56 protein-coding genes and 4 pseudogenes (2 of these 60 only partly in view) are annotated in these 53,994 nt (G+C 64.7%); 32 read left to right on the forward strand and 28 right to left on the reverse strand.

Features of this window, described 5'->3' with window-relative positions; genetic code table 11:
- Positions 1-230: the final stretch of a cyclic nucleotide-gated ion channel gene (locus tag ACRQ5Q_RS15660; RefSeq protein WP_439398822.1), read on the forward strand. The gene continues 997 nt to the left of window position 1, outside the view; the window shows 230 of its 1,227 coding nt (coding positions 998-1,227); its start codon lies beyond the left edge, outside the window; it ends in the stop codon at positions 228-230.
- A gap of 4 nt (positions 231-234) precedes the next feature.
- Here ACRQ5Q_RS15660 and ACRQ5Q_RS15665 read toward each other — a convergent pair whose 3' ends face one another.
- Entirely contained in the window at positions 235-735 is a 501-nt protein-coding gene (locus ACRQ5Q_RS15665) for a DUF3455 domain-containing protein (protein WP_439398824.1), read from the reverse strand.
- Between the two features lie 153 nt (positions 736-888).
- Entirely contained in the window at positions 889-2,103 is a 1,215-nt protein-coding gene (locus ACRQ5Q_RS15670) for an NADP-dependent isocitrate dehydrogenase (protein ID WP_439398825.1), read from the reverse strand.
- A gap of 326 nt (positions 2,104-2,429) precedes the next feature.
- On the opposite strand from ACRQ5Q_RS15670, the gene ACRQ5Q_RS15675 reads away from it, so the two are divergent.
- Positions 2,430-3,629 (forward strand): TrmJ/YjtD family RNA methyltransferase, encoded by a 1,200-nt coding sequence (locus tag ACRQ5Q_RS15675; protein ID WP_439369178.1) that lies wholly within the window; start codon positions 2,430-2,432, stop codon positions 3,627-3,629.
- A gap of 278 nt (positions 3,630-3,907) precedes the next feature.
- On the opposite strand, the gene ACRQ5Q_RS15680 is transcribed toward ACRQ5Q_RS15675, so the two are convergent.
- Positions 3,908-4,561 (reverse strand): TetR/AcrR family transcriptional regulator, encoded by a 654-nt coding sequence (locus tag ACRQ5Q_RS15680; RefSeq protein WP_439398826.1) that lies wholly within the window; start codon positions 4,559-4,561, stop codon positions 3,908-3,910.
- Positions 4,562-4,808: 247 nt separating this feature from the next.
- Between ACRQ5Q_RS15680 and ACRQ5Q_RS15685 the strand changes: the two genes are divergently transcribed.
- From ACRQ5Q_RS15685 to ACRQ5Q_RS15695, 3 genes are all read left to right on the forward strand, one after another.
- A complete protein-coding gene (locus ACRQ5Q_RS15685; protein ID WP_439369175.1) occupies positions 4,809-5,351 on the forward strand; it encodes an OsmC family protein in 543 nt (180 codons plus the stop codon).
- 35 nt (positions 5,352-5,386) lie between these two features.
- The gene (locus ACRQ5Q_RS15690; protein ID WP_439398828.1) at positions 5,387-6,499 is read left to right on the forward strand and encodes an acyl-CoA dehydrogenase family protein; all 1,113 of its coding nucleotides are present in this window, start codon (positions 5,387-5,389) and stop codon (positions 6,497-6,499) included.
- Positions 6,500-6,562: 63 nt separating this feature from the next.
- Entirely contained in the window at positions 6,563-7,441 is an 879-nt protein-coding gene (locus ACRQ5Q_RS15695; protein ID WP_439369172.1) for a sulfurtransferase, read from the forward strand.
- A 99-nt stretch (positions 7,442-7,540) separates the two neighbouring features.
- On the opposite strand, the gene ACRQ5Q_RS15700 is transcribed toward ACRQ5Q_RS15695, so the two are convergent.
- Entirely contained in the window at positions 7,541-9,505 is a 1,965-nt protein-coding gene (locus ACRQ5Q_RS15700; RefSeq protein WP_439398830.1) for a sigma 54-interacting transcriptional regulator, read from the reverse strand.
- 159 nt (positions 9,506-9,664) lie between these two features.
- Here ACRQ5Q_RS15700 and ACRQ5Q_RS15705 point away from each other — a divergent pair, with 159 nt between their 5' ends.
- From ACRQ5Q_RS15705 to cynS, 4 genes are all read left to right on the forward strand, one after another.
- Positions 9,665-11,047, forward strand: a complete 1,383-nt coding sequence (locus ACRQ5Q_RS15705) for a CmpA/NrtA family ABC transporter substrate-binding protein (RefSeq protein ID WP_439398832.1) — start codon at positions 9,665-9,667, stop codon at positions 11,045-11,047.
- Positions 11,048-11,231: 184 nt separating this feature from the next.
- Positions 11,232-12,074, forward strand: a complete 843-nt coding sequence (gene ntrB / locus ACRQ5Q_RS15710; RefSeq protein WP_439398834.1) for a nitrate ABC transporter permease — start codon at positions 11,232-11,234, stop codon at positions 12,072-12,074.
- A 5-nt stretch (positions 12,075-12,079) separates the two neighbouring features.
- Positions 12,080-13,003, forward strand: coding sequence for an ABC transporter ATP-binding protein (locus ACRQ5Q_RS15715; protein ID WP_439369167.1), 924 nt, complete (start codon positions 12,080-12,082; stop codon positions 13,001-13,003).
- 73 nt (positions 13,004-13,076) lie between these two features.
- Complete coding sequence (gene cynS / locus ACRQ5Q_RS15720) at positions 13,077-13,565, forward strand: cyanase (protein WP_211403748.1); 489 nt, start codon at positions 13,077-13,079, stop codon at positions 13,563-13,565.
- 98 nt (positions 13,566-13,663) lie between these two features.
- Here cynS and ACRQ5Q_RS15725 read toward each other — a convergent pair whose 3' ends face one another.
- Positions 13,664-13,987, reverse strand: a complete 324-nt coding sequence (locus tag ACRQ5Q_RS15725; RefSeq protein ID WP_439369165.1) for a DUF1476 domain-containing protein — start codon at positions 13,985-13,987, stop codon at positions 13,664-13,666.
- Positions 13,988-14,318: 331 nt separating this feature from the next.
- Between ACRQ5Q_RS15725 and purC the strand changes: the two genes are divergently transcribed.
- Together purC and purS are read left to right on the forward strand one after the other, a co-directional pair.
- Positions 14,319-15,086, forward strand: a complete 768-nt coding sequence (gene purC / locus ACRQ5Q_RS15730) for a phosphoribosylaminoimidazolesuccinocarboxamide synthase (RefSeq protein WP_172782948.1) — start codon at positions 14,319-14,321, stop codon at positions 15,084-15,086.
- A 14-nt stretch (positions 15,087-15,100) separates the two neighbouring features.
- Positions 15,101-15,340 (forward strand): phosphoribosylformylglycinamidine synthase subunit PurS, encoded by a 240-nt coding sequence (purS, locus tag ACRQ5Q_RS15735; protein WP_439369163.1) that lies wholly within the window; start codon positions 15,101-15,103, stop codon positions 15,338-15,340.
- Between the two features lie 21 nt (positions 15,341-15,361).
- Here the strand turns inward: purS and corA are convergent, their stop codons facing one another.
- Positions 15,362-16,378 carry a magnesium/cobalt transporter CorA gene (gene corA, locus ACRQ5Q_RS15740; RefSeq protein ID WP_439369162.1) on the reverse strand — a complete coding sequence of 339 codons (1,017 nt, stop codon included), beginning with the start codon at positions 16,376-16,378 and terminating at the stop codon, positions 15,362-15,364.
- 167 nt (positions 16,379-16,545) lie between these two features.
- Here corA and purQ point away from each other — a divergent pair, with 167 nt between their 5' ends.
- Complete coding sequence (gene purQ, locus ACRQ5Q_RS15745; RefSeq protein WP_439369161.1) at positions 16,546-17,247, forward strand: phosphoribosylformylglycinamidine synthase subunit PurQ; 702 nt, start codon at positions 16,546-16,548, stop codon at positions 17,245-17,247.
- Positions 17,244-18,218 (forward strand): tripartite tricarboxylate transporter substrate binding protein BugD, encoded by a 975-nt coding sequence (locus ACRQ5Q_RS15750; RefSeq protein ID WP_439398836.1) that lies wholly within the window; start codon positions 17,244-17,246, stop codon positions 18,216-18,218. Before purQ ends, ACRQ5Q_RS15750 begins: the two co-directional genes overlap by 4 nt.
- A gap of 271 nt (positions 18,219-18,489) precedes the next feature.
- Here ACRQ5Q_RS15750 and ACRQ5Q_RS15755 read toward each other — a convergent pair whose 3' ends face one another.
- Positions 18,490-19,455 carry a DMT family transporter gene (locus tag ACRQ5Q_RS15755; RefSeq protein WP_439398837.1) on the reverse strand — a complete coding sequence of 322 codons (966 nt, stop codon included), beginning with the start codon at positions 19,453-19,455 and terminating at the stop codon, positions 18,490-18,492.
- Here ACRQ5Q_RS15755 and ACRQ5Q_RS15760 point away from each other — a divergent pair.
- Positions 19,391-19,546 carry a hypothetical protein gene (locus ACRQ5Q_RS15760; protein WP_439375797.1) on the forward strand — a complete coding sequence of 52 codons (156 nt, stop codon included), beginning with the start codon at positions 19,391-19,393 and terminating at the stop codon, positions 19,544-19,546. The two genes, ACRQ5Q_RS15755 and ACRQ5Q_RS15760, sit on opposite strands and share 65 nt — an antisense overlap.
- Here the strand turns inward: ACRQ5Q_RS15760 and ACRQ5Q_RS15765 are convergent.
- The gene (locus ACRQ5Q_RS15765) at positions 19,531-20,010 is read right to left on the reverse strand and encodes a PaaI family thioesterase (protein WP_439369155.1); all 480 of its coding nucleotides are present in this window, start codon (positions 20,008-20,010) and stop codon (positions 19,531-19,533) included. The two genes, ACRQ5Q_RS15760 and ACRQ5Q_RS15765, sit on opposite strands and share 16 nt — an antisense overlap.
- A gap of 185 nt (positions 20,011-20,195) precedes the next feature.
- Between ACRQ5Q_RS15765 and purL the strand changes: the two genes are divergently transcribed.
- On the forward strand, positions 20,196-22,406 hold the full coding sequence (gene purL / locus ACRQ5Q_RS15770; RefSeq protein WP_439398838.1) for a phosphoribosylformylglycinamidine synthase subunit PurL: 2,211 nt from the start codon (positions 20,196-20,198) through the stop codon (positions 22,404-22,406).
- A 156-nt stretch (positions 22,407-22,562) separates the two neighbouring features.
- On the opposite strand, the gene ACRQ5Q_RS15775 is transcribed toward purL, so the two are convergent.
- Entirely contained in the window at positions 22,563-23,753 is a 1,191-nt protein-coding gene (locus ACRQ5Q_RS15775; protein ID WP_439369152.1) for an acyltransferase family protein, read from the reverse strand.
- 182 nt (positions 23,754-23,935) lie between these two features.
- On the opposite strand from ACRQ5Q_RS15775, the gene ACRQ5Q_RS15780 reads away from it, so the two are divergent.
- The gene (locus ACRQ5Q_RS15780; protein ID WP_439369150.1) at positions 23,936-24,109 is read left to right on the forward strand and encodes a DUF1328 domain-containing protein; all 174 of its coding nucleotides are present in this window, start codon (positions 23,936-23,938) and stop codon (positions 24,107-24,109) included.
- Between the two features lie 67 nt (positions 24,110-24,176).
- On the opposite strand, the gene ACRQ5Q_RS15785 is transcribed toward ACRQ5Q_RS15780, so the two are convergent.
- Entirely contained in the window at positions 24,177-24,536 is a 360-nt protein-coding gene (locus ACRQ5Q_RS15785) for a DUF427 domain-containing protein (RefSeq protein ID WP_018647428.1), read from the reverse strand.
- 212 nt (positions 24,537-24,748) lie between these two features.
- On the opposite strand from ACRQ5Q_RS15785, the gene ACRQ5Q_RS15790 reads away from it, so the two are divergent.
- On the forward strand, positions 24,749-24,985 hold the full coding sequence (locus ACRQ5Q_RS15790; protein WP_011088461.1) for a BolA family protein: 237 nt from the start codon (positions 24,749-24,751) through the stop codon (positions 24,983-24,985).
- 39 nt (positions 24,986-25,024) lie between these two features.
- Positions 25,025-26,218, forward strand: a complete 1,194-nt coding sequence (locus ACRQ5Q_RS15795) for a low temperature requirement protein A (RefSeq protein ID WP_439369147.1) — start codon at positions 25,025-25,027, stop codon at positions 26,216-26,218.
- A gap of 13 nt (positions 26,219-26,231) precedes the next feature.
- Here ACRQ5Q_RS15795 and egtD read toward each other — a convergent pair whose 3' ends face one another.
- Positions 26,232-27,203, reverse strand: a complete 972-nt coding sequence (egtD, locus tag ACRQ5Q_RS15800; RefSeq protein ID WP_439369145.1) for an L-histidine N(alpha)-methyltransferase — start codon at positions 27,201-27,203, stop codon at positions 26,232-26,234.
- A gap of 51 nt (positions 27,204-27,254) precedes the next feature.
- The gene (egtB, locus tag ACRQ5Q_RS15805; protein ID WP_439399816.1) at positions 27,255-28,553 is read right to left on the reverse strand and encodes an ergothioneine biosynthesis protein EgtB; all 1,299 of its coding nucleotides are present in this window, start codon (positions 28,551-28,553) and stop codon (positions 27,255-27,257) included.
- A 247-nt stretch (positions 28,554-28,800) separates the two neighbouring features.
- Here egtB and grxD point away from each other — a divergent pair, with 247 nt between their 5' ends.
- From grxD to ACRQ5Q_RS15825, 4 genes are read left to right on the forward strand one after another with little or no spacing between them, the layout of a single operon-like run.
- On the forward strand, positions 28,801-29,127 hold the full coding sequence (grxD, locus tag ACRQ5Q_RS15810) for a Grx4 family monothiol glutaredoxin (RefSeq protein ID WP_018647423.1): 327 nt from the start codon (positions 28,801-28,803) through the stop codon (positions 29,125-29,127).
- Positions 29,128-29,131: 4 nt separating this feature from the next.
- Positions 29,132-29,683, forward strand: a complete 552-nt coding sequence (locus ACRQ5Q_RS15815; protein ID WP_439369143.1) for an O-acetyl-ADP-ribose deacetylase — start codon at positions 29,132-29,134, stop codon at positions 29,681-29,683.
- Between the two features lie 46 nt (positions 29,684-29,729).
- Positions 29,730-31,016, forward strand: coding sequence for a serine hydrolase domain-containing protein (locus tag ACRQ5Q_RS15820; RefSeq protein WP_439398840.1), 1,287 nt, complete (start codon positions 29,730-29,732; stop codon positions 31,014-31,016).
- Between the two features lies 1 nt (position 31,017).
- Positions 31,018-32,283, forward strand: coding sequence for a serine hydrolase domain-containing protein (locus tag ACRQ5Q_RS15825; RefSeq protein ID WP_439398842.1), 1,266 nt, complete (start codon positions 31,018-31,020; stop codon positions 32,281-32,283).
- Here ACRQ5Q_RS15825 and ACRQ5Q_RS15830 read toward each other — a convergent pair whose 3' ends face one another.
- The 8 genes and pseudogenes from ACRQ5Q_RS15830 to murI form a co-directional block, all read right to left on the reverse strand.
- Positions 32,284-33,351, reverse strand: a complete 1,068-nt coding sequence (locus ACRQ5Q_RS15830; protein ID WP_439369138.1) for a threonine aldolase family protein — start codon at positions 33,349-33,351, stop codon at positions 32,284-32,286.
- A 20-nt stretch (positions 33,352-33,371) separates the two neighbouring features.
- Positions 33,372-33,695 carry a type II toxin-antitoxin system RelE/ParE family toxin gene (locus ACRQ5Q_RS15835; protein ID WP_439398844.1) on the reverse strand — a complete coding sequence of 108 codons (324 nt, stop codon included), beginning with the start codon at positions 33,693-33,695 and terminating at the stop codon, positions 33,372-33,374.
- Positions 33,655-33,870 (reverse strand): hypothetical protein, encoded by a 216-nt coding sequence (locus ACRQ5Q_RS15840; protein ID WP_439398845.1) that lies wholly within the window; start codon positions 33,868-33,870, stop codon positions 33,655-33,657. Before ACRQ5Q_RS15840 ends, ACRQ5Q_RS15835 begins: the two co-directional genes overlap by 41 nt.
- Positions 33,871-33,938: 68 nt before the next feature.
- Positions 33,939-34,556, reverse strand: coding sequence for a 30S ribosomal protein S4 (gene rpsD / locus ACRQ5Q_RS15845; RefSeq protein WP_439369134.1), 618 nt, complete (start codon positions 34,554-34,556; stop codon positions 33,939-33,941).
- A gap of 199 nt (positions 34,557-34,755) precedes the next feature.
- Positions 34,756-34,957 (reverse strand): annotated as a pseudogene (locus ACRQ5Q_RS15850) (acyltransferase); the annotation flags it as partial.
- A 151-nt stretch (positions 34,958-35,108) separates the two neighbouring features.
- Positions 35,109-35,189, reverse strand: a pseudogene (locus ACRQ5Q_RS15855) (cupin domain-containing protein); the annotation flags it as partial.
- A 21-nt stretch (positions 35,190-35,210) separates the two neighbouring features.
- Complete coding sequence (locus ACRQ5Q_RS15860) at positions 35,211-35,984, reverse strand: HpcH/HpaI aldolase family protein (RefSeq protein WP_439398847.1); 774 nt, start codon at positions 35,982-35,984, stop codon at positions 35,211-35,213.
- 61 nt (positions 35,985-36,045) lie between these two features.
- Entirely contained in the window at positions 36,046-36,837 is a 792-nt protein-coding gene (gene murI / locus ACRQ5Q_RS15865; protein WP_439398849.1) for a glutamate racemase, read from the reverse strand.
- A 182-nt stretch (positions 36,838-37,019) separates the two neighbouring features.
- Between murI and ACRQ5Q_RS15870 the strand changes: the two genes are divergently transcribed.
- The gene (locus ACRQ5Q_RS15870) at positions 37,020-37,661 is read left to right on the forward strand and encodes a glutathione S-transferase family protein (RefSeq protein ID WP_439369131.1); all 642 of its coding nucleotides are present in this window, start codon (positions 37,020-37,022) and stop codon (positions 37,659-37,661) included.
- Between the two features lie 7 nt (positions 37,662-37,668).
- Here ACRQ5Q_RS15870 and ACRQ5Q_RS15875 read toward each other — a convergent pair whose 3' ends face one another.
- Both ACRQ5Q_RS15875 and ACRQ5Q_RS15880 read right to left on the reverse strand, forming a co-directional pair.
- Positions 37,669-38,475 (reverse strand): Crp/Fnr family transcriptional regulator, encoded by an 807-nt coding sequence (locus ACRQ5Q_RS15875; protein ID WP_439369130.1) that lies wholly within the window; start codon positions 38,473-38,475, stop codon positions 37,669-37,671.
- A gap of 244 nt (positions 38,476-38,719) precedes the next feature.
- Positions 38,720-39,064, reverse strand: a pseudogene (locus ACRQ5Q_RS15880) (preprotein translocase subunit SecD); the annotation flags it as partial.
- Here ACRQ5Q_RS15880 and ACRQ5Q_RS15885 point away from each other — a divergent pair.
- Together ACRQ5Q_RS15885 and ACRQ5Q_RS15890 are read left to right on the forward strand one after the other, a co-directional pair.
- Positions 39,056-39,325 (forward strand): annotated as a pseudogene (locus tag ACRQ5Q_RS15885) (acyl-CoA synthetase); the annotation flags it as partial. The pseudogenes ACRQ5Q_RS15880 and ACRQ5Q_RS15885 sit on opposite strands and share 9 nt — an antisense overlap.
- Positions 39,326-39,400: 75 nt before the next feature.
- On the forward strand, positions 39,401-40,726 hold the full coding sequence (locus ACRQ5Q_RS15890; protein ID WP_439398851.1) for an LVIVD repeat-containing protein: 1,326 nt from the start codon (positions 39,401-39,403) through the stop codon (positions 40,724-40,726).
- A gap of 48 nt (positions 40,727-40,774) precedes the next feature.
- On the opposite strand, the gene ACRQ5Q_RS15895 is transcribed toward ACRQ5Q_RS15890, so the two are convergent.
- A complete protein-coding gene (locus ACRQ5Q_RS15895) occupies positions 40,775-41,914 on the reverse strand; it encodes an ABC transporter substrate-binding protein (RefSeq protein WP_439369128.1) in 1,140 nt (379 codons plus the stop codon).
- Between the two features lie 435 nt (positions 41,915-42,349).
- Between ACRQ5Q_RS15895 and ACRQ5Q_RS15900 the strand changes: the two genes are divergently transcribed.
- Positions 42,350-44,203 (forward strand): ATP-binding protein, encoded by a 1,854-nt coding sequence (locus ACRQ5Q_RS15900; protein ID WP_439375643.1) that lies wholly within the window; start codon positions 42,350-42,352, stop codon positions 44,201-44,203.
- A 176-nt stretch (positions 44,204-44,379) separates the two neighbouring features.
- Here ACRQ5Q_RS15900 and ACRQ5Q_RS15905 read toward each other — a convergent pair whose 3' ends face one another.
- A complete protein-coding gene (locus tag ACRQ5Q_RS15905) occupies positions 44,380-45,549 on the reverse strand; it encodes a M20 aminoacylase family protein (protein ID WP_439398853.1) in 1,170 nt (389 codons plus the stop codon).
- A gap of 114 nt (positions 45,550-45,663) precedes the next feature.
- Positions 45,664-46,971: an adenylosuccinate lyase gene (purB, locus tag ACRQ5Q_RS15910; protein WP_439398855.1), complete on the reverse strand. Its 1,308-nt coding sequence runs from the start codon at positions 46,969-46,971 to the stop codon at positions 45,664-45,666.
- 562 nt (positions 46,972-47,533) lie between these two features.
- Here purB and ACRQ5Q_RS15915 point away from each other — a divergent pair.
- Positions 47,534-48,121: a TetR family transcriptional regulator gene (locus ACRQ5Q_RS15915; RefSeq protein ID WP_439398857.1), complete on the forward strand. Its 588-nt coding sequence runs from the start codon at positions 47,534-47,536 to the stop codon at positions 48,119-48,121.
- A gap of 9 nt (positions 48,122-48,130) precedes the next feature.
- On the opposite strand, the gene ACRQ5Q_RS15920 is transcribed toward ACRQ5Q_RS15915, so the two are convergent.
- The 3 genes from ACRQ5Q_RS15920 to ACRQ5Q_RS15930 form a co-directional block, all read right to left on the reverse strand.
- Positions 48,131-48,436: a hypothetical protein gene (locus tag ACRQ5Q_RS15920; protein ID WP_439398858.1), complete on the reverse strand. Its 306-nt coding sequence runs from the start codon at positions 48,434-48,436 to the stop codon at positions 48,131-48,133.
- A 112-nt stretch (positions 48,437-48,548) separates the two neighbouring features.
- Complete coding sequence (locus ACRQ5Q_RS15925) at positions 48,549-49,202, reverse strand: response regulator (RefSeq protein ID WP_439369122.1); 654 nt, start codon at positions 49,200-49,202, stop codon at positions 48,549-48,551.
- A 7-nt stretch (positions 49,203-49,209) separates the two neighbouring features.
- Entirely contained in the window at positions 49,210-50,580 is a 1,371-nt protein-coding gene (locus tag ACRQ5Q_RS15930; protein ID WP_439398860.1) for a histidine kinase, read from the reverse strand.
- A 199-nt stretch (positions 50,581-50,779) separates the two neighbouring features.
- Here ACRQ5Q_RS15930 and ACRQ5Q_RS15935 point away from each other — a divergent pair, with 199 nt between their 5' ends.
- The 5 genes from ACRQ5Q_RS15935 to ACRQ5Q_RS15955 all read left to right on the forward strand — a co-directional run.
- On the forward strand, positions 50,780-51,565 hold the full coding sequence (locus ACRQ5Q_RS15935) for a MotA/TolQ/ExbB proton channel family protein (RefSeq protein WP_439398862.1): 786 nt from the start codon (positions 50,780-50,782) through the stop codon (positions 51,563-51,565).
- Entirely contained in the window at positions 51,562-52,248 is a 687-nt protein-coding gene (locus tag ACRQ5Q_RS15940) for a hypothetical protein (RefSeq protein ID WP_439369116.1), read from the forward strand. Before ACRQ5Q_RS15935 ends, ACRQ5Q_RS15940 begins: the two co-directional genes overlap by 4 nt.
- Positions 52,241-52,846 carry a hypothetical protein gene (locus tag ACRQ5Q_RS15945; RefSeq protein ID WP_439369114.1) on the forward strand — a complete coding sequence of 202 codons (606 nt, stop codon included), beginning with the start codon at positions 52,241-52,243 and terminating at the stop codon, positions 52,844-52,846. Before ACRQ5Q_RS15940 ends, ACRQ5Q_RS15945 begins: the two co-directional genes overlap by 8 nt.
- Before the next feature lie 117 nt (positions 52,847-52,963).
- Positions 52,964-53,704 carry a metallophosphoesterase family protein gene (locus ACRQ5Q_RS15950; protein ID WP_439369113.1) on the forward strand — a complete coding sequence of 247 codons (741 nt, stop codon included), beginning with the start codon at positions 52,964-52,966 and terminating at the stop codon, positions 53,702-53,704.
- 6 nt (positions 53,705-53,710) lie between these two features.
- Positions 53,711-53,994 carry the 5' end (the start) of a serine/threonine protein kinase gene (locus tag ACRQ5Q_RS15955; protein WP_439398864.1) on the forward strand. The gene runs 1,138 nt beyond the window's last position, so the window shows 284 of its 1,422 coding nt (coding positions 1-284); it begins with the start codon at positions 53,711-53,713; its stop codon lies off the right edge, out of view.

Here is a 53,994-nt window from a genome sequence, read left to right on the forward strand (position 1 = left end):
TCTTCGGCGAGATCGCACTGCTGCACAAGACAAAACGCAGCGGCACGGTGACGGCGACGCGCAAGACGCGTCTGCTCGTGCTCGACGCCCAGGATTTCCACGCATTGATCGCGCGCATGCCGACGCTGGCCGAGCACGTCCATACCACCGCCAGGGCGCGGCTCGCCGACACCGGCGATCTCGCGGCGGCTGAGCTGGCTCAGGCGGAGAAGGAAGACACTGACCGCTGAGCGGTCAGTCCTTCTTCAGGAAAACATAATCGGCCGAGTAGGGCGCGCTTCTGAACTCGCCGGCCTTGTCGCAGGCGCCGTCGAGCTTGCCGCCATGGGTGTTGATGCGCTGGACGGTGGTGACGGGCGTGAGGGTGCCGCTGCCGCGTCGGGAGGCGACCTCGAGCTTCAGCCAGGGGATATCCGCCGCTTCGGCGCCCGGCGCGTTGCCGACGGCCTTGCCGACCACGGCGCTGCCGTCGGCGAGCTCCCAGTTCGGGCCGGCATAGTGGCGGCCGACGGTCTTGCCCTCGGACAGCAGCGTCGCGACCGGTTCGCGGAAGGCCCAGGCGAGCTTGCCGTCGGCGGCGGCCTTGCACTCATAGACCTGCGCGTCCTCGGCGTGGACGCCGAGCACGACGCTCTCGCCGGGGGCGGCGATCGTGTCGGGGAGTGGGTCTGCGGCGAGCGCGGTGGTGCCGGTCAGGGCCAAGACCGCAAAAGCAAGGCTCTTGAGTGTCGGCATGGTGCTTCCTCAGGCAAGGTCTCGTCATTGCAAGGAGCTCGCGACAAAATTGCGAAGCAATTTTGCGCTGATGCGACGAAGCAATCCAGATTGTTTCCGCGGAGGGATTCTGGATTGCTTCGCCTTGCTCGCAGTGACGGCGTGGTTGACGGCTTACGCCGCCATCGCCTTGACGAGGTTCTCGGCGACCTTGTCCAGGAAGCCGGTGGTCGAGAGCCAGCGCTGATCGGCGCCGACCAGGAGCGCGAGGTCCTTGGTCATGTAGCCGGCCTCGACGGTGTCGACGCAGACCTTCTCCAGCGTGGTGGCGAACTTGGCGAGCTCGGCGTTGTTGTCGAGCTTGGCGCGGTGGGCGAGGCCACGGGTCCAGGCGAAGATCGACGCGATCGAGTTGGTCGAGGTCTCCTTGCCCTTCTGGTGCTCGCGGTAGTGGCGGGTCACCGTGCCGTGGGCCGCTTCTGCTTCCACGGTCTTGCCGTCGGGGGTGAGCAGCACCGAGGTCATCAGGCCGAGCGAGCCGTAGCCCTGCGCGACCGTGTCGGACTGCACGTCGCCGTCGTAGTTCTTACAGGCCCAGACATAGCCGCCGGACCACTTCAGGGCCGACGCCACCATGTCGTCGATCAGGCGGTGCTCGTAGGTCAGGCCCTTGGCGTCGAACTCCTTCTTGAACTCCTTGTCGAAGATCTCCTGGAAGATGTCCTTGAAGCGGCCGTCATAGACCTTCAGAATCGTGTTCTTGGTCGACAGATACACCGGGTAGCCGCGCAAGAGGCCATAGTTGAAGGAGGCGCGGGCGAAGTCGATGATGGAGTCGTCGAGATTGTACATCTCCATGGCGACGCCGGCGCCCGGAGCCTTGAACACTTCCTTCTCGATCACGGTGCCGTCCTCGCCCACGAACTTCAGCGAGAGGGTGCCCTTGCCCGGGAACTTGATGTCGGTTGCGCGGTACTGGTCGCCATAGGCATGGCGGCCGATGATGATCGGCTTGGTCCAGCCGGGAACGAGGCGCGGCACGTTCTTGCAGATGATCGGCTCGCGGAAGATCACGCCGCCGAGGATGTTGCGGATGGTGCCGTTCGGCGACTTCCACATCTGCTTGAGGTTGAATTCCTTCACCCGCGCCTCATCCGGGGTGATGGTGGCGCACTTGACGCCGACGCCGACCTTCTTGATCGCCTCGGCGGCGTCGATGGTGACCTGATCGTTGGTACGGTCGCGGTACTCCATGCCCAGGTCGAAATAGAGCAGCTCGACATCCAGGAACGGGTTGATCAGCTTGTCCTTGATGTACTGCCAGATGATCCGGGTCATCTCGTCGCCATCGAGCTCGACGACGGGATTGAATACCTTGATTTTAGCCATGATCGGGGAAGCCCTCTTGGGAACGGCGCCGGTGGCGCCCACGTGAATATCCGCCGCCTCTTAGCACCTGATAGCAGCGGGCGAAAGCCAAGTGATTATGCACTTTTAGCTCATCCAGCTTCCACAGACGGGGAGCGGGGTGAGGTTTCAGGCGAGATTCAAAAGTCCAATCCAACCTGTTATTTCCCTTGAGAATTTTGTCAGGACAGGCAAACGACAGGCGGGCAGCGCCGGCCGGCCCAAGACCAACTCGAAAAGGCCGCCTTGAATCATTTCCTAAGAGCGCCTTGCCAAGGCCTTGAGAGACAGTGTGAAAGTGAAGCGAGATGTCGGGGACTGACAAGAGCAAGACGGGCCTTTCCCTCGACGGTCCCATCGTCATCCTGGTCGAGCCGCAGCTGGGTGAAAACATCGGCATGGCCGCGCGCGCGATGGGCAATTTCGCGCTCGGCGCCTTGCGTATCGTCAACCCCAGGGACGGCTGGCCCAACATTGCGGCCCAGCGGGCCGCGGCCGGTGCCGACCACATTCTGGAAAAGGTCGAATTGTTCGACACCGTGGAGCAGGCGGTTGCCGACCTCGACCTCTTGTTCGCCACCACGGCTCGCCCCCACGACCAGGCCAAGCCGGTGGTCGGGCCGGAGGCCGCAGCCAGCGAGATCGCCGGGCACGTCGCGACTGGCGGCAGGTGCGGTATCCTGTTCGGCCGGGAGCGCTGGGGGCTGACCAACGAGGAGGTCGGGCTCTCCAATCGCATCATCACCTTCCCGGTCAATCCCGGCTTTGCCTCGCTCAACCTCGCGCAGGCCGTGCTGCTGGTCGGCTACGAATGGTTCAAGCGGGCCACATCCGGCGAGCTGCCGCACGCCATGCCCGAGCGCTCCGAGCGCGCCTCGCAGCACCAGATGCAGGCCTTCTTCGACAATCTCGTGCGCGAGCTCGACAAGGTCGAATTCCTTCGCCCGGCCGAGAAGCGCGACACCATGCTGGTGAACCTGCGCAACATCTTCAGCCGCATGGAGCCGACCAAGCAGGACATGCATACCCTCCATGGCGTCGTGATGGCGATCGCGGAGGGGCGCAAGGGCCCGGCCAAGGGCGGCGTGCTCGACGGCGAGCAGGCGACGCGCCTGCGCGCGCTGCTGGCCGAGCACGGCCAGGGCGGCGGCGTGCCCGACAGCGGCTCGACCGTGCGCGGGCTTGCCCGGCTGCTCCGCCGCAACCCGACCGATGCCGAGCGCCTGCTCTGGCAGGCGTTGACCCGCGACCGCCGCTTCGCAGGTCAGTTCAAGCGCCAGACCCCCGTTGGGCGCCACATCCCGGACTTCGTCTCGTTCCCGCACCGGATCGCGATCGAGCTGGTCAACCCCGGCGAGGGCGAGGCAATCGCGGCCGACCGCGCAGGGCGGCGGACGTGGCTCGAGGCGCGTGACTATCGGGTGCTCGACATCCGCGCGGCGGATGTCGAGCGCGATCTGGAGACGGAGCTGGTGCGGCTGCAGGGGATGGTGGAGCAGAGTGCGTAGGTGGCGTAGGGTGGGTTAGCCATGCGGCTGCGCGAAAGCGCAGTCCGCTCGGCGTAACCCACCTCTTATGTCTCTGCGGAAATCAAAGCAAGTTGCGTAGGGTGGGCAAACCGAAACGTGCCCACCATCTCGATGAACAGAGCTGAGCAAGCTTATGGGCACGGCGCTTTGCGCCTTTGCCCACCCTACGAGATCTTCGTAGCCCGGATGAGCGAAGTGATATCCGGGGCAAGGTCCCGCATCTCGCTGCGCCCATGCGGGCTACAAGACGAGCGCGTTCAGACCGCCTCTAACTGATCCGCCGCGCGCTTCTTCTTCGGCTTGGACTGGCCGAGCAGGGGGCCGGCGGTGAGCGCGGCCATATCGGCCACCCCCGGGTCGCGCGAGATCATCGCGGCGACGATGGCGCCGTCGATGATGAGGCCGAGCTGGTGCGCGAGCACCGCGGGCTCGCTCGAGCCGAGCTCGCCGGCGAGCTTCTCGATGTGGCCGAGCACGATCTTCTTGTGCTTCAGCGCGATGGTGCGGAACTGTTTGGCGTCCTTGTCGTGCTCGCCGACCGCGTTGATGAAGGGGCAGCCGTAGAAGCGCTCTTCGGCGAACCAGCTCTTCAGCGCTGGGAAGATCCGCGCCAGCTTCGCCTGCGCGTCGCCGCCGCCCGCTTCCATGGCGCCGATGAACCATTCGCGCCACTGTTTGCCTTCGCTCTCCAGCACCGCGTTGACGAGATTGGTCTTGGAGCCGAACAATTTGTAGAGCGTGGTTTTGGCCGTGCCGGCTTCCTCGATGATCGCGTCGATGCCGGTGGCGTTGATGCCGTTCTTGCAGAACAGATGCGTCGCGGCGCTGAGCAGACGGCCGCGTGCTGACTCGTCCTCGCCGGCGCCGGAATGCGGCGCGTTTGCAGTCTTCTTCGATGAAGCTTTTGCCATGGACTCAAACTTACCCGCAGCCGCGCCGCATCAGCAAGCCGCATCTGTTCCGCGCTGAAAAGATTCGCAAAGGGCTGGCGATCTGCATCGCCTTTGAGCAAGCGGCCGCTGATCAATCCGCAGGCAGGGACGCTTAAGCGGCTCCAATGCTTCGCGTTTTGATTTTCGCCGGCTCTGGCACGCTCCATGCAAAGAAACAGACCGTTCGGTATCCTGCCGATTTCCACTTTTGCCAGGGAGAAGATTGATGACTGCCGTCGTTCAGAAGACAGTGCTGACGGGGTGCCTCGCGCCCATCGACAAGAACGGGCTCGAGCAACTGATCGCCAACGGCAAGGCGAATCCGAAGGTCATCAAGACCTTGAAGTGCAAGACCGTCGCGGAGGGCAAATTCCGCCACGCCAACTACATCCGCAACCTGCCGCCCTATATCGTTGATGAGCCGCCAGGACTCCTGGGCGACGACACCGCGCCCAATCCGTCGGAGGCCTCGCTCGCCGCGCTCGGCTCCTGCCTTGCGGTCGGCCTGCACGCCAACGCGGTGCATCGCGGCTGGATCGTCAACAAGCTCGAGCTCGAACTGGAGGGCGACCTCAACATCACCGCGGTTTGGGGCACCGGCGATGTCTCTGACAAGCCGGTCGGCTTCACCGACGTGCGCGTGAAAGTGGACATGGAGTGCGAGGGCATCTCGCCGGACGAGATCAATGCGCTGGTCACCCATGTGAAGAAATGGTCGCCGGTCGCCAACACCTTCACCCGCCCGGTCAATCTCGAGGTCGGCATCTAGCGATAGCAACGAGGACAACGGTGCGGGAGACGATCATGGGTTCACTGTCTTTATCGCGGGTCGAAGTTCTGGATCAGCCCGCACCGTCCATTGCAGGGGAGGTGGCGCGGATTGCGCGGGAGCAGCTCGCGCCGCTCGCCGCCGGCATCGACGACGGTTCGGTCTACCCGGCCGAGGTGCTGCGTGCGTTCGGCGCGGTCGGCGCCTGGGGCAGTCATATGCCTCAGGAAGGTCCCGCGGATTTACGCTGTGCGATCGAGTCGATGGCCGCGATCGGCGAGGTCTGCGGCGCCACGGCCTTCATGGCCTGGTGCCAGAACACGCTGGTCTGGTACGCGGCCAACTCGACCAATCTGAAGCTGGCGAGGCGTTTTGGCGATGCCTTCTCGAGCGGTCGCGTGCTCGGCGGCACAGGTCTCTCCAATCCGATGAAGAGCTTTTTCGGCATCGAGAAGCTGAAGCTGAAGGGGCGGAAGGTCGAGGGCGGCTACATCGTGCGCGGGGCGCTGCCCTGGGTCTCCAATCTCGGCCCGGACCATTATTTCGGCACCATCTTCGAGCGCGAGGACGATCAGGGGACCGTGATGTTCCTCGCCGACTGCTCCGATCCCTCGATCACGCTGACGCCGTGCAAGCCGTTCCTCGCGATGGACGGCACCGGCACTTACGGCGTGCAGTTCCGCGACGTGTTCGTGCCGGATGAGCTGATCCTCGCCGATCCCGCCGCGCCCTTCGTCAAGAAGATCCGCGCCGGCTTCATCCTGCTCCAGGCCGGCATGGCGCTCGGCGTCATCAGGGACTGCATCAACATCATGGACGAGGTGGATAGCACGCTCGGCCACATCAACCGCTATCTGCCGCAGCAGCCGGTGCACTTTCGCGATCTCGCCGCCGAGCTCGAGGCCGAGACCATGGCGCTGGCGCGCGATCCATACAACGAGGAGGAGACCTACTGGCGCAAGGTGGTCGCGCTGCGCCTGCGCGCGGGCGAGGCGAGCGTTGCGGCGGCGCATGCGGCGATGCTGCATTGTGGCGCGCGCGGGTACCTCAAGAGCCACCGCGCGCAGCGGCGCCTGCGCGAGGCCTATTTCGTCGCGATCGTCACGCCGGCCACCAAGCAGCTGCGCAAGATGCTTGCCGATGCCTGAGTTCCAAGTCTTTGAGTTCAACGAGTCCACCTGAAGACCCCCAACCTCAACGGAGAGGCCGCCATGACTGACGTTCTGATCACTGCCGTCGAACTCGCCGATCTCTTGAAGAGCGAGCCGTGTGTCGTCATCGACACCCGCAATCCCGATGCCTACGCCGCCGGGCATCTGCCCAATGCCGTCAACGTGCATGAGATTTTTACGTTTCTGGCGACCTCGACGCCGGAAGGCATGGCCGAGCTGAAGACCAAGTTCGCGGATGCGTTCGGCGGCGCCGGTCTATCGGGCAAGGAGACGGCCGTGATCTACGAGCAGTCGATGAACTCGGGCTTCGGCCAGTCCTGCCGTGGCTATTACCTGCTCACCATGCTCGGCTACCCCAAGGTGAAGGTGCTGCATGGCGGCTTCGACGCCTGGTCGGCGGCGGGCTTCCCGGTGACCAAGGACGTGCCGACGCCGGTGAAGGCCTCGTTCGCGATCGTGCCCGAGGCGGGCGAGATCCTGATCGACGCAAAGACCATGCTGGCCGCGGTCGGCAAGCCCGGCATCGCCATCCTCGACGTGCGGGATGTCGACGAGTGGATCGGCGACAGCTCTTCTCCGTATGGGAAGGATTTCTGCCCGCGCAAGGGCCGCATCCCCGGCGCGGTCTGGCTGGAATGGTACCGCATGATGAAGCCGACCGCCGAGGGCCCGCGCTTCAAGTCCAAGGACGAGATTTTGGCCGAATGCGCCACCGTCGGCATCTCGCAGACGACGCCGGTCTATCTCTACTGCTTCAAGGGCGCGCGGGCCTCGAACACATTCCTGGCGCTGAAGAACGCCGGCGTGAAGGACGTGCGGATGTATTTCGGCTCCTGGAACGAATGGTCGCGCGACCCCTCGCTGCCGATCGAGCAGGGGTTGCCGATCGCGGCTGATGTGACGACCAAGGCGGCTTGACTGCGTGCCTCGTTCTTCGAGACGACCGCTTTGCGGTCCCTCAGGATGAGGCTAAGCGGCATCGGTGTGCGTTGAACCCGTTGCCGCACACTCCGTCCTTCATCCCGAGGAGCCCGCCTGAAGCGGGCGTCTCGAAGGATGGGCCACTTGCGGACGAGGCGCGATCCCGAGCGCCTTGATCCGCGAGGCCAGCGTGGTCGGCTTGATGTCCAGCATCTCGGCCGCCCCGCCGGGGCCGAACACCTTTCCGGCGCAGGCCTCGAGCGCGGCCATGATGTTGGCGCGCTCGTGGTCGCGCATCTCCGCGGACGTCATCACCGCCGGGCGCGCATCGGCCTTCTGCCGCGTGGCGCCGCTAGGGGCTTGCGCGCCCGATGCATCCGGCAGATCGATGCGCAGGCGGCCGTTCTGCGACAGGATCGCGGCGCGCTCGATCACGTTCTGCAATTCGCGGACGTTGCCGGGCCAGTCGTAGCGGGCGAGCCGCCGCGCATCGCCCTCGGAGAGGCGCAAATTCGACTTCAGCGCCTTGCCCTCGCGCGTCAGAAAATGCTGGGCGAGCAGGGGAATGTCCTCGCGCCGTTCGCGCAAGGGCACCGTCTCGATCGGGAACACGTTGAGGCGGAAATAGAGGTCCTCGCGGAAACGTCCGCGCTGCACCTCTTGCTTGAGGTCGCGATTGGTCGCGGCGATGACGCGGACGTCGACGGCGCGGGTGCGCGCCTCGCCGACGCGCTCGAAATGTCCCTCCTGCAGCACGCGTAGCAGCTTGCCTTGCAGTTCGAGCGGGATCTCGCCGACCTCGTCGAGGAACAGCGTGCCGCCGTCGGCGAGCTCGAAGCGGCCGATGCGGTCGCGCGTCGCGCCGGTGAAGGCGCCGCGGACATGGCCGAAGAACTCGCTCTCGAACAATTCGCGCGGGATCGCCGCGCAGTTGACGCGGATCAGCGGCCGGTCGCTGCGGGTGGAATCCTCGTGAATGCCGCGCGCGATCAGCTCCTTGCCGGTGCCGGACTCGCCGGTGATCATCACCGCCGCCGTGGTCGGCGCCACCAGCTTGACCTGGCGCAGCGTCTTCTGGATCGCCTCGCTTTGACCGATGATGCCGCGCGGATTGGTCTCGATGCGGATCTCCTCCTGGAGATAGGCGTTCTCGAGCTCCAGCCGCTCGCGCAGGCGGTCGACCTCGGCGAGCGCGGCATGCAGCTTCTCGTCGGCCTCGCGGCGCTGGCTGACGTCGCGGAACACCACGACCGCGCCGACCACGACGCCGCGGTCGCGGATCGGCGTGGAGGTGTATTCGACCCAGGCGGGCGATCCGTCCTTGCGCCAGAACACTTCGCCGTCGACCTGGTGCACGGCGCCGTCGCGGAAGGCCGCATAGATCGGACAATCATGGTTGTGATAGTGCCGGCCGTCGTGATGGGTGTGGTGGACGATCGGATGGATCTCCTTGCCGACCAGCTCCTCGGCGGTCCAGCCCAGCATGCGCTCGGCCGCAGGATTGACGAAGGTGGTCTTGCCTTCGGCGTTGACGCCATAGATGCCTTCGCCGGCGGCGCGCAGGATCAGCTGGTTCTCGCGCTCGATGTCCTGGAAGACGCGCTCGACCCGCTGCCAGGTCGAGATGCCGCCGCGCATATGATCCTCGGCGGCCGCATCGACATTGCGGCGGCGGCGCGCTTCGAGATCGGTCAGCGTCAGCAGCAGCAGCGAACGGCCGTCATGCGGCAGCAGGCAACCGGCATATTCGAGCTGGAGGTTTTGCCCGGTCGCATGGCGGGGCGTGAGCGCCGTCGTCCAGTAGGCACCCTTGTGCAGCACGGCCTGGGTGAAGACGGTGAGGGCGGCAAGCTCGCCGGCGTGAAGCGTGCTGGCCCTGGTCTGCCGCAGCAGCGCGCGGTCATAGCCGAGCAGGGCGCAGGCGGCAGGATTGGCATCGACGATCTGGTCGCTGAACGGGTCGACCAGCAGCGTCGCCTCGACCGAGGATTCGAACGCGGCGATGCGCGGGTCGATGGCGGGAGCCACATCATCGTGGACGGGCATTGGCGTCGTTGCCATTACGAAATCTCGTCATTGAACTACGAAATCTCGTTTATCACGAGTTTTCGTAACGGCCAAGCGCGGGCGAAAGTGCTGCGTCATCAGGGCACTGGCCTTGCTGAAGGCCGTGGCATGCTCCTTGCGTAATTCCTCCCCGCAATGAGCGCAGGAGGGCCGATGTCCACGTTCGACAATCCGTTTGATCCCGATCGCAACCTTCGAGCCGGCTGCGTCTGCGGCCAGCATCAATCCGCGGCGGAGCATGAGCAGGCGGCGTCAGCGCTGCGTTGCGACCCCCTCGAGAGCGAGGAGAAGCGCTACGAGGGCGTCGTCGCTTCCGCGCTAATGCGCGCGATGTTTCCGCAGGATGTGGCGCGGCGGGCCTTCCTGAGGTCGGTCGGTGCCTCGACCGCGCTCGCGGCGCTGTCGCAGTTCTTCCCGCTCAAGACCGCAACCGAGCTGTTTGCGCAGACCGGTGCGCCCGAGAAGAAGGACCTCAAGGTCGGCTTCATTCCGATCACCTGCGCCACGCCGATCATCATGGCGGCGCCGATGGGCTTCTATGCCAGGCACGGCCTCAACGTCGAAGTGGTGAAGACCGCCGGCTGGGCCGTGATCCGCGACAAGACCATCAACAAGGAATACGACGCAGCCCACATGCTGGCGCCGATGCCGATCGCGATTTCGCTGGGACTCGGTGCGAACGCAATTCCCTTTGCTGTCCCTGCGATCGAGAACATCAACGGGCAGGGCATCGTGCTCGCAACCAAGCACAAGGACAAGCGGGACCCGAAGGACTGGAAGGGCCTGAAGTTCGCGATTCCCTTCGACTACTCCATGCACAACTACCTGCTGCGCTACTATCTCGCCGAGCACGGGCTCGACCCCGACACCGACGTGCAGCTGCGCTCGGTGCCGCCGCCGGAAATGGTCGCCAATCTGCGCGCCGACAACATCGACGGCTTCCTGGCGCCGGACAATATCTGCCAGCGCGCGATCTATGACGGCGTCGGCTTCATGCATCTGCTCTCGAAGGAGATCTGGGACGGCCATCCCTGCTGCAGCTTCGCGGCCAGCCGCGAGTTCATCACGACAGCGCCGAACAGCTTTGCCGCGCTGACGCGCGCCATCGTCGATGCGACCGCCTATGCGTCGAAGGCGGAGAACCGCAAGCCGATCGCGGAGGCGATCGCGCCGGCCAACTACATCAACGCGCCGGTCACGGTGCTGGAACAGGTGCTCACCGGCACCTATGCCGACGGCCTCGGCGGCGTGAAGACGGACGCAAAACGCGTCGATTTCGATCCGTTCCCCTGGCAATCCTTTGCGGTGTGGATGCTGACCCAGATGAAGCGCTGGGGCCAGATCAAGGGCGACGTCGACTACAAGGCGGTCGCCGAGCAGGTGTATCTGGCGACCGACACCAAGAAGCTGATGACGGAGATGGGCCTGTCGCCGCCGGCGAGCAGCTACAAGTCGTTCGCGGTGATGGGGAAGACGTTCGATCCGACGAAGCCGGAAGATTACGTCGCGAGCTTCAAGATCAGGAAGGCGTCGTGATGGACTCGGCTCGTGCTTTCTTCGCCTCTCCCCGCGTGCGGGGAGAGGCCGACCCGCTCCGGGCGATGCGAAGCATCGTCCCGAGCGCGGCGGGTGAGGGGGACTCTCCGCGAGTCCAACTCTCACCTCCCTCGCGGAGAGCCTCCCTCACCCCGACCCGCTTCCCGCAAGCGGGGAGAGGGAGATGAAGTCATCCTCGCTTCGTCTCCGCGCCAGCCTCGTCTCCATCGCGCTCCTCGCCGCGTTCCTCGGCATCTGGCATCTCGCCACGCGCTCGACGGCGCCGGTGGCGACGATGAGCCCGGAATACGCCAAGCTGATGGGCCTCACCGCCACGCAGGGCAAATCCGCCATGCCGGGGCCGCTCGATGTCGGCGCAAAGCTCTGGGACCATCTGAAGCGGCCGTTCTACGACAACGGGCCGAACGACAAGGGACTCGGCATCCAGCTCGCCTATTCCATCGCGCGCGTCGGCACCGGCTATCTGCTCGCGGTGCTGGTGGCGATCCCGCTCGGCTTCCTGATCGGCATGTCGCCGCTGCTCAGCAAGGCGCTCGATCCCTTCATCCAGGTGCTGAAGCCGATCTCGCCGCTGGCCTGGATGCCGCTGGCGCTCTACACCATCAAGGATTCGTCGGTCTCCGCGATCTTCGTGATCTTCATCTGCTCGATCTGGCCGATGCTGCTCAACACCGTGTTCGGCGTCGCCAGCGTGCGCAAGGAATGGATCAACGTCGCGCGCACGCTCGAGGTCGGCACCGTCAGGCGCGCCTTCACCGTGATCCTCCCCGCAGCGGCGCCGACGATCCTGACCGGTATGCGCATCTCGATCGGGATCGCCTGGCTGGTGATCGTCGCGGCCGAGATGCTCGTCGGCGGCACCGGCATCGGCTACTTCGTCTGGAACGAGTGGAACAACCTCTCGATCACCAACGTGATCATCGCGATCCTCTTGATCGGGATCGTCGGCATGCTGCTCGACCAGATCCTCGCGCGCTTCACGCGCATGGTCACGTTTCCGGAGTAAGGGCGATGACCGACAAGTTCATCTCCATCGAAGGCATCGCCAAGCGCTATTCCGGCGCGGGCGGCGCCACGACCACGGTATTCGAAAATCTCTGGCTGTCGATGGCGCGCGGCGAGTTCTGTTGCGTGATCGGCCATTCCGGCTGCGGCAAGACCACCGTGCTCAACATCCTCGCCGGCCTCGATGCGCCGAGCGAAGGCGCGGTGATCGTCGACGGCCAGGCGATCTCGGGCACCAGCCTCGACCGCGCCGTGATCTTCCAGAGCCATGCGCTGCTGCCCTGGCGCACCGTGCTCGGCAACGTCGCTTACGCCGTGAGCTCGAAATGGCGCAGCTGGGACCGCGCCAAGGTGAGGGCGCACGCGCAGACCTTCATCGATCTCGTCGGGCTCACCGGCTCCGAGCACAAGCGGCCGTCGGAACTGTCAGGCGGCATGAAGCAGCGCGTCGGCATCGCGCGGGCGCTGTCCATCACGCCGAAGATGATGTTGATGGACGAGCCGTTCTCGGCGCTGGACGCGCTGACGCGCGGCACGCTGCAGGACGAGGTGCGGCGCATTTGCCTGGAGACCGGGCAGACCGCGTTCATGATCACCCATGACGTCGACGAGGCGATCTATCTCGCCGACAAGATTTTCCTGATGACCAACGGGCCGGGCGCGGTGCTCGCCGAGGTCGTCGAGAATCCGCTGCCCAGGGAGCGCGGCCGCACCGACCTGCATCGCCATCCGCTCTATTATGCCCTGCGCAACCACATCGTCGATTTTCTGGTGACGCGCAGCAAGACCTTCGCCGCCGAGACGCCCGATCACGATCCGCGCAACGTGCCGGTGGTGCATATCGGCAAGCCTGGCCTCTCGATCGCAGCAAGCGGCGAAGAGCCACGACAGACCTGGACATCCGGGACCAATCCCGGATTGAGCGCCTGATTTGTAGCCGCATGATCTACGGAAAACCGCTTCACACTTTTCCGGATCATGCTTTTGAAGAGGAGACACCGACATGAAACGCGAAGACCTCACCGAGAAGCTGCTCGACATCAAGCGCGAGAAGGGCTGGAGCTGGAAACACATCTGCGAGAAGATCGGTGGCTATTCCGAGGTGCTGATCGTCGGCGCGATCATGGGCCAGATGAAGCTGACGAAGCCGCAGGCGGCGAACGCCGGCGAGTTGTTCGGCCTCTCGAAGGCGGAGACCGCCATGCTCAACGAGGTGCCGATGCGCGGCACCGGCACGCCGATGCCGCCGACCGATCCCCTGATCTATCGCTTTTACGAGATGGTGATGGTGAACGGTCCGGCCTGGAAGGCGCTGATCGAGGAAGAGTTCGGCGACGGCATCATGTCGGCGATCGACTTCGACATGGGGATCGAGCGCGTCGCCAACCCGAAGGGCGATCGCGTCAAGATCACCATGAGCGGCAAGTTCCTGCCGTACAAATATTACGGTGCCAGCGGCAACGTGCCGGAATACGGCTTCAAGGAGGGGTGATTTGGTTTGCCGTCATTCCGGACGCCGCGCCAGCGGCGATCCGGAATCTCGGGTTTCCGGGTTCGCACCGTTGGCGCGCCCCGGAATGACACTGGGCCTTATTTCCCGGCCTTCACCTCGGCCGCCGCCACCGCGAGCAGCTCGCTCATCTTGGCGCGAATCGCCTGTTCGGTGATGGGGACGTTCTTGCCGGCGAAATCGGCCGTGATCTTGCGCAGGACGTCGCCATCGCCGGCCTCCTCGAAATCGGCCGCGACGACCTCCTTGGCATAGGCGGTGGCGGCGTCGCCCGATATGCCGAGCTTTTCGGCCGCCCACAGCCCGAGCAGCCGGTTGCGGCGGGCCTCCGCCTTGAATTTCTGCTCCTCATCGAGGGCAAATTTCTTCTCGAAGCCTTCCTCGCGCTTGTTGAGTTCGCTCATGCGTCTTCCAATTCCCTGCTGACTGGACCCGGCGCCCTCGTTGCGGGAGCCCGGGCGCATGCCTAGATAAGGAGCACGAATCGGCAAAACAACGAGCCGTTAAGCCGCAGGCAAGACGGTATAAGTTGGCGCCGGACGGCCGGATCGATTGTGCTCGGAGAGCCAATCGGATAGGTTGCCTAAAGGCTTGGTTCCCGTTCTGTTTCCAATGGTGTTTCCTTGGGTTACGGACGGGTTCCGAGCCGTTCACGGCAGCTCCGCTGTGGGTCGTAATCCTAGTCAACCGGAGCACACCAAATTCATGGATTTCAACAAAACACGGTACATCCCCATGAGCCGTCGGCGTCGCATTTATGAAGGCAAGGCAAAGGTTCTCTACGAAGGCCCGGAGCCCGGCACCCTGATCCAGCACTTCAAGGACGACGCCACCGCGTTCAATGCGAAGAAGCATCAGGTGATCGAGGGCAAGGGTGTCCTCAACAACCGGATCTCGGAGTACCTGTTTCAGCACCTCAACGACATCGGGGTGCCCACCCATTTCATCCGCCGCCTCAACATGCGCGAGCAGTTGATTCGCGAGGTCGAGATCGTGCCACTGGAAGTGGTGGTGCGGAACGTTGCTGCCGGCTCGCTGTCGCAGCGCCTCGGCATCGAGGAGGGCACGCAGCTGCCGCGCTCGATCATCGAATTCTATTACAAGAACGACCAGCTCAACGACCCCATGGTGTCGGAAGAGCACATCACCGCCTTCGGCTGGGCAACGCCCCAGGAGATCGACGACATCATGGCGCTCGCCATCCGGGTCAACGATTTCCTCACCGGCCTCTTCCTCGGCATCGGCATCCGCCTCGTCGACTTCAAGATGGAGTGCGGCCGCCTGTTCGAGAACGAGATGATGCGGATCATCGTCGCCGACGAAATCTCGCCGGACAGCTGCCGTCTGTGGGACATCAAGTCGAACGAGAAGCTCGACAAGGATCGTTTCCGCCGCGACCTCGGTGGCCTGCTCGAGGCCTATACGGAAGTCGCAAAGCGCCTCGGCATCCTCATGGAGAACGAGCGCCCGCAGGGCACGGGCCCGGTGCTGGTGAAGAGCTAAGAGGGATTATCGACGTGAAGGCACGTGTCACCGTTACGCTGAAGAGCGGCATCCTCGATCCGCAAGGCAAGGCCATCGAAGGCGCGCTGAAGTCGCTCGGCGTTGACGGCATCTCCAGCGTCCGCCAGGGCAAGGTGTTCGACATCGAGCTCGCCGGCGCCGACAAGGGCAAGGCGGAAGCTGCGCTGAAGGAAGCCGCCGACAAGCTGCTGGCGAACACCGTGATCGAGAATTATCGGGTCGAGATCGTCTAGCGTCTCGCCGTCGCCCGGACGTCACAGCCAGCCGACGCGACGGAAGCGCCAGTAGAGCGCGATGCACGTGACGGCCATCACGCCCAGAAGCACGGGATAGCCGTACTCCCATTGCAGCTCCGGCATGTTCTTGAAGTTCATGCCGTAGATGCCTGCAAGGGCGGTGGGGACCGCGAGGATTGCGAGCCACGAGGCGAGCTTCTTTGAGACCGCCGTCTCCTGCGCCTGTCCGACCAGCAGACTGGCCTCGAAGGCGAAGGCCAGCACCTCGCGCATGGAATCGATGCGCTCCTGGATGTTCCTGACGTGGTCGGTAACGTCGCGGAACAGGGGCTGCATCGCTTGCCGCACCATCGACAATTCGTCGTGCTCGAGCCGGCGGCAGACCTCCACCAGCGGCCCGATCGCATTGCGGAGCCGCAGCAGGTCTCGGCGCAGCATGTAGAGCCGTTCGATCTGCGCCCTGGTGGTCGCGTGCGCGAGCACGTCGTCTTCGATGCGCTCGACCTCCTCGTGGATGCTCTCGAGCACGGGCGAATAGTTGTCGACGATGAAATCGAGGATGGCGTAGAGGATGTAGTCCTCGCCCCGCGCAAGCGCCCGCGGGCAGCTCTCGCAGCGGTCGCGCACCGGCGTGTAGGAGGTCGAGGCGCCGTGGCGGACGGTCACGAGATAGCCGTCGCCGACGAAGATGTGGGTCTCCCCGAAGGCGATGCGGCCATCGATCAGCTGCGCCGTGCGCGCCACGATGAACAGGGCCTCGCCGTATTGCTCGATCTTGGGCCGCTGATGGGCGTGGTTGGCGTCCTCGATCGCGAGGTCGTGCAGGTCGAACTGCTTCTGCACCGCGCCGAGCAGCGCCATGTCCGGCTCGTGCAGCCCGATCCAGACCACGTGGCCGGGCTTGGCCCGCCAGCTCGAGGCTTCGCTGATGGCGATGTTGGCGACGCGCCTTCCGTCGACATAGGCGCCGGCGGCGACGACGCCTTCGGTGGACACCGGCTCGGAGGGGGATGCGGGCCGCGACGGGACGTTCATGGCTTCAATCCCGGGCAAGATCGTCGGGCAAAAGTGCCGTGGCTATGGTCTGTGTACAAGGCCGGCCGGCAAGGCTAGCACTGGTAAAATCCCCGTCAAATGGCTATGTCTCTCGACGAATTGGCCCTTTGGCCGCCCCGATTCCCACCGCCGCCGGAACCTCTGCCATGAAAGCCGCCATCCTCGTCTTTCCCGGAATCAACCGTGAGCGCGACATGGCGCGCGCATTGAGGCTGATCTCCGGCAGCGAGCCGGCGATGGTCTGGCACGCCGAGACCTCGCTGCCATCGGGCACCGATCTCGTGGTCGTGCCCGGCGGTTTCTCCTACGGCGATTACCTGCGCTGCGGCGCAATCGCCGCGCGTGCGCCGGTGATGGATGCGGTGCGCGATTATGCGGCGAAGGGTGGCCTCGTGCTCGGCGTCTGCAACGGCTTCCAGATCCTGTGCGAATCCGGCCTCCTGCCTGGCGTCTTGATGCGCAATGCGCGGCTGAAATTCATCTGCAAGGATGTGCATCTGCGCGTCGAGCGCTCCGACACGCCGTTCACCCGCGGCTACAATGCGGGTCAGGTGATCCGCGTGCCGGTCGCCCATGGCGAGGGCAATTACGAGGCGGACGAAGAAACCATCAAGCGGCTCGAAGGCGAGGGGCGGGTGCTCTACCGCTACTGCTCCGCTGACGGCGTCGTGGACGAGGCCCATAACATCAACGGCGCGGCGCATTCGATCGCCGGTATCGTCAACGACAAGGGCAACGTGCTCGGCATGATGCCGCATCCGGAAAACCACGTCGAACACATCATGGGCTGCACCGACGGCCGCGGACTGTTCGCGGGCCTTGCCCAGCATCTGGAAAAGGCCGCGTGATCCCGTTCGTGGTGAAGCGCGCTCTCGCCGCGATCGCGGCGCTGGCGTTCGCGGCAGGCGCATTCGCGCAGGACTATCCCAAGCGGCCGATCACCATGATCGTGCCGTTCGCGGCCGGCGGCACCTCGGACGTGATCGCGCGCACTGTCGCCGAGCAGATGGGCGTCGCGCTCGGCCAGACCATCGTGATCGAGAACGTTGCGGGCGCCGGCGGCTCGACCGCGCTGGCGCGCGCCTCCCGCGCCGAGCCCGACGGCTACACGATCGCGATCGGCAATGCCGGCACCAACGCCGCGACCTACACGATCTATCCAAAGCTGCCGTTCACGCCTGAGTCCTTCGTGCCGATCGCGATGGTGGCGAAGACGTTCGGCATCATCGCACTGCGCAAGGATTTTCCGGCGAAGGACCTCAAGGAGTTCATCGCCTACGCCAAGGCCAATCCGGGCAAAGTCAATCTCGGCCATGCCGGCGTTGGCTCCTCGAACTACCTGATCTGCAAGAGCTTCGTCACCGCCGCCGGGATCGATGCGACGCTGGTCGGCTATCGCGGCGCAGCCCCCGCGCTGACTGACGCGATCGGCAGCCAGATCGACGGCGTCTGCGATGCGGCGGCTTCCGTCTCGCAGTCGATCAACGAGAAGCTGGTGAGGGGCCTCGTGGTCGGTTCGACCGTGCGGCTTGCCACGCTGCCGGAGCTGCCGACATCGGCTGAAGCCGGCGTGCCGGAGTTCGAGGCGCAGGGTTGGAACGGCCTGTTCGCACCGAAGGGCACGCCGCCGGCGGTGATCGCCAAGCTCAATGCCGCCGCTCGCACGGCGGTGGAGACCGACGCGGTGAAGAAGCGCTTTGCCGACCTCTCCACCGTCGCCCCCGACGACAACGAGCACTCGCCGGAGCTGCTGCAGCAGCTGGTGACGCGCGACGTCGAGAAGTACCGCAAGATGCTGGCGGACGACGCCAAGCAGTAGGCCGCTGCGCCATCGCCATTTTGGCTGCGATTTCGACCTGCATCGTCTCGACGCAGGCTATTTCCCAACATGAGCCTCCGGTGGCGGGAGTCGGCTCCCTCTCCCGCTGCGGGAGAGGGGTGGGGAGAGGGTGTCTCCGCGGAGGGGCTCCTCAAGAGGATAGAGCCCTCACCCGGATCGCATCTTCGATGCGATGCGACCTCTTCTCCCGCAAGCGGGAGAGGTGAACCGAGCGCTCGGCTGGCATCGATTCGACCACGTTTCATTCTCCCTATCGTAGCTTCAACTTCTCCGCCGGCACCGTCATCGCGGCAACGCCCGCCATCACCAGCAGCAGGCCGAGCGCCAGGTTCGACGGCACGCTCTCGCCCAGCAGCAGCACCGAAAGCCCGACGCCGATCGGGATGCGCAAGTACCCTTGCGCGTTCGTGGTCAGCGTGCCGAGCCGGCCGAGACAGACATAGAACAGCATCAATCCCAGCGCGCTCGAGACGATGCCCATGACGATGGTGGCGACGATGGCTGTCGGCGTCGGATGCAACGTCCAAGGCTGGTCGATGACCAGCGAGGGCGGCAGCAATACGAGGCCGCCGAACAGCAGCGAGCCGGCCGCCACCACCATCGGGTCGTAGTCGGACAGCCTGAGCCCGAAGATGGTTGCGCAGGCGAAGGAGATGGTGGCGAGCAGGATGGCGATCTCCGCCACGATCTCGCTCCCGAAGCCACGCAGGGCATCGAGGCCGACGATGGCGACGGTGCCGGCGAGTCCCAAAATCGCACCCGCGAGCTTGAGCAGCGTCGCCGGCTCGTGCCGGGTGATCAGCGAGGTGATCAGGAAGGCGAAGATCGGCGTCGTCGAGGCCAGCACCACCGTGTTCGAGGCCGGCACATATTGCTGCGACCAGGTGATGATCAGGAACGGGAAGGTCGAGTTGATCAGCTGCTGGGTCGCAAACAGCTTCCAGGCCTTCGCGTCGGTGGGAATTTTGGTGCCGCGCATCCACAGGATCACGAACAGGAAGGCTGCGGCGATCAGGGAGCGCACCGAGATGAAGGTGATGGGCGGGATCGTGGGCAGCGCCAGCTTTGCCAGCGGATAGGTCGAGCTCCAGCAGCAGGCCAGCGCGAACAGCAACGCGTAGTCGCGCCAGTTGCGCGCGCCGGTGGCCGGCATGGATGGCGGCGGCGACGATATTGCTGCCGCTGCGCGGCCCCTTGGCGATGTGCTCTGCGGCACCTTGTTTCTGCTCCCCGGCGCGAACGCGCTCAGCCCAAGTGTGGGCGAGGGGCCGGCAAAAGGGAAGGCGTCGAGCTATGCGTTCGGCTGAGGGAGCGACTTCCACTTCGCCCGCTTGATTGTCCCGGAGAAGGTGAACAGAAGGCGCTCACCGGCGGTCATCTGCCCGCGCAGGAAGATCAGCGACTTGCCGGCACGGGTGACCTCGCCGGTGCATTCAATCAGCTCGCCCTCGTGTCCCGCATCGAGGAATTCGCAGGCGAAATTGACGGTCACGCCTTTGCCGGCCAGGGCGTGGCGGCCGATCGCGAACAGGCTGTAATCGGCGAAGGCCATGAAGCAGCCGCCATGGACGTTCCCGGAGCCGTTCAGGTGCTTCTTCTCGACCCGGAAGGCGCAGCGGATGCTGCCGTCTTCCTCCAGGCGGTGCCAGAACGGGCCGACATGGTTCTCGAAGCTGTCGCGGATCCAGGTCTGCCAGCCCGCAAATTCGCCCTCGGTCGCGACATGCAGCTCGGGGCGGGGCGAAGCGGCCGTTTTGGTCAATTCGTGCAAGGAAATGGGCCTTCAATTACGGGTGTTTTGACCTTAAATCCGATCCGTCCGCGCCGTGCAATTCCCGTTCCCGCGGGGCCCCCGGCGCAAAACGTGGGACAGCGGGAAAATGCGCCATAAAGGGCTTTTCGCGAGCCCCCGATGTTCCTAAGAACGGCCAAACCGCCGCCGAAAGCCCCGAATCCATGAAGAATGAACCCAAGATCACCCCCGAACTGGTTGCCGCCCACGGGCTCAAGCCCGACGAGTATGAGCGCATCCTGAAGCTGATCGGGCGGGAGCCGACCTTCACCGAGCTCGGCATCTTCTCGGCGATGTGGAACGAGCACTGCTCGTACAAGTCCTCCCGCATCCATCTGCGCGGCCTGCCGACCAAGGCCCCCTGGGTGATCCAGGGCCCCGGCGAGAATGCCGGCGTGATCGACATCGGCGACGGCCAGGCCGTGGTCTTCAAGATGGAGAGCCACAACCACCCGAGCTATATCGAGCCGTATCAGGGCGCGACCACCGGCGTCGGCGGCATCCTGCGCGACGTCTTCACCATGGGTGCGCGGCCGATCGCCTGCCTGAACGCGCTGAGCTTCGGTGCGCCCGAGCATGCCAAGACCCGGCATCTCGTCTCCGGCGTGGTCGCCGGTGTCGGCGGTTACGGCAATTCCTTCGGCGTGCCGACGGTCGGCGGCCAGGTGCGTTTCCACACCCGCTATGACGGCAACATCCTCGTCAACGCGATGGCGGTCGGCCTTGCCGACGCCGACAAGATCTTCTATGCGGCCGCCTCCGGCGTGAACATGCCGATCGTCTATCTGGGCTCGAAGACGGGGCGCGACGGCATCCACGGCGCCTCGATGGCCTCGGCCGAATTCGACGACAAGTCCGAGGAGAAGCGCCCGACCGTGCAGGTCGGCGATCCCTTCGCCGAGAAGCTGCTGCTGGAAGCCTGCCTCGAGATCATGGAGAAGGGCTGCGTCATCGCGATCCAGGACATGGGCGCGGCGGGGCTGACCTGCTCGGCGGTCGAGATGGGCGCCAAGGGCGATCTCGGCGTCGATCTCGATCTCGATGCGGTGCCGACCCGCGAGAGCGGCATGAGCGCCTACGAGATGATGCTCTCGGAGAGCCAGGAGCGCATGCTCATGGTGCTCAAGCCCGAGAAGGAAAAGGAAGCCGAGGAGATCTTCACGAAGTGGGGGCTCGATTTTGCGATTGTCGGCTACACCACGCCGAGCAAGCGCTTCGTCGTCAAGCATGGCGGCGACGTGATGGCCGACCTGCCGATCAAGGAGCTCGGCGACGAGGCGCCGGTCTATGACCGCCCGCATGTCGCCTCCGCCGCGCTGCCGGTCGTGCACGCGCGCGACGTGGTCGCGCCGATGGGCCTCGGTGCCGCGCTGGAGAAGCTGATCGGTACGCCCGACATGTGCAGCAAGCGCTGGGTGTGGGAGCAGTACGACCACGTCATCCTCGGCAACACCATGCAGCGTCCGGGCGGCGATGCGGCCGTGGTGCGCGTGCAGGACGGGCCGAAGGGCCTGGCGCTGACCGTCGACGTCACGCCGCGTTATTGCGAGGCCGATCCGTTCGAGGGCGGCAAGCAGGCCGTCGCCGAAGCCTGGCGCAACATCACCGCGGTCGGCGGCAAGCCGCTCGCGATCACCGACAATCTCAATTTCGGCAACCCTGAAAGGCCCGAGATCATGGGCCAGTTCGTCGGCTGCCTGAAGGGTATCTCGGAAGCCTGCCGCACGCTCGACTTCCCGGTCGTCTCCGGCAACGTCTCGCTCTACAACGAGACCAACGGCCGCGCGATCCTGCCGACGCCCTCGATCGGCGGTGTCGGCCTGCTCGACGACTTCACCAAGTCGGCTTCGCTGGCCTTCAAGGCGGAGGGCGAGGCAGTCCTCTTGATCGGCGAGACCCATGGCTGGCTCGGCCAGTCCGTCTATCTGCGCGACATCTGCGGCCGCGAGGAGGGCGCACCGCCGCCGGTCGATCTCGCCGCCGAGAAGCGCAACGGCGATTGCGTGCGCGGCATGATCCATGCGGGTACCGCGACCGCCGTCCACGATCTCTCCGACGGCGGCTTGCTGATCGCACTCGCCGAGATGGCGATGGCGGGCGGCATCGGCGCAAAGCTGCTGGCGGCACCGACCGCGCTGGTGCCGCAGGCCTATTGGTTCGGCGAGGACCAGGCGCGCTATCTCGTCACCGTGCCGGAAACCGAATCCGGCCGCGTGCTCGCCAAGATGCGCGGCTGCGAGGTGCCCTGCGTGCGGATCGGCACCACCGGCGGCGACGCGATTGCGATCGCCGGCGAGGCGCCGGTTACGATCGACACGCTGCGCAAGTCATTCGAGCGCTGGCTGCCGGAATATATGGGCGGCAAGGCGGCCTGAGCTGCTGCCACTCACTCCGTCATTGGGAGCCAACGGGTCCGGCGCGAAGCGCGGCCCGAAGAGAGGCTCCGCGGAGCGATCCAGATCCTCCGCCGGGATAGTCTGGATTGCTTCGTCGCAAGGGCTCCTCGCAACGACGAGTGGAGAGGCCTGGCCTCACAACACCTTCGTCACGCCCGGGATCTGCCGCAAGGCGCGTGTTAACGCCCAACTGAACGCGACCGTCAGCACGAAGCCGATCGTGGCCTTGACGATCGCCGGCAGGTCATAGTCGAACAGCCAATATTGCAGCCACAGCGCGATCGGGTAGTGCACCAGGAACATGCCGTAGGCGTCCGCCTGCATCGGATCGAGCAGCTTGGCCGAGCCTGATTGCCTGAACCTCTGGAAAAGGGCCAGGATCAGAAACATGATGGCCACGCTGAAGACACTGAAGCAGAGGGCATAGAGCGCTTCATACCAGTCGGGCAACGGCGACGGGTTGCCCAGTATTTCGCGCTTGATGAAGATCAGCGTCCACAAGAGGCAATACGGAACGATCGCCAGCACCATCCAGTCCCAGCTGACCCTTGCCATCCGGCCGTCGACAGCGAGCAGCCCGCGATCCATTTGCGCAACGCCGATACCGGCACCGAAAAAGAAGTAGGTCGCGTAGAGCATCACGCGCCCGTGCTGGACCGAGAACGGCCCGAACTCGAACCAACTGCTTGGTCCGAAGTGAACCCGTCCGGGAATGTAGAACGCCGCGGTGACGGCAAGCATGACCGCGAAGAACGCGGCGGGCCGACGGCGACCGTATAGCGAGAGGCGGTTGATCGGATCGAGCAAATTGGGCGACAGCCGATGCAGTATGCAGGCCACCACGTCGAAGCCGAGCAGGACCCAGAGGAACCAGACTGGCCCGCTCGGCCACGGGCCCTTCGTGACCATGTTCCACCAATATTCCGAAAAGCCGATCTCGGGATGGTGTCGGAGCGAGATGGCGTAATAGGCGAGCGGGATGATCGTGAATGCGCAGATCACGAATGGCAAGCCAAGCCGAAGCAGGCGATCTACCAGATAGTTCAGCGCTCCCTTCCGGGCGATGCCAGACCAGGCGAACAGTCCCGACAGGAAGAAGAACATCGCCATGAAGAAACTGTCGGTGGCGAGCACGATCATGTCGAAGCCGAAGAAGTACTTCGGATCGGTATGGCCGAAATAGGTATAGGGGATCACCGCGTGGTGCAGCAGCACCACCAGGGTGAGGAAGGTGCGGGCCCGATCCAGCGACAGGTTGCGCGCCTTGGCCTTCGGTGCCGCTTGCGCCTCCGGGCCGATCGTCGCTGTATGTGACATCGTCGTCATGGTCGCCCCGATTGCGTTCCTGTCCCGAGGCCGAATGTGCCGCCCGGAACCGGATTCAGCAAGGGTTGTGTGAGCCGCCCAACCGTCCTGAGACGATTAGGAACCAGTTCCGCGCAGCAAGGTTAGCGTTCGCGCAAATGGGCTTGAGGGCCGCAACGGACGCTACAATTTGGGAGCTGGTGATGACGATCCTGAAATGGGCGCTGATCTTCTTACTCGTCTCGATCGTGGCCGGCGTGTTCGGCTTCACCGGACTCTCGGCTGCCTCGGCCGATGTCGCCCGCTTCCTGTTCTACGTCTTCGTCGTGATCTTCCTGGTACTTCTGATCCTGGGGCTGACGGTCTTCAGGGCGTAGGTACGCGAGTCATTCCTGGGCGATGCCAGGCATTGAACTCCGGCGCGCCCCGGAATAACCGTTGAACCTACCCCACTTCCTCGATCTTCACCTTGTCCGGATAGAAGGCGAGATGGCCGGATATCTCCGTCATGGCGGGGAAGGGCGTCTCGTAGGTCCAGATCGCGTTGTCGAGCGTTTTGCCGTCGGCCTTGACGCTGTAGTAGCTCGCGTCGCCCTTGTAGGGACAATGGGTGACCCGGTCGGTGCGCTCCAGAAGCGCCATGTTGGCGTCCTCCCGCGGCACATATTGCACCGCCGGATATTTGGCCTCCTTGAGGGTCAGCGCCTTGCTGGTCTCGGCGATGACGATGTCGCCCGCCGTGACGCGGACGCGCCGGGGGTTCGGGGTGATGGTGATGGGGTGGTCCGGCCCTGGAAGCTTCATGATTTCACGCCTTTTCGATCATTCTGCCGCGCGCGGCACTTTGTTGTGCCTTTGTCCCGATGGGATCAGGGATATAGTGCCGGAAAGGGTGACGTAGAAGGCCGTTCACGCTAAGTTTGGCCCGCCGGCAAGTTTGGCTTTTCAGATCCGGACCCCGGCCAGCTATTCGACGACGAGGCTGCTTTGCAGCCGAGCTAAGGAGCTAGACCCGAATGCCCATGGACGCCCACGATATCGAGGCGATGATCAAGGCAGCGATCCCCGATGCCGAGGTGACCATCCGTGACCTCGCCGGCGACGGCGATCACTATGCCGCGACCGTGATCTCGGAATCCTTCCGCGGCAAGTCCCGCGTCCAGCAGCACCAGATCGTCTATCAGTCCCTGCGCGGCCAGATGGGCGGCGTCCTGCACGCGCTGGCGCTGCAAACCGGGGTGCCGGGCACCTGACCTGACGAGCGCCCGATCCGAACGCGCCGGGGAACGACGATGGCTGCCGAGAATTCGCGCGGCGCGATGTTTCGCGTCATCACGCCGAACCAGCCCAGTCGCGTCACCAATGCCGAGCTGTTCTTCGACCTCGTCTTCGTCTTCGCCGTTACGCAAATCTCGCACACGCTGCTGCACCATTTCACGCCGCTCGGCGCGGTGCATGTCACGGTGCTGTTTCTCGCTGTGTGGTGGGTGTGGGTCTACACCGCCTGGGTCACCAACTGGCTTAATCCGGATCTGACGCCGGTTCGCATCCTGATCTTCCTGATGATGCTCGGCGGCCTCGTGCTGTCGACGACCATCCCGACCGCCTTCGAGGGACGGGGCCTGTGGTTCGCCATCGCCTACGCGGCCATGCAGGTCGGACGCACCGCGTTCTGGCTGTTCGCGACCCCCCGCCATCGCACGGCGGTGCGGCACAACGCGATCCGCATCCTGACATGGCTCTCGATCTCGGCGGTGCTGTGGATTGCGGGCGGTCTTTCCGAGGGAGAAACCCGGCTGTGGCTGTGGATCGCGGCAGTCACCTGGGAGTATGTCTCGCCCGCGGTCCGGTTCTGGGTCCCGAAACTGGGCTTCTCGTCGGTCGAGGCCTGGGCGGTCGAAGGCAACCACATGGCCGAGCGTTGCGCCGGCTTCATCATCATCGCGCTGGGCGAGGCCGTCGTGGTGAACGGTGCGACCTTTGCCGAGTTGGAGTGGACGGCCGCGAACATTGTGGCCTTCGTCTCGGCGCTGGTCGGCAGCATCGCGATGTGGTGGGTCTATTTCCACAAGGGCGCGGAGGCCGGCTCCGAGCGCATCTCGAAATCCACCGAGTCCGGCCGGCTGGCGCGGCTCGCCTATACCTATCTGCACATGCCGATCGTCGCCGGCATCATCCTGACTGCGGTCTCGGACGAACTGGTGCTGAAGCACCCGACCGGCCATTCCGATCTCAGGACGATCGTGAGCACGGTTGGCGGCCCGCTGGTGTTCCTGGTCGGCACCATCCTGTTCAAACACTCGATCCGCGGCTTCCTCCAGCTCTCGCACGGCATCGGCATCATCCTGCTGCTGGTGCTGTGGTGGTTCGCCGCCGATCTCTCACCGCTCTGGCTCTCGGTTGCGACCAGCGTCATCATGATCGTGGTCGCGGTTTGGGAGTCGGTGTCGCTGGGGTCGAAGGTGGAGGAGGCCGGGGAGGATTGAGCTCCCGGCGCTCTTACTCCGCAACCTCCAGCGCATGCACCGAGAACATCATCGCCGCATCCGTCCAGCTCTCGCGCACCCGCCAGCCTGCGCCCTGCGCCAAAGCAGTGAAGCGGTCGATGCTGTATTTGTAGCTGTTCTCGGTATGGATGCTCTCGCCCTTGTTGAACGAGAAGCTGGTGCCGAGCAGGCGCACGGTCTGGCTCTTCCTGCTGATCAGGTGCATCTCGATGCGGTGCCGCTCGCGATTGTAGATCGCGCGATGGGTGAAGGCGGACAGGTCGAAATTGCCCCCGAGCTCGCGGTTGATGCGCACCAGGACATTGAGGTTGAAGCGGGCGGTGACGCCGGCCGCATCATTGTAGGCCTCGTGCAGCACGCGCTCGTCCTTCTCGAGGTCGGCGCCGATGATCATCTGCGCGCCCGGGCCCAGAATCTCGCGCGCGCTCTTCAGGAAGGCCTGTGCTTCGTGCGGCTCGAAATTGCCGATGGTCGAGCCGGGGAAGAACCCGACCTTGGGCATGGAGGCGACTGCTTTGGGCAGCTCGAACGGCGTGGTGAAGTCGGCTGCGACCGGATAGATGCCGAGTGAGGGGAAATCCCGCTTCAGGCCGTTCGCCTGCGCCGCCAGGAAATCGCCGGAAATGTCGACGGGCACATAGGCCGCGAACTTGCAGTGGCCGAGCAGCAGGCGGACCTTGGTGGTCGCGCCGGCGCCGAACTCGACCAGCGCGGCATGCTCGGGAATGATCTTCGCGATCTCGCTGCCGCGCTCCTTCAGGATCGATAGCTCGGTGCGCGTCGGGTAGTACTCCGGCAGGCGTGTGATCGCTTCGAACAATTCCGAGCCGGTCGCATCGTAGAAAAATTTCGGCGACAGCTTCTTCGGTTGCTGCGAGAGGTCCTCGATGGCCTCGCGGGCGAAAGCGGTGGTCTGCTCGTCGGGAAGATGGGCTTCGGCCAAAGCGCTGGCGTGCACATTCATGATACTCTCCTGAACGCGCTGTCCGGCGCGCATCTGTCGTCGGATTAAGGACTAGACGTAATCGGCGAGCCGCAGTCCCGTGAACTGCCAGCGATGGTGCGGATAGAAGAAGTTGCGATAACTAATGCGGCTGTGGTCCTCCGGAGTTGCAAGCGATGAGCCGCGCAGAACCAATTGGTTGACCATGAACTTGCCGTTGTACTCCCCGAGCGCGCCTTCGACGGCGCGATAGCCGGGGTAGGGCGAGTAGGAGCTGCGGGTCCATTGCCAGACGATGCCGAAGGCGTCGTTGAGCTGCCTGGTGCGGGCCGCGACCTCCCATTCCATCTCGGTCGGGAGATGCTTGCCGGCCCAGCGCGCGAACGCATCCGCCTCGTAATAGCTGACATGGCAGACCGGCGCGTCGGGATCGACCGGCTTGAGGCCGGCCAGCGTCATGACCTGCCATGCGCCGTCGACCTCGCGCCAATAGCCGGGGGCCTGCCAGTCTTCCTTGCTGGCCGCGGCGAAGCCGTCCATCAGCCACAGCGTTGCCGTCCGGTAGCCGCCCTCGCGCATGAAGGCGAGCCATTCGCCATTCGTGACGAGATTGCGCGCGACCTTGACAGGGCCGACCAGGGCGCGATGAGCGGGCTTCTCGTTGTCGAAATGGAAGCCGTCATCGACATGGCCGACGGTGTGGATGCCTTCATTGAGCGTCAGCCAGTCGTCGCCGGTGCGCGTCGCCGCCGGCAAGCGCCAGTCCGGGTCATAGGCCGGATAGACCGGATTCTGCGCGAACGCGTGCAGGATGTCGGTGAACATCAATTCCTGATGCTGCTGCTCGTGGTTGAGCCCGACCTCGACCAGCGGCGCCAGGGCTGCGAGCTTGTCGACGCTCGCTTCGCGGAAGAATTCGACGACGGCCGCATCGACATATCTGCGGTAGGCGCCGACCTCGTCCGCGCTCGGACGGGTGATGTCGCCGCGATGGTTGCGGGCATGACGCGGGCCGGCGCTGACGTAATAGGAATTGAACAGAAACGCGAAATCGGGGTGAAAGGGCCGGTAGCCGGGGGCGTGCTCGCCGAGCAGAAACTGCTCCCAGAACCAGGTGGTATGGGCCCTGTGCCATTTCGCAGGGCTCGCATCGGGCATGGACTGGATCTGCTGGTCCTCCGGCGACAGCGGCGCGGCCCGGCGCTCGGTCTCGTTGCGAACCGCAAGAAAAGCCTCTTCCAGCCGCGGGGCGAGGCTGCCCTCCTCGGAGGATAGTGACGAAAGCGCGGAGGCGGCCGTGGCGGAGGCTGGTTTCGTCACGTTTTTCTCCAGACAGGACAAGAGAACGTTGTTGGCGTTGCCCGGTTCCAAAACCAAGGTTCGTCCTAGATAGGGCCTCCGTTACGGTATGAAAGTCCTCCCCGGTGATGATATTTGTGCCATCATGCAATGGGCGGGGCGCCGGGGCCGGCTGCCCAAGGCCTGGACGGGGACCGTTCGCCGCCATTTTACTTTGGATGCACAACGGTTTGGGCTACATATAGCGGCAGGTATCGGGTTAAACGGCTGAGCCAGCCCGAAGCAATTGGTGAGGGCTCTGCCCCAGAAGGACACGGATATGAGCATCGCGGAATTCATCGACAACGAAGTGAAGTCGAACGACGTGGTTCTGTTCATGAAGGGGACGCCGCAATTTCCGCAGTGCGGTTTCTCCGGCCAGGTCGTCCAGATCCTCGACCATATCGGTGTCGGCTATAAGGGCCTCAACGTCCTCGAATCCGCCGAGCTGCGCAACGGCATCAAGGAATACTCGAACTGGCCGACCATCCCGCAACTCTATGTGAAGGGTGAGTTCATCGGCGGCTGCGATATCGTCCGCGAGATGTTCCAGGCCGGCGAATTGCAGCAGCTCTTCTCCGAGAAGGGCGTCGTCGTCGCGGCCTAAAGGCATGACCGTGCTGTCGCGCCGGATCGGCGGCGCGGAGCTCGACGTCGTCATTGCCGACATCACGACACTGCGCGTTGACGCCATCGTCAACGCGGCGAACACGTCGCTCCTCGGTGGGGGCGGCGTGGATGGCGCGATCCATCGCGCGGCCGGGCCCGAGCTTCTCGCCGAGTGCCGGATGCTCTACGGCTGCAAGACGGGCGATGCCAAGATCACCAAGGGCTACCGGCTCAAGGCCGCCCATGTGATCCACTCCGTCGGGCCGGTCTGGAACGGCGGTACGCTCGGCGAGGACGACCTGCTCGCCTCCTGCTATCGCCGTGCGATGGAGCTGTGTGGGAAGCACGCGCTGACCTCGGTGGCCTTCCCCGCGATTTCGACCGGCATTTTCGGCTTTCCTGCCGACCGGGCCGCCGATATCGCGGTGCGCACGACCATCGAAGGGCTCGCCGCCGCGCCATCGGTCACCCGCGTGGTGTTCTGCTGCTTCGCGGAGCCGAGTGCCAAACTCCATTCCGAAGCGCTGGCGCGCCACAGCGGCCCTTGTGCCTGATGACGCCGTCAGTACACTCCGCCGGACCATTTTCCGGGGAGGGGATATGAATTTTCATTTTGGACCGCGCCCATTTGTCTATGGCGCATTGTTGTCGTTCGGCCTGCTGTCACTGGCACGCGCGGAAGGCACCTACGAGATTCCGGCCGGCGCGCATTTCAACCAGGACAAGCTCTCGAGGGTCAGTGACTTCTTCAAGAACGAGGTCGCGACCGGCAAGATCGCCGGCGCAACCGTGCTGATCCAGCAGCACGGCAAGCCCGTCTACCACGAGGCTTTCGGCGTACAGGACGTGGTCAGCAAGGCGCCGATCACCGACAAGACCATCTTCCGCCTGTTCTCGATGACCAAGGCGATCACCTCGGTCGTCGCGATGCAATTGATCGAGGACGGCAAGATCAAGTTGGATGATCCCGTCTCGAAATACATTCCGTCCTTCGCCAATGTGAAGGTCGGCGTCGAGAAGAAGGCCGAGGATGGCAGCAAGTCGCTCGAGCTCGTGCCGCCGAACCGGCCGATGACTGTGCACGATTTGATGACGCACACCTCCGGCATCACGTATGGCTTCTACGGCGACAGCCTGGTGCGCAAGGCCTATCGCGACGCCAACATCTATGCCGGCGATTTCGACCTCGCCGAGTTCGCCGAGCGCATCGCGAAACTTCCGCTGCACAACCAGCCGGGCGCGCTGTGGCAATACGGCCATTCCACCGACATTCTGGCGCGCGTGATGGAGATCGCCGTCGGCAAGCCGCTGATCGACATCATGCAGGAAAAGCTGCTCACGCCGCTCGGCATGGTCGACACCGGCTTCTACGTCACCGATCCAGAGAAGCAGAAGCTGCTGGCACAGCCGGTGCCGAATGACGCGGATTTCCGCGTCGGCCGCATCAACGATCCCACCGTCGTCAAGAAGATCATGTTCGCCAGCGGCGGCATGGTCACGACCATGGCGGACTACAAGCGCTTCGCGCAGATGCTGCTCAATGGCGGCAGTCTCGAGGGCAAGACCATCCTCAAGCCGGAGACGTTCAAGCTGATGGTGACCGATCAGATCGGCCCGAAATCGGGCGTTGATCGCGACTATTTCTATTTCCCCGGCGACGGCTTCGGCTTCGGTCTCGGGCTCGCGGTCCGCACCGATCCCGGCAACGCAAAACCGCCGCCGCCCGGCGATCTCGGCGAATTGAAATGGGACGGCGCCTCCGGCTGCTATTTCGTGATCGATCCCAAGCAGGACATGTTCTTCGTTCTGCTGGAGCAGACCCCGACCGAGCGCCAGCGCGTGCAGCGGACGCTGAAGCTGCTGGTTTATGAAGCCATGGAGAATTGACATGTTCGGGCGCCGTGCGCTGTTCGCGGCGCTCGTTCTGCTGTTGAGTGCGGCCGGCGCGCAAGCGGGCTCGGAGACGCGCGCCGCGCGCAGCTTCTCGCCTGAGGGCCTCGCAAGGGTCTCCGACTACATCCGCAAGGAGATCCTCGCCGGGACGTTTCCGGGCGCGATCCTGCTGCTGCAGCAGCACGGCAAGCCGGTCTATTACGAGAATTTCGGCGTCCGGGACGTGGCGACCGCGCTCTCGATGAGCGCGGACACCATCTTCCGCCTCTACTCGATGTCGAAGCCGGTCACGACGGTCATGGCGATGATGCTGGTCGAGGAGGGCAAGCTCTCGCTCGACGATCCCGTCTCGAAATACATTCCGGCCTTTGGCGAGATGAAGGTCGGCGTCGAGACGAAGGCCGAGGACGACAAGGTCTCGCTGGCCTTCGAGCCGGTCAATCGTCCGGTCACGGTCAAGGATCTGATGCGCCACACCGCCGGGCTTCCTTACGGCTATTACGGCGGGGGGCTGGTGAACAGGCTCTATGCCGACGCCGGCCTGTTCGGCAACAAGGCTTTGACCAATGCCGAACTCGTCGCGAAGATCGCCACGCTGCCGCTCGCCGAGCAGCCCGGCACGATCTGGGACTACGGCCTCTCCACCGACGTGCTCGGCCGTATCATCGAGGTGATCTCGGGAAAATCGCTGTTCCAGTTCGAGAAAGAGCGGCTGCTCGATCCGCTCGGGATGATGGACACGGCGTATTATGTCGCCGATCCCGCCAAGTGGCCGCGCATCGCCGAGCCTATGCCGCAAGATCGCGCGATCAGCCCGATGACGCAGGTCCGCGATATCAGGAAACCGCTGAAATGGGAGTCGGGTGGCGGCGGCCTCGTCGGCACTGTCGGCGACTACGCGCGCTTCTCGCAAATGCTGCTGAACGGCGGCACTTTTGAAGGGCGGCGCTATCTCACGCCCGAGACCATCGCGCTGATGGCGTCTGATCATTGCGGGCCGGAGACCAGAATCGCGCGCGACCAGAACTATTATCCGGGCAGCAGCTCCGGCTTCGGCCTCGGTTTCGCCGTGCGCACCTCGGTGCCATCAGGCACGTCATGGCCGCTCGGCGAATATCGCTGGGACGGGGTGGGCGGCACCTTCTTCTTCATCGATCCCGAAGACGATCTGTTCGGGATCTTCATGGTGCAGACACCCTCGCAGCGAGGCCGCATTCAACTCGCGCTGAAGACGCTGATCTATCAGGCGATGGGGCGGTAGTTACGCCCTGCGCACGATCTCGCGCACGTGTCCGATCGTCTCCTCGACCTGGGCCGCATTGACGTCGAGATGGGTGCAGGCGCGGATGCGGCCGTCCATCATCGCCAGCGTCACGCCGCGCTGACGCAGCGCGGCCACCATCTTGTCGCCGGCAATGCCGGCCCCGTCGGGCTTGAAGAACACGAGATTGGTTTCGGGCTCCTGCACCTCGATGCCTGCGATCTGCGACAGCCCGCGGGCGAGCGCGCGGGCATTGGCATGGTCGTCGGCAAGGCGCTCGACGTGATGGTCGAGCGCGTAGATGCAGGCCGCGGCGCAGATGCCGGCCTGCCGCATCGAGCCGCCGAGGCGCTGCTTCCATTGCCACACCGCATCGATGAAGGCGCGTGTGCCTGCGAGCACGCCGCCGATCGGCGCGCCCAGCCCCTTGGAGAAGTCGATCCAGGCCGAATCCCAGCCCGCGGTCATGTCGCGCGGGGAGATGCCGCTGGCGACGGTGGCATTGAGGAGACGTGCGCCGTCCATGTGGGTGACGAGGCCGTGTTGCTTGGCGATCGCGACGATCTCGTCGAGCGCGGCCTTCTTCCAGATCGTGCCGCCGCCGATATTGGCGGTCTGCTCGACGCTGACGACGGTCTGCGGCGGCTGATAGCGCGTGCGCGGATGCAGCGCCTTGCGAAAGGTCTCCGGCGTGAACTGGCCGTCAGGACCCTTGAGCTGCGTCACCTGAAAGCCGCCGATCGCGGCATGCGCGCCGCCTTCGCGGGCAATGATGTGCGCCGTCTCGTGCGCAAGAATCTCGTCGCCGGGACGGCAATGCACCAGCGTCGCGGTGACATTGCACATCGTGCCCGACGGCATGTAGACCGCGGCCTCCTTGCCGAGCAGATCCGCAACGCGCTCGCACAGCGCGTTCACGGTCGGATCGTCGCCGACCTGCTCGTCGCCGACCTCCGCCCGCGCCATAGCCTCGCGCATCCCTGCCGTCGGCTTGGTCTGCGTGTCCGAGAGCAGATTGATGCGCACGGGCGGCGCCTTGGGATCGATCGGGGGAGGGGTGTAGAGCATGGCTGATCTCGTCATTTCATCTAGTCGAACAATTGCGGTCTGATGTCCTGCGCGCCGTGAAGAATGGCGCGGATCTCGTCGTGGTCGGGTTGTACCGTGTAGAAGATCAGATGGGATTGGAAGCGTCGATAGCCGGCCGCAAGTTCATCCACTTGCTGGCCGATCAAGGGAAAATCGGCGAGAAGTCCGAAGGAACGGATCAGACCAGCGTAATAAGCTTCAGCCTGATATTTGCTGAACCGGCTTTCGGTGAAGTCGTAGATGTCGATCAGGTCGGCTCGGGTGCGCTCCGATAACCGATACTCAGCCATGGCGGCGTTGAGCAACACGTTGGCGCGCGGCAACGAGGATGTCGTCCGGCGTGTCCGATGTGAAATTGTTGCAATCGGGCTGAGCGAACAGCGCCTGATATCGGCGGACCTGCTCGTCACGGGGCAGCTTGGCCCATGCCTCAAGCTCCGCCTCGGAAGGCGTTGCCGATGGGGTGATGTTGGAGAGCTCGTCGGTCGTCTGGGACATCGAGAGCATGTTACCACAAGACAAAGGCCCCGGAAACCGGGGCCTTTGAGCAATGGAACGCGGAGATATCAGCGCGAATAGAATTCGACGACCAGATGGGGCTCCATCTGCACCGGGAACGGCACGTCGGAGAGGCCGGGGATGCGGGTGTACTTCGCGGTCATCTTGCCGTGGTCGACTTCGAGATAGTCGGGCACGTCGCGCTCGGGGAGCTGGCTGGCTTCGAGCACGTGGGCGAGCTGCTTGGAGGCTTCCTTGACCTCGATCACGTCGCCGACCTTGAGCTGGTAGCTCGAGATGTTGACCTTGCGGCCGTTCACCTTGATGTGGCCGTGGTTGATGAACTGACGGGCGGCGAAGATCGTCGAGACGAACTTGGCGCGGTACACGACCGCGTCGAGACGACGCTCGAGGAGGCCGATCAGGTTCTCGCCGGTGTCACCCTTGAGGCGGCTCGCCTCGACATAGATGCCATGGAACTGACGCTCGGAGATGTTGGCGTAGTAGCCCTTGAGCTTCTGCTTGGCGCGCAGCTGCACGCCGAAGTCGGACAGCTTGCCCTTGCGACGCTGGCCGTGCTGGCCGGGGCCGTACTCGCGGCGGTTCACGGGGCTCTTCGGGCGACCCCAGATGTTCTGGCCCATACGGCGATCGATCTTGTACTTCGCCTCACTGCGCTTAGTCATCGCGTCCTCTTCGGTTGCATGGTTTGAGGAAACGCGCCCTCCTGTGTGACGGGCCAGGCCCGCCACCGACAGGTCCGATCCCCAAAGCTTAAGGGAGCCGACCACGGGTCGCGAAACGCTTCGCGGGCCGAAATCGGCCCGAGAGCAGGCGGCTTTTAGGGGAGTTTGGGGTTCACTGTCAATGCGAATGGCCCCGGAATCAGGTCCTGACCGCCGGGACCGGCTCGGCGCCGGCTGCCCATAATTCGGCAGCGATTTCAGCATTCAGGACCTGCTCCAGCCGGGTCAGGACCCGGGCGATGGGGGCTGGATCCGTGACCCCGTGATCCCAGCGGATCTCGATATGGATGGTCTGGGCGGGCTCGACCACCGCTGACGATGAAGGGGCCGGGCGTGATGGGGTCGGCGGCGCGGCAGCGAAATGGTCCTGGGTGTCCCCCACATCGCTTTTTCGGTTCCCGCGGATGAAAATATGTGCAGCGAGCGGGGGTCCCCCGCTCGCTTCCCGCTCCAGCACGAACCAACCCCTTTGGGATCGGTCGGTTCGCCGCATCAGGGCGCCGGCGAGGCCAGCGGCTTGGACTTGTCGACGACGTAAACCCCGAGCACTTTCATAGCCTTATCCCCGTGAGCCTACGGTAAAGGTGGCAAAGTTCAGCGCCTGATCCCCTCGAACGCGGCCGTGATGCCGCGCTGGAACAGCGACCAGTCGAAGCCGAGCGCGATCGCGCGGTAGCCGCGGTCGATCAGGGCGTTGGCTTGCTCGGCGGTGCGGGCCACGCCGCCGATCGGCACGCCGCTTCTGAGGATGCCGGCTTCGGCGCGCGCCACCAGCTCCAACAGCTCCGGATCGTCCATCCGGCCGCGCTTGTTGATGGAGGTGGCGAGATCGCCGGGGCCGATCACCGCGACGTCGATGCCGGGTGTCGCCATGATCTCGTCGATGCGGTTGACGGCCTCGACATGCTCGATGGTGACCATGCAGATCATCTCGTCGTCGGCAGAGGCCATGTAATCCGGCATCGACTGGCCCCAGCGGAACGGGGCGTGGAACGGGCCCCAGAGACGATCGCCGCGCGGCGGGTAGCGCACGCTGCGCACCGCCTTCTCGGCCTCGTCACGACTGGTGATCATCGGGAAGTTGATGCCGAAGGCGCCGATGTCCATCGGCGCTTTGGCAAGCCACGGCTCGTTGGCCGCGATCCGCACCAGGGGCGTGCACGGCGTGCCTGTCGTGGCGGCGATCATCGCATGCGCTTCGGTGAGGCCGATCGGCCCGTGCTCGAGGTCGATGACGATCCAGTCGAGCGAGCGCGCCATGATCTGCACCAGCTGCACGCTCGGGATGGTCGCGATCGCGCCGAAGGCCGGGCGCCCCTCGCTCCACAATTGGCGGAGGCGATTGAGCGGCGTTGCGGGGATCGACATGTGATGACCTGCGCGCGGATGACGACGGCAGAGCCTAGCAGCGCGTCGTCAATGCGGAAAGTCAGGCCAGCACGCGGCCGCCGAAGAACGGCGTCAGCGTGGCGCCGAGGCCGTGCACGCGGTTCGACGTGAAAATCATCTTGGCGCCGGACTGCGCGACGCCTGCGATGCGCGCGCCGAGAAGGTCTGAAACGCGGCGGGCGATGGCGGGGGCGGGGTCGATCCAGTCGACCGGCCAGGGTGCGAGTTGCTTCAGCCGGTCGAGCAGCAGCGGATAATGCGTGCAGGCGAGGACCACGGTATCGGTGCGCGCGCCCGCTTCCTCGCCGACGAAGCAGGGGGCGAGCTCGGCGCGGATGGCGTCGTCACTGACGGAAGCGCCACTCAGCTCGGCTTCGGCCAGCGAGGCGAGCTCGGGCGAGCCGACCAGCGTTACCTCGCATCCTTGCGCGAAATCGCGGATCAGCGCCTTGGTGTATTCGCGCTTGACCGTGCCCTTGGTGCCGAGCACCGAGACGCGGCGGGTCTTCGACTGTGCGCAGGCCGGCTTGATCGCCGGCACCGTGCCGACGAAGGGCAGGGAATAAGCAGCGCGCAAGTGCGATAGAACCAGGGTGGAGGCCGTGTTGCAGGCGATGACGACGAGGTCCGGATCGTGCGTGCCGATCAGTTGACCCATCAGCGGCACGACGCGGGCGATGATCTCGTCCTCGCTGTGGTGGCCATAGGGGAAGAAGGCGTCATCGGCGACGTAGACGTAGTGTGCGTCCGGGCGCGCGGCCACGACCTCACGGAGCACCGTGAGCCCGCCCAGGCCGGAATCGAACACGAGGATCGTCGGGGAATTGGTCACGTTGTTACCTTAAGGCGTCATGGTTACCATTCGGTTTTTAGGGCGATTTTGCGGCGGGGCCGCCTGGGGCCGATCTAAAAGGGTTGAATGCGCCGGGGCATCTCCGCAAAACTCCGGGAAGTCCGCCATCGCGAAGTATGACGCGGCATCACAGTGCTCCAGTTGCGGTCGCAGGAGGCCTCATGCTCACGGTCCATCATCTCGGCAAGTCGCAGTCCGAGCGCATTGTCTGGCTGTGCGAGGAGCTCGATATTCCCTACGAGCTGAAGCGCTACGCCCGCGATCCCGTCACCATGCTGGCGCCGCCCGATTACAAGGCCTTGCACCCGATCGGAGCCGCACCCGTCATCACCGACGGCGACCTCGTGCTCGCCGAATCCGGTGCCATCGTCGACTACATCATGGCCAAGCATGGCGGTGGCCGTCTCGTGCTCCGTCCTGACGATCCTGATTTCGCGCAGTTCCTGTACTGGTTTCACTTTGCCAACGGCACGCTGCAAGCCGGCATGGGCCGGCTGATGATCCTGAACCGGCTCAAGCTCGCCGAGGACAATCCGCTGCTGGCCGCGACCAGGGGCCGCGTCGACCGCGCCTTCGATCTGGTCGATGCGCGCGTTGGTGATGCCGAATATCTGGCGGGCAGGACCTTCACCCCCGCCGACATCATGATGGGCTTCTCGCTCACCACGATGCGCTACTTCCAGCCCTATGATCTCTCGCGTTGTCCGAACGTGGTCAAATATCTCGGCCGCATTGGTGCGCGTCCCGCCTACCGGCGGGCGATGGAAAAGGGCGATCCCGGCATGGCGCTGCTGCTCGGCTGAGCAGCCGTCAGGCGATCTTGTTCGTGGTCGCCGCGCGCTCGGTCGCCAGCTGCTTCTGCAGGCGATCGATGTTCTGCAGGAGGCGCTGGCTGGTCAACACCAGGAAGTAATAGCCGAACTGTGGGTCTTGGAAGTAGATCTCGAGCAGCCGGTCATAGGTGATCGTCAGCACCTGGCCGTCTTCGATGCATTCGATCGTTCCGGTGCGACGGTTGTCCGGCGTCAGGAAGCCGAGCTCGCCCATCAGCGAGCCCGGCAGGATCTCGACGTTGATCTCCTTGACCAGGAACTTGCCGGTGACCGTGAGCAGCATCTCCTTGGCCGGGTCGCCAAGCTTGAACAGCGTGTCGCCGCGGCGATATTTGCGCTCGGTCATGAACGGCTTCAGCCATTCGATCGACATGTCGCCCTCGGCCGCATGGCGCGCCTTCTTGACCAGCTTGAGCATCTGCCGCAGGCGAAGGGCGTTGATCGGAAGCAAGAGAAGATAGAGCAGGAACGTCGCGACGTTGGCCGAGAGTGCGCCGAAAGCGGCGAAGAACGCGCAGCCGATCATGTTGGCCACCCGCAGGGGCACCATCGTCCGCATCAGGAGGGTTGCGACGAAGAAGCCGGCGCCGACCGCAGCGAACAAATTGGCGAACGTGATGTTGTGGACAAAGATCTCCAGCAGCCGATTGAAGATGGCGTCGTAAGTGACGTTCTCGGGATCGAGCCCCATCTGGACCAGGATTTTCGCGATCCTGAGGTTATCCGTCGCCGCATCGAGAATGCGGTCGAGGATCGAGGAAATGTCTGCGCTGCCGGACGGCATGGTACTAACCCCGCGTAAGGCCTTCAGTCCCGGTCGGTACTCGTATAGCGGAAATCGAATGACGACCGCTTGAATGAAGCCTTCGGCCGTCATGCCGCAAGAGGCAAATTTAGCCCGATCGGGCGTTTCGGCAATTGCCCCTTGGTTGCGCGTATGGCTTCCGCCTGCCCATGATTCGGGGGCGTGGGGGTCGTGGAGGGACCCGGGCGCCCCGGCGAGGCGGGGCGCCCGGGTGCCTTCCGCCTCAGGGCTTGGCGGCAGGCTGGATCGCCTCCTGTTCGACCAGCTCGAGGCGCCCGGGCAGCGACCCGGCGCGCATCACCATGGGGACGCTGCTTGCTTCCTCCAGGGTGAGATTGCCCGAGATCTGGCCGGAACCACCACTGATGGGCTCGCGGATCACGGGGGTGGAGATCACCTTGTCGTCAAGCACGATGGCGAAGGGCTTTCCAATATTCTCTTCGGTGATGTGGGCGAAACGCCGCGCGCCGCGCCCATTGAAGCGGAACGTGGCGATCGGTTCGTTCGTGCTGCTCGCGAACCCCGGGCCCGCATAGCTGATGTCGTTGCCGTCGAGCGCGCTGGTCCGATGCCGGTGACGGGCGTCGGCAAGGTGTTCAAGCCGCAGCTGCGCTGGGACGTCGCGCAGCGCGTGTTCACGAAAGTGCTGACGCCGCTCGTCGAGCGCGGCATCGACTGCAAGGTCAAGGTCGGCGCCCATGGCAGCCACGGCTCGATCGCCACCGTGACGCTCACGGGCGTGCCGGCGGACCAGCGCGAGATCGTCGCCGGCGAAGTGCATACGCTGCTGGCACCGTTCGTGATGCGGCACGAGGTGGTGCAGGTGTAGGTGAGGGCGCATGACACTGGGCTTGCATGCCTCGCGTCGTGCGCGCATCATCCCTCAAAAAATGGGGGGAAACCGATGCGTCAATTCTCGCGCCGCCGCCACCTTCAGCAATTGTCGGGCGTGTTCGGGGCTGTCGCGCTATCGCCCTGGTCGAGGCCGGCCTCGGCGTCAGAGGCCGACATTCCGCCGGACGGCATCGGCAAAGGCATCCAGCACATCTCCTACAGCGACATCGGCGGCCGGCCCGACAGCGTGCAAGTGATGTTCAACCGGCAGCACGTCTATGTCGGGCACATGTTCAGCGACGGCGTGACGATCCTGGACGCCTCCGATCCGCGTGCGCTGAAGCCGGTTAATTTCTTCACGGCGGGGCAATACACCCGCACCCATCATTTGCAGGCGGCAGAGGACCTGCTGCTGGTTGCGAACGGCGCCAACATCGTCGCGATGCAGTCCTACGACAACATGCGCGGCTATTTCGAGAACACGCTGGTCGACAGCATCACCAAGGCCAAAAGATTCCGCTCCGGCCTGTCGATCCACGACATCTCGAAACCGGGCGAGATGCGCGAGATCGCCTTCCTGGAGATGCCCGGGTTCGGCATCAACCGGCTGTGGTGGCCGGGCGGCCGCTACGCCTATGTTTCGGCGCATTTCGACGGCTTCACCGACCACATCCTGTGCGTGGTCGATCTCGAGACCATCACCAGGCCGGAAGTGATCGCGAAATGGTGGCTGCCCGGCATGAACCGCGCGGCCGGCGAGCCGCCGACGCCCAAGGGCAAGCGCTTTGCGCTGCATCACATGATCACGGCGGGTGATCGCGGCTACGCCGCCTGGCGCGATGGCGGCTTCACCATCCACGACATCAGCGATCCCGCCAATCCCAAGCTGCTGTCCCATATCAACTGGTCGCCGCCCTTCGCCGGCGGCACGCATACGCCGTTGCCGCTGCCCAAGCGACAGCTCGCGATGGTCGCGGACGAAGCCAATGCGGAGAAATGCGCCAAGGGCCTGTTCCACACCTTCGTGCTCGACGTGCGCGCGCCCGAGAACCCGGTGCCGATCGCAACCTTGCCGACCCCGCGCGAGCGCGATTTTTGCACGAGCGGCACGTTCGGCCCGCATAATCTGCACGAGAACCGGCCGGGCTCGTTCCAGAGCGAGGAGACGATCTTCGCGACCTACAACAATGCGGGCGTTAGAGTGTTCGACATCAGGGATGCCTTCGCACCGAAGGAGATTGCGTACTGGGTGCCGCCGACGCCGACGAAGCTCATCGACCCCCGGCCGAACGTCGCCCTCGCAGCCAAGACCTGTGACGCCCATGTCCGGCCCGACGGGCTGATGTTCGTCTCCGACTGGAACGCCGGCATGCACGTGCTGCAGTATCAGGGGTGAACGCCGCGCAAGGTTGAGTTGGGGACTTGTTCGGCGACCGACTCGCCGCTACCCGCGGATCGCCGCGTTGGCCTGCGCGGCTGCACCGGTCATGGCATCCTTTGCCGATTTCTCGCCGTTGACCACTTCATTGACGCCGATCATGAACGCATCCAGGATCGATCTCGATCGCGGATGGAAGAGAATCGCCTTGGCGCGGTCGACATCGGCATTTTGCAGGTTGGTCAGCGCCGCCTCGGCGGCTTGCGAGCCGAATGCCCTCTTGAAACCCTCGCTGGACCACGCCGACACGCGTGTCGTCGCCAGCCCTGCTGCCGCAGTCTGCAGCGATGTCGGCTTGCTCGTCGCCCAGAGCAGGAACAGGAAAGCTGCCCGCTTGCTTCGTGATCTTGAATTGATGCAGGCCTGCCAGTGCGACATGAAGGGCACGGGCGCGCGACCAGGGAGATGCGGAAAGACTGCAAATACGGTCTGCTTCGCGACGCGACTCCGCGCCGGGTTGGAGATGTCGGTCGCGAAATTGCTGCTGTCGATTGCCATTGCAGTCCGTCCCTGCAGGAAATCGTCCAGCACGTGGTACCATTCATAGCTGCCGACGCCGCCGGGCCCGGCCTGGCTGAGCAGGCGCCCGTACATCTCGACGGCGGCGATCGCTTCGGAGCTTGCGAAGACGGCCTTGTTGTCCTTGACTATGGCGCCGCCGTAAGAGAACACGAAGCCCATGGCCGGCGGGGAGGAATTGCCGCTCGCCTGGGCCCGCATGGCCATCCCCGACATCTCGCCGGACTTGAGCGCCTTGGCGGTCGCAAGCAACTCTTCGAACGTCTGCGGAACCGACAGGTTCTTGGCTGCAAGCGCGTCACCGTTGATGAACATGGTCATCGCTTCGGAGGTGATCGGTACGGCATACCGTTCGCCGTCGGACCACAGCGGGAAGGCCTGAGCGGTCTTGAGCAGGTCGCTCTCGTCGTACCAGCCGAGATCGGTCAGCGATCGGTTGGAATAATAGCCGTTCAGCGGCTCGAGCCACCCTCCTGCGATGCCCTGGCCATAGGCCGTGAACATGAAGACGTCGGGCGTCGCGCTACCGCGGGCCAGTTTGATCGCCAAGGCGCCGAGGAATGTGGTTTCGAGTTGGAAATCGATGGTGACGTTGATGCCGGTGAGCCGGGTGAACTCAGGCAGCAACGGCGTGATCGCAGTCGACCAGGGATGGATCGCGCCCGAAAGAGAGATGGTCTGTCCCGCAAACTGCTTCCAATCGATGTTCGCGCTGGCGTAGGTCGCTGCGCGATCCTCGGCGAAGCTCCAGCGCGGCAACGCGGCCAGCGCAGGCAACACGGCGCCCGCCGCCCCCAATGCCGTAACGAAGCTGCGACGGCTGGTCGGACTTCGACCGCTGTGTGCGTACGTCATGTTGGCTCTCCCTGCGACGGGCAATCATTCGCAACACGAGCCATGCCGGTGATGTCGCGGCCATCGCGCAACGACTGGCCAGACCGGTATACCTTGGCGGGCGAGAATGTCGCGTTCCGCCCCACCTATCCATGCTATTATTCTATCACGCGCAGGCGTCGACACCAGAAGACGCGCTGTCACACGAGCATCGAAGACCCAAGGCCGATGTCAGTTCCTGCTCTGGTCCCGTCTTGGCGATGGCTGGCTCGTCCGCTGATCGTGGCGGTCGTGGCGCTACTGACGCTGTTCGCTGCGACGACGTTTCTCGGCCTGCAATATCAGCAGGAGCGGCAGGCGGCTCACGACGTGCTTGGGCACAGCCGCCAGGTGCTCGAAACGCTCGATCGGTTGCGTTCGATGACCGCCGAGCTGGAGACCGAACGGCGCGGGTATCTAATGACCCTCGACCCCACCTATCTCAAAGCCTACGGGGTCTCCGACGAAGGTGTGCGGCGCGAGGCGCAGGCGCTGCTCGCGCTGGTCGCGGACGATCCGTTGCAAAGTCTGCGCGCGCAACATCTGGCGCTGACCGTTTCGGCAAAGCTGCGCGAGATTGACCAGATGGTGAAGTCCGCCGGCACGTCCGGGCAGCCGGCGCTGGCGATGATCCGCAGCATGGACGAGATCCGCTCGCAGATCGATCAGATGGTGGATCATGAGCGCTTTCGGCTCGCCGACCGGGAGACGCATGCCGACGCATTCGAGCAGCGCTGGACCTGGCTGATTGCCGGCGCCGTCGTCCTCGTCGTCGCGCTTGCGGGAGCAGCGCTGGCGCTCGCGCGGCTCGAAGCGAAGCGGCGGAGACAGGCGACCGAGGAGAACATTCAACTGCAGAGCGATCTTGCAGCGCGGGATATCAAGATCCGGCGCCTGTTCGATTCCAACATCATCGGGATCATCATCTGGGAAGTCGAGGGGCGCATTGTCGAGGCCAATGACGCGTTCCTGCGCATCGTCGGATATGACCGGAATGATCTCGCTTCGGGGCGCCTGCATCGATACAATCTGACGCCGCCGGAATGGCGCGACCGCGACGAAAAAACCGCGGCGGAGTTGAAGCGGGTCGGGACGGCCCAGCCGTTCGAGAAGGAGTATGTCCGGAAGGATGGAAGCCGTGTTTCCGTGCTGATCGGCGGGACGATGTTTGCACCAGGTGGAGATCAAGGGGTCGGCTTTGTCCTCGATTTGACGCCTCTCAAGCGGGCAGAGGCCGAAGCTCGCGAGCACGAGCGGCTCTACCGCGAAGCCCTGATGGAGCTCGCGCACGCCAATCGCGTCACCACGATGGGGCAGATCACGGCTTCGATTGCCCATGAGGTCAACCAGCCGATCGCCGCGATCGTGGCGAACGCCGAGGCCGGGTTGAATTGGCTGGAGGCTCAACCGCCAAATCTGGAGCGGGTTCGACAGACATTCGACTGGATCACCGGCGATGGCATGCGAGCCGGCGGCATCATCGGCCGGATCCGGGCGTTGATAAGGAAAGCGCCGCCGCAAAAGGAGGATATGGACATCAACCAGGCGGTGCTCGACGTCATCGCGCTGACCCGCAGTGAAGCGTTCAAGAACCGCGTCTCGGTACGAACGCAACTTGCCGAAGGCCTGCCGACCATTCCGGCGGACCGGGTTCAACTTCAGCAAGTGCTGCTCAACCTGATCGTCAACGCGATCGAGGCGTTGGCCGCGGTTGGCGAGCACGAACGCGAGTTGCTGATCAGCACCGACCGGGATGTATCGAACGGCGTGCACGTCACCTTGCGGGATTCCGGTCCGGGACTGGATCCGAAGAATCTCGAGTGCCTGTTCGAGGCCTTCTACACCACCAAGCCGGCAGGCATGGGCATGGGCCTCGCCATTTGCCACTCGATCATAGAGGCGCATGGTGGACGGATGTGGGCCGGCGCCAACGAGCCTCGGGGCGCGGTCTTTCAGTTCTCCCTGCCTCTCGCCTCGGGCGAGGCCACATCCGGCATGTTGAGGGCGGACGAGCCAACGGGCCTGCGCTCTGTTGCCCACTGACGAGGGCCGCCACCTATCCCTTTGCGGCCGCGCGGGGCGGGTCTGTCCGCTGGTGCGCAATTTCGGGTTCAAGGCCGACGGCGATCGAGCGCAGCGACATCCGGGGCAGTGCTGCAATCTGACGAGACTTGTCCCGGGTGTCGCTTCCGCTCACCCGGGCTACAAGCTTTGGTCAGCTACGCCGGCATCCTCGTCTCGATCATGCGCACCCAGAACGAGGCGCCGTGGCCGAGGATGTTGTCGTTGAAGACATAGGCGGGGTGGTGGCACTCGTTGCCGTCGCCCATGCCGACCAGCACCATGGCGCCGGGACGCGCCTCCAGCATGAACGAAAAGTCCTCGGCGCCCATCATCGGGATGAACTTGTCGTTGACGCGATCATTGCCGACGATGTCGCGGGCGACGTCGGCGGCAAGGCCGGCCTCGCGCGCATGGTTCATCGTCACCGGATACATCCGCGTGTACTTCGTCTCCGCCGAGCCGCCATAGGCGCGGGCGACGCTCTCGGCGACCTCGCCAATGCGGCGCTCGACGAGATCGCGCACCTCGGGATCGAGCGTGCGCACGGTGCCGGCGAGCTCGGCGACTTCAGGGATGATGTTGAAGGCGGTTCCGGAGTGGAATTGGGTGATCGAGATGACGGCCGATTTCAGCGGATCGACGTTGCGCGCGACGATCGATTGCAGCGCGTTGACGATCTGCGAGCCGATCAGCACGCTGTCGACCGATTTGTGCGGACCGGCGCCGGCGTGACCGCCCTTGCCGTGGACCGTGATCTGGATGTTGTCGGAGGAAGCCAGCATCGCGCCCGGCGTGGTGGCGAAATGGCCTTCCGGCAGGCCGGGCATGTTGTGCATGCCGTAGACTTCCTGGATGTTCCAGCGTGTCATCAGCCCGTCCTCGACCATCGCCTTGCCGCCGCCGCCACCTTCCTCGGCGGGCTGGAAGATCATGATCGCAGTGCCGTCGAAATTGCGCGTCTCGGCGAGATATTTGGCGGCGCCGAGCAGCATGGCGGTGTGGCCGTCATGGCCGCAGGCGTGCATCTTGCCGGGCACCTTCGAGGCGTAGGGCACGCCCGAGGTCTCCATGATCGGCAGCGCGTCCATGTCGGCGCGCAGGCCAATGGTCTTGCCGGAGGCCGAGTTGCGTCCGCGGATCACGCCGACCACGCCGGTGCGGCCGATGCCCGTCACCACCTCGTCGCAGCCGAATTCGCGCAGCTTGTCGGCGACGATGCCGGCGGTGCGGTGGACTTCGTAGAGCAGCTCCGGGTTCTCATGGAAGTCATGGCGCCAGGCGGCCATTTCGTCGGAGAGGGCGGCGATGCGGTTGACGATGGGCATGGGGGATCCGTTTTTGATTGGTTGGGCAGCCCGGATGAGCGAAGCGACATCCGGGATCTTTCGCAGGTGAATGCCGGGGTATTGCTGCGCTCACCCGGGCTACGGACGTGACGCTCAGCTCTCCCCGAACACGCGCTTGAAGATCGTGTCGACGTGCTTGAGGTGATAGCCGAGGTCGAACTGCTCCTCGATCTCGGCGTCGCTGAGATATTTCTTCACTTCAGCATCCTTCTTCAGGAGCTGGAGGAAATCGCCTTCGCCGCGCCAGACCGGCATGGCGTTGCGCTGCACCAGCTTGTAGGCGTCCTCGCGGCTTGCGCCCTTCTGGGTGAGCGCCAGCAGCACGCGCTGCGAATGCACGAGGCCGCCGAGGCGGTCGAGGTTCTTCTGCATGTTGGCGGGATAGACCAGGAGCTTGTCGATCAGGCCGGCGAGGCGCACCAGCGCGAAGTCGAGCGTGACGGTGGCATCGGGGCCCATCATGCGCTCGGCCGAGGAGTGCGAGATGTCGCGCTCGTGCCAGAGCACGACGTTCTCCAGCGCCGGGGTCACATAGGCGCGCACCATGCGGGACAGGCCGGTGAGGTTCTCCGACAGCACCGGATTGCGCTTGTGCGGCATCGCGGAGGAGCCCTTCTGCCCTTCCGAGAAGAACTCTTCGGCCTCCAGCACCTCGGTGCGCTGCATGTGGCGGATCTCCACCGCGATGCGCTCGATCGAGGAGGCGATCACGCCGAGCGTCGAGAAATACATGGCGTGACGGTCGCGCGGGATCACCTGGGTCGAGATCGGCTCCGGCACGAGGCCCATGGCCTTCGCGACATGCTCTTCGACGCGCGGGTCGATCTGCGCGAAGGTGCCGACGGCGCCCGAGATGGCGCAGGTCGCGACTTCTTTCCGCGCTGCGATCAGGCGCTCCTTGGCGCGCGTGAACTCGGCATAGGCATAGGCGAGCTTGAGGCCGAAGGTGACGGGCTCGGCATGGATGCCGTGGCTGCGGCCGATGGCCGGCGTCATCTTGTGCTCGAAGGCACGCTTCTTCAGCGCCGCCAGCACCTTGTCGAGGTCGGCGAGCAACAGGTCGGCGGCGCGGGTGAGCTGGACGTTGAGACAGGTGTCGAGCACGTCGGAGGAGGTCATGCCCTGGTGCACGAAGCGCGCCTCGGGGCCGACGATCTCGGCGAGGTGGGTGAGGAAGGCGATGACGTCGTGCTTGGTCTCGCGCTCGATCTCATCGATGCGGGCCACGTCGAAGGTGGCGTCCTTGGCCTTGGCCCAGACCGTTTTGGCGGCCTCCTTGGGGATGGTCCCGAGCTCGGCCAGGGCATCCGCCGCATGCGCCTCGATCTCGAACCAGATCTTGAACCGGGTCTGCGGCTCCCAGATCGCGGCCATTTCGGGACGGGTATAGCGGGGGATCATCTGACGGCTCCAGGAAGGTGGGCGGGCGGTCCCTCGGGGCTGCGCCGGCCAAAATGCTTTTTACGCCGTGATTTAACAGAGCGGGCAGGGCGAAACAAACGGTCTGGGCCCCGGAAGAGGGGGATCACCGAGCTATCCACCGGGCCCCGGGCCGGCAGGGTGGCGCCGCCGGGCCGCAAATATTAACTGTCAGTCACGTATCTTTGACTGACAGATATTGAAATCTGTCATCTAGACGTGTATATCCGTTCCCGGACGCTCCGATTGGGCGTCCCGCGGCCATCCTGCCAGGGGGTCCCGAGATTCGAAAAACCAGCGGATCGAGGGACGTAATCAAGGGGTGGGAGCCGTGGACGAATGGAGACTTGAGACGATGACGACCGAAATCCTCAATTTCACCGGCACCATTGGGCATTGGCTCAATTTGCTGGTGGCGCGCCAGATAGCGGCGCAGGCTGCAAAACTGCCTCATTAAGGCGAGAGCTTTCCGAAACGACCGGTAGAGGCGCTTCGGAATCAGCGCCGTCGCCGGACGAACCCTGGACGGGAACAAGGTGCTGGCATGAATGAAGCCGTTATCCTGACGCCGGAGCGGATCCTCGAAGTCACCGAGGACGTCTTGCGGCGCTACGGACTTGCCAAGGCCACCGTGGTTGACGTTGCCCGTGCGCTCGATGTGAGCCACGGCAGCGTCTATCGCCATTTCCCAAGCAAGGCCTCCCTGCGCGAGGCCGTTGCCAAACGCTGGCTCGACCGGATCGACGCGCCGCTCCTGGCAATCGTCAGGGAGCAGGGACCGGCGCCGGACAGGCTCGACCGCTGGCTGCGCACGCTGTTCGCGGCCAAGCGTTCGCGCGTGCTCGACGACCCCGAGATGTTCGAAACCTATCTTACTTTGGCGCGAGAAGCCTGCGCGGCCGTCAAGTGTCACAAGGACACCATGATCGACCAGATCGCGGCGATCCTGACCGATGGCGTCAGCCAGGGCGCGTTTGCCGTGGACGACGTCAAGGGGACCGCGCGCGCGATCTTCGATGCGACCTGCCGCTTCCATCATCCGGCGCATGCCGACGAATGGAAGGACGCCGATCTGCCGGGGCGTGTCGATGCGACGCTCGCACTGGTGCTGCGTGGGTTGAAGGCGGCGTAGACGACTAGCTTACCCTCTTGCCTTGTGGAGAAGCGCGCCCTCGCGGACGGAGGGCGATGCAGTTGCGTGCCGGCGCGGGTGAAGCCCGCCGTTGGCTGCTGGTGCGACCGGCGGGCTCTCCGGGTATGTATTGACCGCGATTTCGACGACATCCTTTGACCGCTTGCGGAGGCGATAGAAAGTCAGCTCCTGTTCGAGCATGGGACAGCGGAAATGGACGACGGCGGTATCGGGAAGTCGGCAAAGCTCGTCGATGAGTTCGCCTACGGTGATGATCGGGGGGTGGGCTGCCGGGTTGTGATGACCCTTACTCATGAGATTCACTCCTTCACTCTGCTACCAACCGGAACCGCATGCTGTCAGTTCCAATCCGCCTACCAGATTGGCAGCTTCGAGTTCGCCTGAGGCGGAAGCGGCAGCCCCGCTGCTAGATCTTCGTCAGCCCGCACGTCGCGGCCAGCCGCACCAGCTGTGCGTCCGTGCGCGCGCCGGTCTTGGTCTTGATCAGGTAGTGATAGTTCTGGACTGTCTTTACACTGAGATTGAGGTGCGTCGCGATCTCTTCGGTGGTAGCTCCGCCGGCGAACTGGCGCAGGATCTCGATCTCGCGCTCGCCGAGCTGGTCCAGCACCGAGCCGGTCGGCGACAGGCTGTCCTCGGCGAGGGTATGCGCAATGTCGTCGCTCATCGCGCGCTCGCCGCGGGCGACGCTGCGGATTGCATTCACGACCGCAGACGGCTCGTTGCTCTTGGTGACGAAGCCGGAGGCGCCGGCGCCGAAGGCCGCTTTCACCAGAACGGCCTCGTTGTGCATGGTGAAGACGAGGATCCGTGCCCGCGGGCTGCGGGCGCGGATGTTGCGGATGGCTTCCAGCCCGCTTGCGCCGGGCATCGAGATATCCAGCACGACGACGTCAGGATCGTGCGCCTTGAAGGCGCCGTATGCATCCGCCGCGTTGTCGGCCTCAGCCACGACATGTAGATCGCCCTGGCTCTCCAGCACGCGCCGGTAGCCTTGCCGGACGATCGGATGATCGTCGACCAGCAGCACGGAGATGCCTGTTGCGGCGACATCGCTCATGTCGGCCTCACGCGGCGAGCGGGATGGTGGCGGCGACACTGAGGCCGCGGGTTGCAGGCAGGATCGACAGCGATCCGCCGGCTGCGGCGACACGCTCGCGAATGCCGGTGAGGCCGAAGCCGGCCGACTGCGCGACGCGTGCGGCATCGCCGCCCCCGTCGTCCTCGACACGGATGACGAGCGCATCGTCCTCGCCCGCGCGCCGCTCGACCCGCAGCGAGATCTCGCGCGCCGTACTGTGACGCAGCGCGTTGGTCAGGCATTCCTGCGCGACACGATAGGCGGTGGTGGCGGCCGGGCCGGAGATGTCGGTGAGGTCGCCCCTGAGGTCGAGCTGGATTGTCGGCCGCGCCGTGCTGTGCGAGCGCCAGGTGTCGACGAGATTGACGAGGCTGGCCTCGAGCCCGAGCTCCTCGGGCAGCGGATTGCGCAGCCGTTTCAGCGCATCGCGCAGCGAGGCCATCAGATGATGGGTGGCCTGCGAGATCATGCGCGCGTCCTGCGCGATCCCATCGTCCTTGTTCTGCTTCGCGCTCGCGGTCTCGATGGTGTTGGCAAAGGCGAGGATAGCGGAAAGATTTTGCCCGAACTCGTCGTGCAGCTCGCGGGCGAGCGCGCGGCGCTCGTCGTCGCGCATCTCGATCAAGCGCCGCGTCAGCGCCGCGCGCTGTTCGGTGGCTTCCTCCAGCCGCCCGCCGAGCTCGCCGACGGCGCTCCCGATCATCGCCAGCTCCAGCGAGCGGAAGCGCGGCAGTTTCGTGCGATACTGTCCGCGCGCCATGCGCTGGAGAGCCGTGACGATCGTGCGTGCCGGCGCCAGCGCGTGCGCGATGGCGAGCGACGCCAGCAGTGCAATCGCGCCCGCCATCAGCAGCGCGACATCGATGACGTTGAGGATGTATTCCCAGGCGAGCGAGATCGCGGCAATCGCATCCGGCGACGCGACCACGGTGCCGGCGGCTGCGGCGCGCGGACTGACGGGCCGCACCACCTCGGCATGGCTGCCGAGGAAGGTCGGCACGATGGACGCGAACCAGCGCGGCGGGGTCTTGCCGAGCCCCTCGCTCTGGCCGCAGAGCGGCTTCTCGAATGTGGTCGCCGGCTGGAACTCGACGCAGACGCCGGGCGAGATCAGCTTCATCGTCTCCAGCGTGCGCCATTCCGGAACCGGCAGCAGGTGCTCGCGGGCTCTGCTGCTGCGCAACAACAGCTCATGCCAGTACAGCGCCTGAAGTGCCTGCGCGACCCGCTGCGCCGAGGCCGCGGTCGCCCGGTCAATGCTGCGATAGGCGTCGAACGTGGCCCATATGGTCGCCGCGCCGAGGCACAGCGCCACGATGAGCAGCAGGCGGGCAACAAGCTGAAGTACGAGGCGCATGCGATCACCCCCGGCGTTTGGTAAGGTCAGCCTAACAACGCCGCCGCGCCTTGCCAATTGCAGGGTGTGGCAGGATTGCAGCTCGGGCAAATTTCCCAAGCCGGTTTGGGCATGGGTCTTTGGACCGGGCCCGGTAGCTTTGATCTAATCGGGATGGAATCTTTACAGGCCCATCGTTGCGGGCGAGGAGCGGTGCAGCATGAGTTCAATGACCATTGGACCGATCGCCGGGTCTGCTGCAGATCCATCCGAGCGCAGCGCGCTGCTGTTCTGGATGATCTTCACCGGGTTGTCGATCTTCGCCGTCGTGCTGCTGTGGCGCTTCGGCCTGATCCATCTGATGCTGACCTCGGACCGCACCTACATTTCGAGCGTCATCGCGGTGCTCTACATTGTCACCTGTGGCCATTGTTTCCTGCGCACGCGCGCGATCGCGCGTGAGGGGGCGGCGGCGCGGCGTTGCCGGGCGGCGCTCGCCGCGCCTGATGGCGGCAGGGTGCTCGATGCGCGTGCGACGGCGCTGCCGCGCGGGCTGGTGCGCGATCACATCGAGAGCCTGGTGACGAAGGCGGCGGCGCAGGATTACCGCCCCGTGGACCAGACGCTGCTGCTGCGGACGCTGGCCGACCGGCTGCGCGGCTCCAACGGCTTCGGCGCCTTCGTCTCGGACACGCTGATGAAGCTCGGCCTGCTCGGCACCATCATCGGCTTCATCATCATGCTGGCGCCGATCGCGGGGCTGGATGCCGCCGACAAGGTCGCGATGCGCTCGTCCATGGGGCTGATGAGCGACGGCATGGCGGTCGCGATGTACACGACGCTGGCCGGCCTCGTCGGCTCGATCCTGGTCCGCATCCAGTACTACATGCTGGATTCGGCGACCCAGCGGGTGTTCTCGGATGCGGTGGTGCTGACCGAGACCTATGTGACGCCGGTGCTGGAACGCAAAGGTTCTGAAACCAAGGGCGCCGGAACGTCGTCATGATGGATGATTTCGGCCTCTATCCACGCGAGGAGCCGTTCGATCCCCTCGGCGTGATGCTGTTCAAGGCGCTCCAGGTGATCGCCTTCCTGTTCTTCCTTGCGCTGCTCGCGGTGTCCCCGGACGCCAAGGACGGCAAGATCGACTCCAAGGCCGAGTTCATCATTACGCTGGACTGGCCGGACAACCACCCTGACGATCTCGACCTGTTCGTGCAGGATCCCGCCGGCAATATCGCCTGGTATCGCCACCGCGAGGCCGGCTTCCTCACGCTCGATCGCGACGACCGTGGCGGCGCCAACGATTTCATCATGGTTGCCGGCAAGAAAATCGCTTCCCCCATCCGCGAGGAGATCGTGACGGTGCGCGGCATCCTCGCCGGCGAATACACGGTGAACGTCTCGCATTTCGTTGCGACGACCGGCGAGCCGGTGACCGCCAATGTGAAGGTGCAGAAGCTCAATCCGACCGCGCAGGTGATCTTCGACAACAAGTTCACGCTCGACCACACCGGCGACGAGAAGACCGCGGTGCGATTCCGCATCGATGCCGAAGGCAAGGTCGTCAATGTCGATCAGCGGCCGAAATCGCTGCTGGAGACGTTCCGCAGCAGCTGGCGCAACGGCGCCGATGTCGATCCCAAGACCGGTGTGAGCAGGAACGCTGTGAGGATCCGCCGTGAGTAACCCGCAGACGGTCATCGCGACGCTGTCGGTCGCCTATGCCGTCATCGGCGCGCTGCTGCTGGTCGTGCTGGTCTATGCGCGGCTGCACTGGTCGCTGAAGGCGGTCGCGGTGGTCGTGACCAGCGCCTTCTATGTCGTCAGCTTCACCGAAATGCGCGGACTGCTCGGCTGGGCCAGCCCCGACCGGCTGCCTGCTACCTTCAAGCTGCTGAAGGCCCGCATCGTCGAGCCGCATTCGCTGGAGGGCGACCCCGGCTCGATCTATCTTTGGGTCGAGGCGCTGGACGAGGACAATCGCCCGAGCGGCATCCCGCGCGCGTTTCGTGTGCCCTACAATGACAGGTTGGCCGACAAGACCCATGCCGCGGAGAACGAGATCGCGCTCGGACATCCGCAAGGCGGCCGCGCGGCCGATTTCGGCGGCGGCGACGGCAGCCTGATCGACATGGTCAGGGAATATGTGACCCCAAAGACCATCCTGGAGACCAGCGGCGGCGATTCCTCGACCGGCGAATTCAATGCCCCGCCCGCCGCTGCCCAGGGCGCGGTGTTCACCCCGATTCCGCCGCCCCGGATGCCGCCGAAGGACGAGCAATAGGCCTTTCACCATCACCGCAGCGCTGCGCTGGTAAACGGCGCAGCGCTGACGCATCCTGTTGACCTCCCTCAATTTGGCCTCATCGGCCTCCAATAAGAATTTGAGGGTGGAGGGTGCGTGCTTCTCGCTGTCTTCTCGGATATCCATGGCAACAGGCAGGCGTTCGAGGCCTGCCTGAAGGCTGCGCGCGCCAAGGGCGCCGAGCGATTCATCCTGCTCGGCGACTTCGTCGGCTATGGCGCCGATCCGGAATGGGTGGTGGATACCGCGATGGAGCTGGTTGCGCAGGGGGCCGTCGCCGTGCGCGGCAATCACGACCAGGCGGTCAATTCCTCGGCCGAGACCATGAACGCCGAGGCGCAGATCGCGATCGAATGGACCCGTGGCCGGCTCGATACCGCGCAGCGGCGATTCCTGGCCGAACTGCCGATGCTGGTCGAGGACGGCGACCGCCTGTTCGTGCATTCGGAAGCCTCCAGCCCACAGCGCTGGCACTATGTCCGATCGACGGCGGATGCCGCCAAGAGCCTGATCTCGACACCGGCCCATGTCACCTTCTGCGGCCACATCCACCGTCCGGCGCTGTATTCGATGTCGGTGACGGCGAAGATGACGAGCCTCGTGCCCAAGACCGACGTCGCGGTGCCGCTGCTGCGCGGACGGCAATGGCTCGCCGTGCTCGGCTCGGTCGGCCAGCCTCGCGACGGCGATCCGTCCGCGGCCTTCGTGCTGTTCGACACGGTGACGTGCCGGATCACCTATTGCCGCGCGCCCTATGACATCGAGACGGCCGCGAGCCGGATCCGCGAGAACGGCCTGCCGCACTGGCTCGCGGACCGGCTGTCGCAGGGACGCTAGAAGCCGATGCCCAAACCCCTGGTCAAGTCGGGCGCTGTGATCGACGGCTACACGATCGGCGAATGCGTCCATGCCGGGGGCATGGCGACGCTCTGGACCGTCACCCATCCCGGCATCGACGTGCCCTTGCTGATGAAGATCCCCAGGGTGTCGGAGGGCGAGGACCCCGCCGCGATCGTCTCCTTCGAGATGGAGATGATGATCCTGCCGCGGCTTGCGGGTCCGCACGTGCCCGCCTGTTTCGGCACCGGCGATTTCGCGCACCAGGCCTATGTCGTGATCGAGCGCAT

Source organism: Bradyrhizobium sp. PMVTL-01 (genome assembly GCF_051861855.1).
Taxonomy (GTDB): Bacteria; Pseudomonadota; Alphaproteobacteria; order Rhizobiales; family Xanthobacteraceae; genus Bradyrhizobium.

Bases quoted from the DNA above. Each gene is read 5' to 3' on its own strand.
- ACRQ5Q_RS15690 (WP_439398828.1), top strand. From the start codon at position 5,387: ATGGGTTCACTGTCTTTATCGCGGGTCGAAGTTCTGGATCAGCCCGCA.
- ACRQ5Q_RS15760 (WP_439375797.1), top strand. From the start codon at position 19,391: ATGGATGGCGGCGGCGACGATATTGCTGCCGCTGCGCGGCCCCTTGGC.
- ACRQ5Q_RS15685 (WP_439369175.1), top strand. From the start codon at position 4,809: ATGACTGCCGTCGTTCAGAAGACAGTGCTGACGGGGTGCCTCGCGCCC.
- ACRQ5Q_RS15935 (WP_439398862.1), top strand. From the start codon at position 50,780: ATGAGTTCAATGACCATTGGACCGATCGCCGGGTCTGCTGCAGATCCA.
- ACRQ5Q_RS15900 (WP_439375643.1), top strand. From the start codon at position 42,350: ATGTCAGTTCCTGCTCTGGTCCCGTCTTGGCGATGGCTGGCTCGTCCG.
- ACRQ5Q_RS15705 (WP_439398832.1), top strand. From the start codon at position 9,665: ATGTCCACGTTCGACAATCCGTTTGATCCCGATCGCAACCTTCGAGCC.
- ACRQ5Q_RS15920 (WP_439398858.1), bottom strand. From the start codon at position 48,436: ATGAGTAAGGGTCATCACAACCCGGCAGCCCACCCCCCGATCATCACC.
- purQ (WP_439369161.1), top strand. From the start codon at position 16,546: ATGAAAGCCGCCATCCTCGTCTTTCCCGGAATCAACCGTGAGCGCGAC.
- ACRQ5Q_RS15925 (WP_439369122.1), bottom strand. From the start codon at position 49,202: ATGAGCGATGTCGCCGCAACAGGCATCTCCGTGCTGCTGGTCGACGAT.
- ACRQ5Q_RS15700 (WP_439398830.1), bottom strand. From the start codon at position 9,505: ATGGCAACGACGCCAATGCCCGTCCACGATGATGTGGCTCCCGCCATC.
- ACRQ5Q_RS15675 (WP_439369178.1), top strand. From the start codon at position 2,430: ATGTCGGGGACTGACAAGAGCAAGACGGGCCTTTCCCTCGACGGTCCC.
- ACRQ5Q_RS15930 (WP_439398860.1), bottom strand. From the start codon at position 50,580: ATGCGCCTCGTACTTCAGCTTGTTGCCCGCCTGCTGCTCATCGTGGCG.
- ACRQ5Q_RS15695 (WP_439369172.1), top strand. From the start codon at position 6,563: ATGACTGACGTTCTGATCACTGCCGTCGAACTCGCCGATCTCTTGAAG.
- ACRQ5Q_RS15725 (WP_439369165.1), bottom strand. From the start codon at position 13,987: ATGAGCGAACTCAACAAGCGCGAGGAAGGCTTCGAGAAGAAATTTGCC.
- ACRQ5Q_RS15780 (WP_439369150.1), top strand. From the start codon at position 23,936: ATGACGATCCTGAAATGGGCGCTGATCTTCTTACTCGTCTCGATCGTG.
- ACRQ5Q_RS15670 (WP_439398825.1), bottom strand. From the start codon at position 2,103: ATGGCTAAAATCAAGGTATTCAATCCCGTCGTCGAGCTCGATGGCGAC.
- ACRQ5Q_RS15890 (WP_439398851.1), top strand. From the start codon at position 39,401: ATGCGTCAATTCTCGCGCCGCCGCCACCTTCAGCAATTGTCGGGCGTG.
- ACRQ5Q_RS15915 (WP_439398857.1), top strand. From the start codon at position 47,534: ATGAATGAAGCCGTTATCCTGACGCCGGAGCGGATCCTCGAAGTCACC.
- rpsD (WP_439369134.1), bottom strand. From the start codon at position 34,556: ATGACTAAGCGCAGTGAGGCGAAGTACAAGATCGATCGCCGTATGGGC.
- ACRQ5Q_RS15775 (WP_439369152.1), bottom strand. From the start codon at position 23,753: ATGACGACGATGTCACATACAGCGACGATCGGCCCGGAGGCGCAAGCG.
- ntrB (WP_439398834.1), top strand. From the start codon at position 11,232: ATGAAGTCATCCTCGCTTCGTCTCCGCGCCAGCCTCGTCTCCATCGCG.
- ACRQ5Q_RS15665 (WP_439398824.1), bottom strand. From the start codon at position 735: ATGCCGACACTCAAGAGCCTTGCTTTTGCGGTCTTGGCCCTGACCGGC.
- grxD (WP_018647423.1), top strand. From the start codon at position 28,801: ATGAGCATCGCGGAATTCATCGACAACGAAGTGAAGTCGAACGACGTG.
- ACRQ5Q_RS15905 (WP_439398853.1), bottom strand. From the start codon at position 45,549: ATGCCCATCGTCAACCGCATCGCCGCCCTCTCCGACGAAATGGCCGCC.
- ACRQ5Q_RS15795 (WP_439369147.1), top strand. From the start codon at position 25,025: ATGGCTGCCGAGAATTCGCGCGGCGCGATGTTTCGCGTCATCACGCCG.
- ACRQ5Q_RS15820 (WP_439398840.1), top strand. From the start codon at position 29,730: ATGAATTTTCATTTTGGACCGCGCCCATTTGTCTATGGCGCATTGTTG.
- ACRQ5Q_RS15825 (WP_439398842.1), top strand. From the start codon at position 31,018: ATGTTCGGGCGCCGTGCGCTGTTCGCGGCGCTCGTTCTGCTGTTGAGT.
- purL (WP_439398838.1), top strand. From the start codon at position 20,196: ATGAAGAATGAACCCAAGATCACCCCCGAACTGGTTGCCGCCCACGGG.
- ACRQ5Q_RS15830 (WP_439369138.1), bottom strand. From the start codon at position 33,351: ATGCTCTACACCCCTCCCCCGATCGATCCCAAGGCGCCGCCCGTGCGC.
- ACRQ5Q_RS15860 (WP_439398847.1), bottom strand. From the start codon at position 35,984: ATGTCGATCCCCGCAACGCCGCTCAATCGCCTCCGCCAATTGTGGAGC.
- cynS (WP_211403748.1), top strand. From the start codon at position 13,077: ATGAAACGCGAAGACCTCACCGAGAAGCTGCTCGACATCAAGCGCGAG.
- ACRQ5Q_RS15790 (WP_011088461.1), top strand. From the start codon at position 24,749: ATGCCCATGGACGCCCACGATATCGAGGCGATGATCAAGGCAGCGATC.
- ACRQ5Q_RS15715 (WP_439369167.1), top strand. From the start codon at position 12,080: ATGACCGACAAGTTCATCTCCATCGAAGGCATCGCCAAGCGCTATTCC.
- ACRQ5Q_RS15815 (WP_439369143.1), top strand. From the start codon at position 29,132: ATGACCGTGCTGTCGCGCCGGATCGGCGGCGCGGAGCTCGACGTCGTC.
- purB (WP_439398855.1), bottom strand. From the start codon at position 46,971: ATGATCCCCCGCTATACCCGTCCCGAAATGGCCGCGATCTGGGAGCCG.
- ACRQ5Q_RS15840 (WP_439398845.1), bottom strand. From the start codon at position 33,870: ATGTCCCAGACGACCGACGAGCTCTCCAACATCACCCCATCGGCAACG.
- purC (WP_172782948.1), top strand. From the start codon at position 14,319: ATGAGCCGTCGGCGTCGCATTTATGAAGGCAAGGCAAAGGTTCTCTAC.
- ACRQ5Q_RS15680 (WP_439398826.1), bottom strand. From the start codon at position 4,561: ATGGCAAAAGCTTCATCGAAGAAGACTGCAAACGCGCCGCATTCCGGC.
- corA (WP_439369162.1), bottom strand. From the start codon at position 16,378: ATGAACGTCCCGTCGCGGCCCGCATCCCCCTCCGAGCCGGTGTCCACC.
- ACRQ5Q_RS15940 (WP_439369116.1), top strand. From the start codon at position 51,562: ATGATGGATGATTTCGGCCTCTATCCACGCGAGGAGCCGTTCGATCCC.
- ACRQ5Q_RS15785 (WP_018647428.1), bottom strand. From the start codon at position 24,536: ATGAAGCTTCCAGGGCCGGACCACCCCATCACCATCACCCCGAACCCC.
- ACRQ5Q_RS15870 (WP_439369131.1), top strand. From the start codon at position 37,020: ATGCTCACGGTCCATCATCTCGGCAAGTCGCAGTCCGAGCGCATTGTC.
- egtD (WP_439369145.1), bottom strand. From the start codon at position 27,203: ATGAATGTGCACGCCAGCGCTTTGGCCGAAGCCCATCTTCCCGACGAG.
- ACRQ5Q_RS15875 (WP_439369130.1), bottom strand. From the start codon at position 38,475: ATGCCGTCCGGCAGCGCAGACATTTCCTCGATCCTCGACCGCATTCTC.